The organism is Citrobacter sp. 50677481 (assembly GCF_001463265.1).
In the GTDB taxonomy this organism is placed as follows: Bacteria; Pseudomonadota; Gammaproteobacteria; order Enterobacterales; family Enterobacteriaceae; genus Citrobacter_A; species Citrobacter_A sedlakii.
The window spans coordinates 57,672-115,342 of the sequence record NZ_LNHZ01000057.1 but is presented as its reverse complement, the minus strand read 5'-3'; the positions used below and the strand labels follow the sequence as shown (position 1 = coordinate 115,342).

At 55.7% G+C, this 57,671-nt stretch carries 50 protein-coding genes (2 of these 50 cut by a window edge); 15 read left to right on the top strand and 35 right to left on the bottom strand.

Annotated features, from left to right (window positions below; all coding sequences use genetic code 11):
* The 4 genes from iadA to APU02_RS15415 form a co-directional block, all read right to left on the bottom strand.
* On the bottom strand, positions 1–899 hold the 5' portion of the coding sequence (gene iadA / locus APU02_RS15430) for a beta-aspartyl-peptidase (protein WP_060570529.1). The gene continues 265 nt to the left of window position 1, outside the view; 899 of the gene's 1,164 nt are visible here — the first part of the coding sequence; it begins with the start codon at positions 897–899; its stop codon lies off the left edge, out of view.
* A gap of 11 nt (positions 900–910) precedes the next feature.
* Positions 911–1,372 carry a YjiG family protein gene (locus APU02_RS15425; protein WP_060570528.1) on the bottom strand — a complete coding sequence of 154 codons (462 nt, stop codon included), beginning with the start codon at positions 1,370–1,372 and terminating at the stop codon, positions 911–913.
* Position 1,373: 1 nt separating this feature from the next.
* The gene (locus APU02_RS15420) at positions 1,374–2,033 is read right to left on the bottom strand and encodes a nucleoside recognition domain-containing protein (RefSeq protein WP_060570525.1); all 660 of its coding nucleotides are present in this window, start codon (positions 2,031–2,033) and stop codon (positions 1,374–1,376) included.
* A gap of 158 nt (positions 2,034–2,191) precedes the next feature.
* A complete protein-coding gene (locus tag APU02_RS15415) occupies positions 2,192–3,256 on the bottom strand; it encodes an AI-2E family transporter (protein ID WP_042290921.1) in 1,065 nt (354 codons plus the stop codon).
* Positions 3,257–3,479: 223 nt separating this feature from the next.
* Between APU02_RS15415 and bepA the strand changes: the two genes are divergently transcribed.
* The 3 genes from bepA (at position 3,480) to APU02_RS15400 (ending at position 6,412) form a co-directional block, all read left to right on the top strand.
* Entirely contained in the window at positions 3,480–4,943 is a 1,464-nt protein-coding gene (gene bepA, locus APU02_RS15410; protein WP_060570523.1) for a beta-barrel assembly-enhancing protease, read from the top strand.
* Positions 4,944–4,983: 40 nt separating this feature from the next.
* Positions 4,984–5,343 (top strand): arsenate reductase (glutaredoxin), encoded by a 360-nt coding sequence (arsC, locus tag APU02_RS15405; protein WP_060570521.1) that lies wholly within the window; start codon positions 4,984–4,986, stop codon positions 5,341–5,343.
* A gap of 157 nt (positions 5,344–5,500) precedes the next feature.
* Entirely contained in the window at positions 5,501–6,412 is a 912-nt protein-coding gene (locus APU02_RS15400) for an Rpn family recombination-promoting nuclease/putative transposase (protein WP_060570519.1), read from the top strand.
* On the opposite strand, the gene APU02_RS15395 is transcribed toward APU02_RS15400, so the two are convergent.
* From APU02_RS15395 to APU02_RS15380, 4 genes are all read right to left on the bottom strand, one after another.
* The gene (locus APU02_RS15395; protein WP_211935781.1) at positions 6,402–7,103 is read right to left on the bottom strand and encodes a DnaA inactivator Hda; all 702 of its coding nucleotides are present in this window, start codon (positions 7,101–7,103) and stop codon (positions 6,402–6,404) included. The genes APU02_RS15400 and APU02_RS15395 overlap by 11 nt on opposite strands.
* Positions 7,104–7,197: 94 nt before the next feature.
* The gene (gene uraA / locus APU02_RS15390) at positions 7,198–8,487 is read right to left on the bottom strand and encodes a uracil permease (protein WP_060570515.1); all 1,290 of its coding nucleotides are present in this window, start codon (positions 8,485–8,487) and stop codon (positions 7,198–7,200) included.
* A 94-nt stretch (positions 8,488–8,581) separates the two neighbouring features.
* Complete coding sequence (upp, locus tag APU02_RS15385; RefSeq protein ID WP_003037929.1) at positions 8,582–9,208, bottom strand: uracil phosphoribosyltransferase; 627 nt, start codon at positions 9,206–9,208, stop codon at positions 8,582–8,584.
* Between the two features lie 181 nt (positions 9,209–9,389).
* Positions 9,390–10,820 carry a 6-phospho-beta-glucosidase gene (locus APU02_RS15380; protein ID WP_060570514.1) on the bottom strand — a complete coding sequence of 477 codons (1,431 nt, stop codon included), beginning with the start codon at positions 10,818–10,820 and terminating at the stop codon, positions 9,390–9,392.
* A gap of 265 nt (positions 10,821–11,085) precedes the next feature.
* On the opposite strand from APU02_RS15380, the gene purM reads away from it, so the two are divergent.
* The 4 genes from purM (at position 11,086) to ppx (ending at position 16,591) form a co-directional block, all read left to right on the top strand.
* Positions 11,086–12,123 (top strand): phosphoribosylformylglycinamidine cyclo-ligase, encoded by a 1,038-nt coding sequence (gene purM, locus APU02_RS15375; RefSeq protein WP_060570601.1) that lies wholly within the window; start codon positions 11,086–11,088, stop codon positions 12,121–12,123.
* Positions 12,123–12,761: a phosphoribosylglycinamide formyltransferase gene (purN, locus tag APU02_RS15370; RefSeq protein ID WP_060570513.1), complete on the top strand. Its 639-nt coding sequence runs from the start codon at positions 12,123–12,125 to the stop codon at positions 12,759–12,761. The genes purM and purN overlap by 1 nt, the downstream gene beginning before the upstream one ends.
* Before the next feature lie 217 nt (positions 12,762–12,978).
* The gene (gene ppk1 / locus APU02_RS15365) at positions 12,979–15,045 is read left to right on the top strand and encodes a polyphosphate kinase 1 (RefSeq protein ID WP_060570511.1); all 2,067 of its coding nucleotides are present in this window, start codon (positions 12,979–12,981) and stop codon (positions 15,043–15,045) included.
* Between the two features lie 4 nt (positions 15,046–15,049).
* On the top strand, positions 15,050–16,591 hold the full coding sequence (gene ppx / locus APU02_RS15360; protein ID WP_042290934.1) for an exopolyphosphatase: 1,542 nt from the start codon (positions 15,050–15,052) through the stop codon (positions 16,589–16,591).
* 7 nt (positions 16,592–16,598) lie between these two features.
* Here ppx and APU02_RS15355 read toward each other — a convergent pair whose 3' ends face one another.
* Entirely contained in the window at positions 16,599–18,839 is a 2,241-nt protein-coding gene (locus APU02_RS15355; protein ID WP_060570509.1) for a sensor domain-containing phosphodiesterase, read from the bottom strand.
* A 346-nt stretch (positions 18,840–19,185) separates the two neighbouring features.
* Here APU02_RS15355 and APU02_RS15350 point away from each other — a divergent pair, with 346 nt between their 5' ends.
* A complete protein-coding gene (locus APU02_RS15350) occupies positions 19,186–19,377 on the top strand; it encodes a YfgG family protein (RefSeq protein WP_042290938.1) in 192 nt (63 codons plus the stop codon).
* Between the two features lie 222 nt (positions 19,378–19,599).
* Here APU02_RS15350 and guaA read toward each other — a convergent pair whose 3' ends face one another.
* Both guaA and guaB read right to left on the bottom strand, forming a co-directional pair.
* Positions 19,600–21,177, bottom strand: coding sequence for a glutamine-hydrolyzing GMP synthase (gene guaA / locus APU02_RS15345; RefSeq protein ID WP_042291366.1), 1,578 nt, complete (start codon positions 21,175–21,177; stop codon positions 19,600–19,602).
* Between the two features lie 60 nt (positions 21,178–21,237).
* Positions 21,238–22,704 (bottom strand): IMP dehydrogenase, encoded by a 1,467-nt coding sequence (gene guaB / locus APU02_RS15340; RefSeq protein ID WP_042291368.1) that lies wholly within the window; start codon positions 22,702–22,704, stop codon positions 21,238–21,240.
* 160 nt (positions 22,705–22,864) lie between these two features.
* Between guaB and xseA the strand changes: the two genes are divergently transcribed.
* From xseA to APU02_RS15325, 3 genes are all read left to right on the top strand, one after another.
* Positions 22,865–24,238: an exodeoxyribonuclease VII large subunit gene (gene xseA / locus APU02_RS15335; protein WP_060570507.1), complete on the top strand. Its 1,374-nt coding sequence runs from the start codon at positions 22,865–22,867 to the stop codon at positions 24,236–24,238.
* Positions 24,239–24,301: 63 nt separating this feature from the next.
* Positions 24,302–25,321, top strand: coding sequence for a M4 family metallopeptidase (locus tag APU02_RS15330; RefSeq protein WP_042291373.1), 1,020 nt, complete (start codon positions 24,302–24,304; stop codon positions 25,319–25,321).
* A complete protein-coding gene (locus tag APU02_RS15325; RefSeq protein WP_042291377.1) occupies positions 25,321–25,671 on the top strand; it encodes a protealysin inhibitor emfourin in 351 nt (116 codons plus the stop codon). Before APU02_RS15330 ends, APU02_RS15325 begins: the two co-directional genes overlap by 1 nt.
* Here the strand turns inward: APU02_RS15325 and APU02_RS15320 are convergent.
* The 11 genes from APU02_RS15320 to APU02_RS15270 form a co-directional block, all read right to left on the bottom strand.
* Positions 25,668–25,889 carry a zinc ribbon domain-containing protein gene (locus APU02_RS15320; RefSeq protein ID WP_060570506.1) on the bottom strand — a complete coding sequence of 74 codons (222 nt, stop codon included), beginning with the start codon at positions 25,887–25,889 and terminating at the stop codon, positions 25,668–25,670. The genes APU02_RS15325 and APU02_RS15320 overlap by 4 nt on opposite strands.
* A 52-nt stretch (positions 25,890–25,941) precedes the next feature.
* Positions 25,942–27,414, bottom strand: a complete 1,473-nt coding sequence (gene der / locus APU02_RS15315; RefSeq protein WP_060570505.1) for a ribosome biogenesis GTPase Der — start codon at positions 27,412–27,414, stop codon at positions 25,942–25,944.
* A 118-nt stretch (positions 27,415–27,532) separates the two neighbouring features.
* Positions 27,533–28,711 (bottom strand): outer membrane protein assembly factor BamB, encoded by a 1,179-nt coding sequence (bamB, locus tag APU02_RS15310; protein ID WP_042291385.1) that lies wholly within the window; start codon positions 28,709–28,711, stop codon positions 27,533–27,535.
* A gap of 10 nt (positions 28,712–28,721) precedes the next feature.
* Positions 28,722–29,342 carry a YfgM family protein gene (locus tag APU02_RS15305; protein WP_060570503.1) on the bottom strand — a complete coding sequence of 207 codons (621 nt, stop codon included), beginning with the start codon at positions 29,340–29,342 and terminating at the stop codon, positions 28,722–28,724.
* 13 nt (positions 29,343–29,355) lie between these two features.
* Entirely contained in the window at positions 29,356–30,630 is a 1,275-nt protein-coding gene (gene hisS / locus APU02_RS15300; RefSeq protein WP_042291391.1) for a histidine--tRNA ligase, read from the bottom strand.
* Between the two features lie 110 nt (positions 30,631–30,740).
* On the bottom strand, positions 30,741–31,859 hold the full coding sequence (ispG, locus tag APU02_RS15295) for a flavodoxin-dependent (E)-4-hydroxy-3-methylbut-2-enyl-diphosphate synthase (protein WP_042291394.1): 1,119 nt from the start codon (positions 31,857–31,859) through the stop codon (positions 30,741–30,743).
* A 26-nt stretch (positions 31,860–31,885) separates the two neighbouring features.
* Positions 31,886–32,893, bottom strand: coding sequence for a cytoskeleton protein RodZ (gene rodZ, locus APU02_RS15290; RefSeq protein WP_042291396.1), 1,008 nt, complete (start codon positions 32,891–32,893; stop codon positions 31,886–31,888).
* 288 nt (positions 32,894–33,181) lie between these two features.
* The gene (locus tag APU02_RS15285; protein WP_060570502.1) at positions 33,182–34,348 is read right to left on the bottom strand and encodes a bifunctional tRNA (adenosine(37)-C2)-methyltransferase TrmG/ribosomal RNA large subunit methyltransferase RlmN; all 1,167 of its coding nucleotides are present in this window, start codon (positions 34,346–34,348) and stop codon (positions 33,182–33,184) included.
* Between the two features lie 147 nt (positions 34,349–34,495).
* Entirely contained in the window at positions 34,496–34,927 is a 432-nt protein-coding gene (ndk, locus tag APU02_RS15280) for a nucleoside-diphosphate kinase (RefSeq protein ID WP_042291400.1), read from the bottom strand.
* Between the two features lie 165 nt (positions 34,928–35,092).
* Entirely contained in the window at positions 35,093–37,405 is a 2,313-nt protein-coding gene (gene pbpC, locus APU02_RS15275) for a peptidoglycan glycosyltransferase PbpC (RefSeq protein ID WP_060570500.1), read from the bottom strand.
* Complete coding sequence (locus APU02_RS15270) at positions 37,406–42,349, bottom strand: alpha-2-macroglobulin (RefSeq protein ID WP_060570499.1); 4,944 nt, start codon at positions 42,347–42,349, stop codon at positions 37,406–37,408.
* A 209-nt stretch (positions 42,350–42,558) separates the two neighbouring features.
* Between APU02_RS15270 and sseA the strand changes: the two genes are divergently transcribed.
* Positions 42,559–43,410 carry a 3-mercaptopyruvate sulfurtransferase gene (sseA, locus tag APU02_RS15265; protein WP_060570498.1) on the top strand — a complete coding sequence of 284 codons (852 nt, stop codon included), beginning with the start codon at positions 42,559–42,561 and terminating at the stop codon, positions 43,408–43,410.
* Positions 43,411–43,569: 159 nt separating this feature from the next.
* Here sseA and sseB read toward each other — a convergent pair whose 3' ends face one another.
* The 11 genes from sseB to trmJ form a co-directional block, all read right to left on the bottom strand.
* Positions 43,570–44,346, bottom strand: coding sequence for an enhanced serine sensitivity protein SseB (sseB, locus tag APU02_RS15260; protein WP_060570497.1), 777 nt, complete (start codon positions 44,344–44,346; stop codon positions 43,570–43,572).
* Between the two features lie 104 nt (positions 44,347–44,450).
* Positions 44,451–45,734: an aminopeptidase PepB gene (gene pepB, locus APU02_RS15255; protein WP_060570496.1), complete on the bottom strand. Its 1,284-nt coding sequence runs from the start codon at positions 45,732–45,734 to the stop codon at positions 44,451–44,453.
* Between the two features lie 62 nt (positions 45,735–45,796).
* A complete protein-coding gene (gene iscX / locus APU02_RS15250) occupies positions 45,797–45,997 on the bottom strand; it encodes a Fe-S cluster assembly protein IscX (protein ID WP_003037694.1) in 201 nt (66 codons plus the stop codon).
* An 11-nt stretch (positions 45,998–46,008) separates the two neighbouring features.
* On the bottom strand, positions 46,009–46,344 hold the full coding sequence (gene fdx / locus APU02_RS15245) for an ISC system 2Fe-2S type ferredoxin (RefSeq protein ID WP_042291414.1): 336 nt from the start codon (positions 46,342–46,344) through the stop codon (positions 46,009–46,011).
* Between the two features lies 1 nt (position 46,345).
* Entirely contained in the window at positions 46,346–48,196 is a 1,851-nt protein-coding gene (gene hscA / locus APU02_RS15240; protein ID WP_060570495.1) for a Fe-S protein assembly chaperone HscA, read from the bottom strand.
* A 15-nt stretch (positions 48,197–48,211) separates the two neighbouring features.
* On the bottom strand, positions 48,212–48,727 hold the full coding sequence (hscB, locus tag APU02_RS15235) for a co-chaperone HscB (RefSeq protein ID WP_042291420.1): 516 nt from the start codon (positions 48,725–48,727) through the stop codon (positions 48,212–48,214).
* A gap of 73 nt (positions 48,728–48,800) precedes the next feature.
* A complete protein-coding gene (iscA, locus tag APU02_RS15230) occupies positions 48,801–49,124 on the bottom strand; it encodes an iron-sulfur cluster assembly protein IscA (protein ID WP_003037681.1) in 324 nt (107 codons plus the stop codon).
* 19 nt (positions 49,125–49,143) lie between these two features.
* Entirely contained in the window at positions 49,144–49,530 is a 387-nt protein-coding gene (iscU, locus tag APU02_RS15225; protein WP_002913991.1) for a Fe-S cluster assembly scaffold IscU, read from the bottom strand.
* Between the two features lie 25 nt (positions 49,531–49,555).
* Complete coding sequence (iscS, locus tag APU02_RS15220; protein WP_042291421.1) at positions 49,556–50,770, bottom strand: cysteine desulfurase; 1,215 nt, start codon at positions 50,768–50,770, stop codon at positions 49,556–49,558.
* 124 nt (positions 50,771–50,894) lie between these two features.
* Entirely contained in the window at positions 50,895–51,386 is a 492-nt protein-coding gene (gene iscR / locus APU02_RS15215) for a Fe-S cluster assembly transcriptional regulator IscR (protein ID WP_042291424.1), read from the bottom strand.
* A 207-nt stretch (positions 51,387–51,593) separates the two neighbouring features.
* The gene (trmJ, locus tag APU02_RS15210) at positions 51,594–52,325 is read right to left on the bottom strand and encodes a tRNA (cytosine(32)/uridine(32)-2'-O)-methyltransferase TrmJ (RefSeq protein ID WP_042291428.1); all 732 of its coding nucleotides are present in this window, start codon (positions 52,323–52,325) and stop codon (positions 51,594–51,596) included.
* 118 nt (positions 52,326–52,443) lie between these two features.
* Here trmJ and suhB point away from each other — a divergent pair, with 118 nt between their 5' ends.
* Positions 52,444–53,247: an inositol-1-monophosphatase gene (gene suhB, locus APU02_RS15205; protein ID WP_042291430.1), complete on the top strand. Its 804-nt coding sequence runs from the start codon at positions 52,444–52,446 to the stop codon at positions 53,245–53,247.
* A 32-nt stretch (positions 53,248–53,279) separates the two neighbouring features.
* Here suhB and APU02_RS15200 read toward each other — a convergent pair whose 3' ends face one another.
* On the bottom strand, positions 53,280–54,260 hold the full coding sequence (locus tag APU02_RS15200) for a nickel/cobalt transporter (protein ID WP_060570493.1): 981 nt from the start codon (positions 54,258–54,260) through the stop codon (positions 53,280–53,282).
* The gene (locus tag APU02_RS15195) at positions 54,251–54,889 is read right to left on the bottom strand and encodes a DUF1007 family protein (RefSeq protein ID WP_042291434.1); all 639 of its coding nucleotides are present in this window, start codon (positions 54,887–54,889) and stop codon (positions 54,251–54,253) included. Before APU02_RS15195 ends, APU02_RS15200 begins: the two co-directional genes overlap by 10 nt.
* Positions 54,890–55,310: 421 nt before the next feature.
* On the opposite strand from APU02_RS15195, the gene APU02_RS15190 reads away from it, so the two are divergent.
* Both APU02_RS15190 and APU02_RS15185 read left to right on the top strand, forming a co-directional pair.
* Positions 55,311–56,294 (top strand): autoinducer 2 ABC transporter substrate-binding protein, encoded by a 984-nt coding sequence (locus tag APU02_RS15190; protein ID WP_060570492.1) that lies wholly within the window; start codon positions 55,311–55,313, stop codon positions 56,292–56,294.
* A gap of 105 nt (positions 56,295–56,399) precedes the next feature.
* A protein-coding gene (locus APU02_RS15185) for a sugar ABC transporter ATP-binding protein (RefSeq protein ID WP_060570491.1) crosses the window boundary here: on the top strand, positions 56,400–57,671 show its 5' portion. Its footprint extends 237 nt past the window's final position; only the first 1,272 of its 1,509 coding nucleotides appear in the window; it begins with the start codon at positions 56,400–56,402; its stop codon lies off the right edge, out of view.

Sequence of the window (57,671 nt, the reverse complement as noted above, 5' to 3'; positions counted from 1 at the left end):
CCGATCAGATTGCCGTTTTCATCAAACTCCGGCTGGCTGCCGTTACCGTCTGAACTGAGGGTGAGACGCGACAACGGAACATCATTCTGTAGCGCGGTAACGATCGCCGTGGCGGGATCGACAGGCTCATCAATGCTGCTGGTGATGTCGATATAGCCACCGTCGTGCGCATATTCCAGCGCCGCATGGAACAGCGACTCGGCGCGGTTAACATGTGTTGGCAGGAGTTTTGTGATGGGCACATCGGCATTCGCGAGGATCTCATACAACGGCTCGAGCATCCTGGGGCTACTGCCCATATGAAACACGCTCACGCCCGCTTTCTGCCCCAGTAGTCCGCCGACGCGCGCCTGTGCGGCCATATTAGCCAGCGCGGCGGCGTCCGGGGCAGACGAGCGGTGATCGGAAATCGCGCACTTCACCCCAATGACCTTATCGATCAGCGCCACGTCACGATCGACGCTGCCGGTGAGGGTCGGAGAGGGCAGCGAGTAGGCGCCGGTGAGCATCCACGCGCTGATACCTTCCGTTTCCAGCGCGCGGGTCTTCGCGAGGAGCGACTCCGGATGACGGGTTATCCCATCAGTCCCCAGTAACCCGACTACGGACGTGATCCCGGCCTCCACCAGCCGCGACAAACGCACTTCCGGCGTGCGGGTATGAGGCCCCGCTTCGCCTCCGCCGCCAATCAGGTGCACATGCTGGTCGATAAAACCCGGGCAGACAACGGCGCCTGCCAGATCAATACACTGGCAGCCAGGAAAATCGCCCGGCGCGATAGTGGGAGCAATCGCCACAATTTTGCCGCTGGCGACGAGAATATCCTGTACGCCAAGATCGTCAGGGGCGTAGACATGTCCACGCTGAAACAGCGTCAGGTTCAGAATTGAACAGTTCATAACCTTCCTTGTTAAACAATAAGTTGCATGACCCAGATCGACACCAGCGCGTTAATCACGCACACGGCGATGATGTGCGGATAATACCGCGGATCGACACCCGCTGTCCCGAGACAGCGTCCGACGTTTTGTACCGGGTTGCCCATCAGGTAGATCGCAGGTAAAAGGACGGTCGCGTCATGCCCCGTCAGCGATCCCGCCACCACCAGGCTCGCGCAAACGCCTACGCCACCGCCCATGCTCATTACCGCAGCCAGCAGTACGGTGGCAGACTCGCCTGGCAAGCCCCAGAGCGCCATCACCGGCTCGCAGACGCGGCCAACGATATCAAGCAGTCCTGTCACCGTCAGCGCCTGGATAATGACAAACGCCATCACCACGTTGGGAAGAAGGCTGGTAGTGGCGATGGTAAAACCGCGCCGCGCGCCGTCGATAAACATATCCATGACATTTTTACGTACCTGCGCGCTCATCTCAGACCTCCCGTTGCAGACGACGATTTTCCAGCAGCGATATCCACAGCCTTAACAGATTCGCGCCGACAAACTTAAAGACCAGAATCACCGCCAGCGGGGTAATGACCGGCACGGTAATCATGGTGAACAGCGCTGCGCCAGAAGAAAAATAATTGGTTATGCAGGCGCTACCGCTGGTTTGCCACGTGGCGAAAATCGCGCGCTCCTGCCCGGTAATGAGCCCCTCTTCCGCCATTTCTTTAGTCATCCCTGCCGCAGCGTCGGTATTTTGCAGGTTCGCAATCAACGCCAGCGAGCAAATCCCTGGAATCCCCAGTAAAGGACGCAGAACGGGCGTCATCAACTGTTGGGCGGCGCGCAGGCCACCCAGCCCTTCCGTCACCGAAATAATCCCTAACGACAGAATGACCGACGGCGCGAGTTCGAGGGCGAAAAGAAATCCGTCTTTTGCTCCCGTTCCACCGATCCCGCGAAACGAGAGGGCTTTATCTCCCGCCGCGTTGATCTGACCAAACGTGCCGTTGAGCACGGTAAAATCGAAAACCCGCCACCATTCCGTGCTTTTCGCAAACATCCCTGAAAAAAAGAGAATCGTAATGAAAAAGGCGAGATAACCGCCCCACCCCGGTTTCTGTTGCGTGTGTGTGTTGTGACCCATTTTTTTCTCCTGTCGGTCTTTTCCATGCGTGACAAAAATTCATCACCCGGGTCACGTTAAAGACAAAAAGGAAGAAAAACGACAGCGTGGCGGTATATTCAGAAAACATTTAGAGGGGAGAAGCAATCCGGTAACAGAACGTTACCGGATGAAAAGAGTTACGCTGCGTCAACGCGCTGCGCATCAGGCCAGGCATGGACCACGGCTTTAATTAAGGTCGCTAACGGAATCGCGAAGAAAACGCCCCAGAAACCCCACAGGCCGCCAAAAATGACCACGGAGAGAATGATCACCAACGGGTGCAGATTCACCGCTTCAGAGAACAAAACCGGCACCAGCAGGTTGCCGTCAAGCGCCTGGATGATCAAATAGACCGCGAAACAGCTCCAGAACTCGGTCCCCAGACCAAACTGAAACAGCGCCACGCCCACTACCGGGATCGTCACCACGAAGGCGCCGATATAGGGGATAAGAACCGAAAAGCCGACCAGCACCGCCAGCAGCAGCGAATAGTTCAGGCCAAACAGCAGGAAGCCCAGCCAGGTCGCCACACCCACTACCACCATTTCCAGCACTTTACCGCGGATGTAGTTGGTGATTTGCTGGTTCATCTCTTTCCAGACCTGCCCCGCCAGCCCACGGTTGCGCGGTAGCACCCGGCGCACCGCATTCAGCATCTGCTCTTTGTCCTTCAGCAGGAAAAACACCATCAGCGGCACCAGCACCAGATAAACCGCCAGGGTCAGCAGGCCAACCAGAGACGCCAGTGAGTATTTCACTACGGAATCGCCCATCGTCAGCATGCGGGTACGCATGTTTTCCGCCATGGCGTCAATGATGCCCGCATCCATTAACGCAGGATAACGACGCGGCAATGTCGCGGCGAAATCAGAGAGTTTATTCAACATGCCGGGCATGTCGCGGATCAGGTATATCCCCTGCTGCCAGGCCACCGGCATCACCACAAACGCCATAAGCAGTAAAATGCCTACAAACAGTACCAGCACAATCGACGTCGCCCAGCGGCGTGAACAGCCGATCTTCTCCAGGCGGACGGTCGGCCACTCGAGTAAATAAGCCAGCACGATAGACACCAGCAGCGGAGCCAGTAATCCGCTAAAAAAGAAAAGGATGCCGAACCCGGCAACCAGGATCACCAGCAAAGCAATCGCCTCCGGGTCGCTAAAGCGACGGCGATACCATTGCATCAACATTTCGAGCATAAAACCTTCCCTGAACCTCATTAGCGGGATTGCGATCCCGAATTGTATCGAAATGTCACAAAAAAGACTTCGCTTTTTATGACTGATTCAGGAAACTGAAAAGTCATTTGTGCAGGGTATTCATCCGCAGGTTTCACCGCTACACTGCCCTTGCAGGCAGAGCGGGAACGATACTGCCCGGCATCGGTCAAATGACTATCTCAAAGAAAACAGGACAGAGGTTATGTTCAGGCAGTTTAAGAAAAACCTGGTGGCTACCCTCATTGCCGCACTGACCCTCGGTCAGGCGGCGCCCGCGTTCGCAGACGCTGCGGACTCATTGCCGGACATGGGAACGTCGGCTGCAAGCACCCTTTCCATCGGGCAGGAATTGCAGATGGGCGATTATTATGTACGCCAGCTGCGCGGCAGCGCGCCGTTGATTAACGACCCGTTGTTGGTACAGTACATTAACGGACTCGGGATGCGCCTGGTTTCCCATGCCGACTCGGTCAAAACGCCCTTCCATTTCTTTTTGATAAATAACGACGAAATCAACGCATTCGCCTTCTTCGGCGGTAACGTCGTGCTGCACTCCGCGCTGTTTCGCTACTCTGATAATGAAAGCCAACTCGCCTCGGTCATGGCGCACGAAATTTCCCACGTTACCCAACGCCACCTGGCGCGGGCGATGGAAGATCAAAAACGCAGCGCGCCGCTCACCTGGGTTGGCGCACTGGGCTCCATATTGTTAGCAATGGCCAGCCCGCAGGCGGGGATGGCGGCGCTCACCGGGACGCTGGCGGGCACGCGTCAGGGAATGATCAGCTTTACCCAGCAGAACGAACAGGAAGCCGACCGTATAGGGATCCAGGTGCTTCAGCGTGCCGGGTTCGATCCACAAGCTATGCCGACATTCCTGGAGAAACTCCTCGACCAGGCGCGCTACTCCTCCCGTCCGCCGGAAATCCTGTTAACCCACCCCTTGCCGGAAAGCCGACTTTCTGACGCCCGTAACCGGGCAAACCAGATGCGTCCGGTCGTGGTGCAATCATCGGAAGCGTTCTATTTAGCGAAAGTGCGCACCCTGGGAATGTATAATTCCGGACGCAACCAGTTAACCAGCGATCTGCTGGATGAACTGGCGAAAGGCAACGTCCGCCAGCAGCGCGCCGCGCAATATGGCCGGGCGCTTCAGGCAATGGAAGGCAGTAAATATGATGAAGCGCGCAAAGCGCTCCAGCCGCTGTTATCGGCGGAGCCGGGGAACGCCTGGTATCTGGATCTGGCCACCGACATCGACCTCGGACAGAAGAAAACCCATGACGCGATCGCGCGTCTGAAAAATGCGCGCGATTTGCGGGTGAACCCTGTCCTGCAGCTTAACCTCGCGAACGCGCTGCTGCAGGGTGGACAGGCGCAGGAAGCCGCAACGATCCTCAACCGCTATACGTTTAATTATAAAGACGACAGCAATGGCTGGGATCTTCTTGCCCAGGCGCAAGCTGCGCTGAATCATCGCGATCAAGAGCTTGCGGCCCGCGCGGAAGGCTACGCGCTGGCGGGCCGTCTCGATCAGGCGATCTCATTACTCAGCAGCGCCAGCTCACAGGCGAAGCTGGGCAGCCAGCAGCAGGCGCGTTACGATGCCCGTATCGACCAGTTGCGTCAGCTGCAAGAACGCTTTAAGCCTTACACCAAAATGTAATTATCTGTCCTTTGCCCGGATAGCGATACAAGGAGAAGTCATGTCAGAAGCGGTAAAAATCTACCATAATCCGCGTTGTTCCAAGAGTCGTGAAACGCTGAGCCTGCTGCAGTCCAACGGCGTGGAGCCGGAAGTGGTGCTTTATCTCGACACCCCCGCCGATGCGACAACACTGCGTCAGCTGCTGAAAATGCTGGGCATGACCAGCGCCCGCGAACTGATGCGCCAGAAAGACGATCTCTACAAAGCGCTCAATCTGGCAGACAGCAATCTGACGGAGGCGCAACTGATTCAGGCGATGGTAGAAAATCCCAAACTGATGGAGCGCCCGATTGTGGTGGCGAACGGCCAGGCACGAATCGGACGACCGCCAGAGCAGGTGCTGGACATCGTCCGCTAACCGCCCATGCGCCGCCTCAGTATCGATTGCGGCGCTTTTCTATTATTTGGCTCTCAATAATTTTCCGAGGCTACTCGCATCCTTGCCGCTTCTTTCTCTTCTTTATTTTTCTTTCTGCTAGATTGCGGACTATTCATTAAAGAAGGAAAAGGATGCCATGAATAAAAAGAACACCTCGACACCGCATGATGCCGTGTTTAAACAATTTTTATCCCATCCCGAAACCGCGCGTGATTTTTTGGAGAGTCATTTACCCCGTGCGCTGCATAAACTTTGTGACCTCAGTACGCTTCGTCTGGAGTCTGCCAGTTTTATTGAGGAGACGATGCGCGCCTATTATTCGGATATTCTTTACTCATTAAAGACGCGCGTAGGTAACGGTTATATTTACGCGTTAATTGAACATCAGAGCTCTCCCGACCGGCACATGGCGTTTCGCCTGATGCGCTATGCCATTGCCGCCATGCAACGTCACCTTGACGCCGGACACGACACATTGCCGCTGGTGATCCCGGTTCTGTTCTATCACGGTCTGGTTAGCCCTTATCCATACTCAATGCGCTGGCTGGATGCGTTTGCGCTGCCGTCGCTGGCTGAAAATTTCTATAATCACGCCTTTCCTTTAGTCGATATTACCATCATACCCGATGATGAAATTATGCAGCATCGACGAATGGCGATTCTGGAAATAGTGCAAAAACATATTCGCTTGCGCGATTTAAATGAATTAACAGATAAACTAGTAATATTAATCAATCAAAACAACATCACCCACGAGCAGCTTAAAACAGTATTGCTTTACGTATCAAAAAATGGAAAAGTAGAAAATCAACGCGCTTTTTTCCAGACACTGGCAAACCAACCAACCGAATATAAGGACACAATTATGACGCTGGCAGAATATCTGAGAAACGAAGGCTTTGAAGAAGGGCAAAAGCTCGCGGCGTTACGTATCGCAAAAGAGATGCTGAAAAACGGGCTCGACCTGCCACTCATTCTCACCGTGACGGGCGTCAGCGAAGCAGAATTACATCAGACAGACCCAGAGCAGTCTGCGGTTAAAGCTTGAGGATCTCTTTGACGAACGGAATCGTCAGCTTACGCTGGGCGGTAATCGAGGCATGATCGAGCTGGTCCAGCGTCATAAACAGCGTACGCATTTCGCGATCCAGCCGTTTAAGCAAAAAGCGCCCCACGTCTTCGGGTAGCTCAAAGCCACGTAGCCGGGCGCGCAGCTGGAGCGCCTGAAGTTTGTCTTCATCCGACAGAGGCTGAAGCTTGTAAATTTGCCCCCAGTCCAGCCGCGAGGCCAGATCGGGCAAGCCGAGATTAAGCTGGCGTGGCGGACGATCGCCGGTGATCAGCAGACGCGTTTTTCCAGACTCGAGGATGCGGTTGTAGAGATCGAAAATCGCCATTTCCCACAGCGCATCGCCGGCGACACATTCGATGTTGTCGATACAGACCAGCGAAAGCTGTTCCATCCCGTCGAGCACCTCCGGAACAAACCAGGTGCGCTTGTCCAGCGGCACATAGCCGACCGCGTCGCCGCGCTGCGACAGTTCCGCGCAGGCGGCATGCAATAAATGACTGCGGCCCGCGCCTTCACGCGACCAGAGATAAATGTATCCGCTATGCTCCTGACGCAACACGTTTTGCAGTGCGGCCAGTAAAGAGGCGTTATCCCCCGGCCAGAAACTTGCGAAAGTTTCGTCGTCAGGAAGATAAAGTGGCAAGGAGAGCTGTGCCGGTGTGTTCAGAGATACCTCAACCCAGATTTCATTAAATCGCGATGAGTTTAACACAGAATTCCGCTGTGATAGAACCGGGCAGCGTCCCTGCCCGGTTTCTGTGTTACTGCTGCGGCGTATCCGCGTCTTTCGCATCCAGTACCACTTCTTCCGGACGCAATACTGAGATTAACTTGAAGATCAGACTCAGGCCAATCCCGACGATGGTGGCCAGCGCCATGCCTTTCAGTTCAGCGGCGCCAATGTGAACCTTCGCGCCACTGACGCCAATGATCAGAATAACGGAGGTCAGGATCAGGTTCTGCGCTTTGTTGTAATCCACCTTCGATTCAATCAGCACGCGGATACCGGACGCGCCGATCACCCCATACAGCAACAGGGATACCCCCCCCATCACCGGTAGCGGAATGATCTGGATAGCCGCTGCGAGTTTGCCTACGCAGGAGAGCAGAATAGCGAAGATCGCCGCGCCGCCAATCACCCAGGTGCTGTACACGCGGGTAATTGCCATGACGCCAATATTTTCGCCGTAGGTGGTGTTCGGTGTAGAGCCGAAGAAGCCGGAGATCACCGTTGATAAACCGTTAGCGAACATAGAGCGATGCAAACCCGGATCGCGTACCAGATCTTTTTTAACGATATTCGCCGTAACCACCAGGTGCCCGACGTGTTCAGCAATCACCACCAGCGCCGCTGGCAGAATGGTCAGAATAGCGAACCACTCGAAACGCGGGGTGTAGAATGTCGGCAGCGCAAACCAGTGCGCCTCGGCGATCGGTGTGGTATCGACAACGCCCATCGCGAAGGAAAGCGCATAGCCCGCCAGCACGCCAATGAGGATCGGAATAATCGCCATAAAGCCGCGGAACAGTACAGAACCGAACACGGTCACCGCCAGCGTCACCATGGAGATAATAATGGTCTTCGCATCCGCGGACTGACCTTCCGCCGGCAGCAGTCCGGCCATGCCAGCAGCGACCCCCGCCAGTTCCAGACCGATAACGGCAACAATGGCGCCCATCGCAGCAGGAGGAAACATCACGTCCAGCCAGCCAGTGCCTGCCTTCTTCACGATGAAAGAGACCAGGCAGAACAGCACGCCGCACATAATAAAGCCGCCCAGCGCCACCTCATAGCCTAACGGCAGCAGGAGCAGCACCGGGGAGATAAAGGCAAAGCTCGACCCTAAATAAGCCGGGATTTTCCCTTTACAGATAAACAAATAGAGCAGCGTACCGATGCCGTTAAACAGCAGAACAGTGGCCGGGTTAATATGAAACAGAACGGGCACCAGCACGGTTGCGCCAAACATGGCGAACAGGTGTTGCAAACTAAGCGGGATTGTCTGTAAAAGCGGCGGTCTTTCACTTACCCCGATAGCACGGCGCGTCATAGTGTTTTCCTCTGTGTGTTTTGTTATTAGCAGTTGAGTTGTTCTATTCAAAAAAAAGCCGACTCTTAAAGTCGGCTGATATTTAATGATTCACTTATTTCGTCCCAAAGATCTTATCACCGGCATCGCCAAGCCCCGGAATAATGTATCCGTGCTCGTTCAATCCCTGGTCGATCGACGCGGTGTACAATTCCACGTCCGGGTGCGCTTTTTCCAGCGCGGCAATGCCCTCCGGCGCGGCAACCAGCACCAGCACCTTGATGCTGCTGCAACCGGCTTTTTTCAGCAGATCGATGGTGGCGATAACGGAACCTCCGGTCGCCAGCATCGGATCAACGATCAGCGCCATACGCTCGTCGATGTTGGACACCAGCTTCTGGAAATAAGGAACCGGCTCCAGGGTTTCTTCGTTGCGGTACATCCCGACCACGCTGATACGCGCGCTTGGTACGTTTTCCAGTACCCCTTCCATCATCCCCAGACCTGCGCGCAGGATAGGCACGACGGTAATTTTTTTCCCTTTAATCTGGTCGACTTCAACCGGGCCATTCCAGCCTTCAATGGTCACCTTTTCGGTTTCCAGGCCCGCAGTCGCTTCGTAGGTCAGCAGACTGCCTACTTCCGAGGCGAGTTCACGAAAGCGTTTGGTGCTGATGTCGTTTTCACGCATCAGACCCAGCTTGTGTTTGACGAGTGGGTGTTTGACTTCCACGATCTTCATACTCTTCTCCTTTCCTCAGACGAGTGGCAACCACAAAAAAATCGCCGGATTATACCGCTTTTCCTCCTGGGCGCAACATAACGTATGCATGACCTGGATCAAGCAAAGTTATTTACCTTTGGCTGATGAGTATAAAACACGCCCCGCATTCTGCGCGGGGCGGCGGGTCAAGTCGCTGAAATCAGAGCGTTTCACCGTTGCTTTTAATCACCTGCTGATACCATGCGAAAGATTTTTTAGGCTGCCGGGCCAATGTGCCGCTCCCGTCATTATTTTTGTCGACGTAGATGAAGCCATAGCGTTTTTTCATTTCGCCCGTGCCAGCGGAAACCAGATCGATGCATCCCCATGGCGTGTACCCCATCAGATCCACGCCATCCTCCACCACCGCTTTTTTCATTTCGCGGATGTGCGCGGCCAGGTAGTCAATACGGTAACTGTCGTCCACCGATCCGTCAGGCTGCTGAACGTCAATGGCGCCGAAGCCGTTCTCAACAATAAACAGCGGCAGCTGATAGTGGTCCCAGAACCAGTTCAACGAATAGCGCAGGCCGACGGGATCGATCTGCCACCCCCAATCCGACTTCTGCACATAGGGGTTGGCGACCAGATGCTTCGTTTCGTCATAGTCAAGCTGTGGATTATCCTCCGTCGCTTTGGTGGTAAACGACATGTAATAGCTAAAGCCAATGTAATCAACGCAGCCCTCAGACAACGCGGCGCGATCGGCGTCGGTGATATCCAGCGCGAAGCCGCGGCGTTCGAAATAGTTAAGGATGTGCTGCGGGTATTTACCGCGTACGTGGACGTCGGTAAACCAGTAGCGGCGGTGCATGGCGTTCATCGCCATCATCATATCGTCCGGCGCACAGGTCAGCGGGTATATGGGGCACATGGCGATCATGCAGCCGACCTGTAGCGCCGGGTTGATTTCGCGGGCAGCTTTCACCGCCAGCGCACTGGCTACCAACTCGTAGTGCGCCGCCTGGTACATTATCGGTTCGCGATCTTCGCCCGGCTGGTATTTCAACCCGGAGTTAGTAAACGGCGCGAAGTCTTCATGATAATTCGCCTGGTTGTTAATCTCGTTAAACGTCATCCAGTATTTCACTTTATGCTGGTAGCGCGTAAACGCCACCTTCGCAAAGCGCACGAAAAAATCGATGAGCTTACGGTTGCGCCAGCCGCCGTATTCCGTCACCAGTTGGTACGGCATCTCGAAATGCGACAAGGTGATCACCGGTTCAATGCCGTATTTCAGACACTCGTCAAAGAGGTCGTCATAAAATTGCAACCCCGCTTCATTGGGCTGGGTTTCGTCTCCCTGCGGAAAAATACGTGTCCAGGCAATGGACGTGCGGAAACACCTGAAGCCCATTTCCGCGAACAGTTTTATGTCCTCTTTGTAGCGGTGGTAAAAGTCAATGGCGTGGTGATTGGGATAATTTTTGCCTGGCAGCACGCCCTCGGTGATTTCCCGCGCGACGCCGTGCGCGCCCGCGGTCATCACATCGGCCACGCTGATTCCCTTTCCGCCTTCCTGCCAGCCGCCCTCCAGTTGATGCGCCGCGACCGCCCCACCCCACATGAAATTCGCTTTAAATCCCGACATAGATCCCCTCGTTAATTCGCATTAGCAAAACAGAAACCGGTTTCAGTACGATACTGAGCAAACTTAGCGGCGCATTCAAGCAACGAAATGTACCCGGTTTCATTTTCGTGGCGCAGGTCATAAAAACGGCGCCGTACGAGAAAATCGCAGTAAAAATGAACACATAAAATCGGATGCAACGCAGGCTCGCAAACGTTTGCTTTCCCTGTTAGAATTGCGCCGAATTTTTCCTTTTACCGCAAGAAATAACGTGGGGAACCAGGCAGTGACCGATAAAACCTCTCTTAGCTACAAAGATGCCGGTGTTGATATTGACGCGGGCAATGCTCTGGTCGATCGAATCAAAGGCGTAGTGAAGAAAACCCGCCGCCCGGAAGTGATGGGGGGTCTGGGTGGCTTCGGTGCGCTGTGCGCGTTGCCGCAAAAATATCGTGAACCGGTACTGGTTTCCGGCACTGACGGCGTAGGGACCAAACTGCGTCTGGCAATGGATCTTAAGCGTCACGACACCATCGGGATTGACCTGGTGGCGATGTGCGTGAACGACCTGGTTGTTCAGGGCGCTGAGCCGCTGTTTTTCCTCGATTATTACGCTACCGGGAAACTGGACGTGGACACCGCAGCCAGCGTCATTCAGGGCATTGCGGAAGGTTGTCTGCAGTCCGGCTGCGCGCTGGTCGGAGGGGAAACCGCTGAAATGCCAGGGATGTACCACGGTGAAGACTATGACGTCGCGGGTTTCTGCGTCGGGGTGGTGGAAAAATCAGAAATCATCGACGGTTCTAAAGTTGCCGACGGCGATGTGCTGATTGCGCTGGGATCCAGCGGCCCGCACTCTAACGGCTACTCGCTGGTGCGCAAAATCGTTGAGGTTAGCGGCTGCGACCCGGAAACCACCGAGCTTGACGGTAAGCCGCTGGCCGATCATCTGCTTGCGCCGACCCGAATCTACGTGAAATCGATCCTGGCGCTGATCGAGAACGTCGACGTGCACGCCATCGCCCACCTCACCGGCGGCGGTTTCTGGGAAAATATTCCACGCGTCCTGCCGGACAACACTCAGGCGGTGATCGACGAATCTTCATGGCAGTGGCCTGCCGTGTTCAACTGGTTGCAAAACGCCGGTAATGTTAGCCAGCACGAAATGTACCGTACCTTTAACTGCGGCGTCGGTATGGTGATCGCCCTTCCGGCAAGCGAAGTGGACAATGCGCTGGCATTGCTGAAAGCAAAGGGTGAAAACGCGTGGAAAATCGGTATCATCAACGCTTCTGATTCCGAACAGCGTGTGGTTATTGAATAATGAATATTGTGGTGCTTATTTCCGGCAACGGAAGCAATTTGCAGGCGATCATTGATGCCTGCAAAGAGAAGAAAATCAACGGCACCCTTTGCGCAGTATTCAGCAACAAGGCCGATGCGTTCGGCCTTGAACGCGCCAGAAAAGCGAACATTCCTGTGCATACGCTGACGGCCGATCAGTTCGCCAGCCGTGAAGCGTTTGACCGGGAGCTGACCCTTGAGATCGACGCGTATGCGCCTGATGTAGTGGTGCTGGCCGGTTTTATGCGCATTCTTAGCCCAGCCTTTGTCGCTCATTATCACGGACGCCTGCTGAATATACACCCTTCCCTGTTGCCCAAATATCCCGGCCTGCATACCCACCGCCAGGCGCTGGAAAATGGCGACGAGGAACACGGCACGTCGGTGCACTTTGTCACCGATGAGCTTGATGGCGGTCCGGTCATTTTACAGGCGAAAGTGCCCGTCTTTGAGGGAGACGACGAAGACGAAATCACCGCGCGCGTTCAGGCCCAGGAACATGCCATTTATCCCCTGGTTGTGAGCTGGTTCGTCGAAGGCCGTCTGAAGATGCATGACAACGCCGCGTGGCTGGATGGTCAACGTTTGCCGCCACAGGGCTATGCGGCTGACGATTAATTCGGTCCCTTCACAGGCCAGAAGCGCCGTCTTCTGGCCCTGACGCGTCCGTTCGCCGGATAGCGGCAAAATACCCTGTCCGGCCTACTTTTCTTCCCGCCTTTATGCTATCAAACAGTTTATTGTCATACTTTTCTGGCACAGTTGGACATCTGAGAGCATTGCTCGCCATAATGATCAGGTCGTGTCCCGTGAATCAAACGGAGTATAAGTATTAATGGGTCAGGAAAAGCTATACATCGAGAAAGAGCTGAGCTGGTTAGCGTTTAACGAACGCGTGCTCCAGGAAGCGGCGGATAAATCTAACCCGCTAATCGAAAGGATGCGTTTCTTAGGCATCTATTCCAATAACCTTGATGAGTTCTATAAAGTGCGTTTCGCCGAGTTGAAGCGCCGCATTATCATTAGCGAAGAACAGGGCTCAAATTCGCATTCTCGCCATCTGTTAGGCAAGATCCAGTCCCGTGTGTTAAAAGCCGATCAGGAATTTGATGGTCTTTATAACGAACTGTTGCTGGAGATGGCGCGCAACCAGATCTTCCTGATTAACGAACGCCAACTGTCGGTGAATCAGCAAAGCTGGCTGCGCCACTACTTTAAACAATACCTGCGCCAGCATATCACCCCCATTTTGATCAACCGCGAAACGGATCTCGTTCAGTTTCTGAAAGATGATTACACCTACCTCGCGGTGGAGATCATTCGTGGTGATTCGATACGCTACGCGCTGCTGGAAATTCCATCGGACAAAGTGCCGCGCTTCGTCAACCTGCCGCCGGAAGCCCCGCGACGCCGCAAACCGATGATCCTGCTGGACAACATTCTGCGCTACTGCCTGGATGACATCTTCAAAGGCTTTTTTGATTACGACGCCCTGAACGCTTATTCGATGAAGATGACCCGCGACGCCGAATACGATCTGGTGCACGAGATGGAATCCAGCCTGATGGAGCTGATGTCCTCCAGCCTCAAACAGCGTTTGACCGCTGAACCGGTGCGTTTTGTTTATCAGCGCGACATGCCCAACGCGCTGGTCGAAGTGCTGCGGGAAAAACTGACCATCTCGCGTTATGACTCCATCGTGCCCGGGGGGCGTTACCACAACTTCAAAGATTTCATTAACTTCCCGAATGTCGGCAAAGCGAATCTGGTGAATAAACCGCTGCCGCGCCTGCGCCATATCTGGTTTGATAATGAGAAGTTTCGTAATGGCTTTGACGCCATCCGTGAACGCGATGTGCTGCTCTACTATCCGTATCACACCTTTGAGCACGTTCTGGAGCTGTTGCGTCAGGCCTCCTTCGACCCGAGCGTACTGGCCATCAAAATTAACATCTATCGCGTGGCGAAAGATTCACGGATTATCGACTCGATGATCCATGCTGCCCACAACGGCAAAAAAGTCACGGTGGTGGTGGAGCTACAGGCGCGCTTTGATGAAGAAGCCAACATTCATTGGGCGAAGCGCCTGACGGAAGCGGGCGTACATGTGATCTTCTCCGCGCCGGGCTTAAAAATTCACGCCAAGCTGTTTCTTATTTCGCGTAAAGAAGGCGACGACGTGGTGCGTTACGCGCATATCGGCACTGGTAACTTCAACGAAAAAACCGCGCGCCTGTATACCGACTATTCGCTGCTGACCGCCGATGCGCGGATCACCAACGAAGTGCGCCGGGTCTTTAACTTTATTGAGAACCCGTACCGTCCGGTAACGTTTGATTATTTGCTGGTTTCGCCACAGAACTCGCGTCGCCTGCTGTATGAAATGATTGACCGTGAAATCGCCAACGCTCAGCAGGGACGCCCTTCCGGCATCACCCTGAAGCTGAATAATTTGGTCGACAAAGGGCTGGTTGACCGCCTGTATGCGGCGTCCAGCTCCGGCGTGACGGTAAATCTGCTGGTTCGCGGAATGTGTTCGCTGATTCCTTTTCTTCCAGGCATCAGCGACAATATTCGCGTCATCAGCATTGTTGACCGCTATCTGGAACATGACCGGGTTTACATCTTTGAAAATGGCGGCAATAAGCAGGTGTACCTCTCCTCCGCGGACTGGATGACGCGTAATATCGACTACCGCATTGAGGTAGCGACGCCGCTGCTTGATCCACGCCTGAAGCAACGGGTACTGGATATTATTGACATCCTGTTCAGCGACACGGTAAAAGCCCGCTATATCGACAAAGAACTGAGTAATCGCTACGTGCCGCGCGGGAATCGCCGCAAAGTACAGGCGCAACTGGCGATTTATGACTACATCAAATCACTCGAGCAACCAGACTAACGCTATGCCAATACATGATAAGTCCCCACGACCGCAGGAGTTTGCGGCAGTCGACCTCGGCTCAAACAGTTTTCACATGGTCATTGCCCGCGTGGTGGATGGCGCAATGCAGATAATTGGCCGTCTGAAGCAGCGTGTCCATCTGGCTGACGGCCTCGGCCCGGATAACCGGTTGAGTGAAGAAGCCATGGAGCGCGGGCTAAGCTGTCTGTCGCTGTTTGCCGAACGTCTGCAGGGGTTTTCGCCCTCCAGCGTCTGTATTGTGGGGACGCACACGCTGCGTCAGGCGTTGAACGCCACTGACTTTCTCAAGCGTGCGGAAAAGGTTATCCCCTACCCTATTGAGATCATCTCCGGTAACGAAGAAGCGCGCCTGATTTTTATGGGCGTTGAGCACACGCAGCCCGAAAAGGGGCGTAAGCTGGTGATCGACATCGGCGGCGGCTCAACGGAACTGGTGATCGGCGAAAACTTCGAGCCAAAGCTGGTTGAAAGCCGTCGTATGGGGTGCGTCAGCTTTGCGCAGCTTTATTTTCCCGGCGGCGCGATCAACCCGGAGAACTTCCAGCGCGCCAGAATGGCGGCGGCGCAAAAGCTCGAAACCTTAACCTGGCAGTTTCGCATTCAGGGCTGGAACGTCGCGCTGGGCGCCTCCGGCACCATTAAAGCCGCACATGAAGTGTTGCTGGAGTTGGGGGAAAAAGACGGTTTTATTACCCCGGAACGTCTGGACCGTCTGGTGACAGAGATACTGCACTATCGCAATTTCGACGCCCTGAGCTTGCCGGGTTTATCCGAGGAGCGAAAAGCGGTGTTTGTGCCGGGTCTGGCGATTCTTTGCGGTGTCTTTGATGCGCTGGCCATCCGTGAACTTCGCCTCTCCGACGGCGCGCTGCGTGAAGGCGTCCTGTACGAAATGGAAGGCCGCTTTCGCCACCAGGACGTCCGTAGCCGTACCGCCAGTAGCCTGGCGAATCAGTACAATATTGACAGCGATCAGGCCAGACGCGTACTGGATACCACCATGCAGATGTACGATCAGTGGCAGGCGCAGCAGCCAAAACTGGCCCATCCGCAGCTGGAAGCGCTGCTGAGATGGGCCGCGATGCTGCACGAGGTAGGCCTGAATATCAATCACAGCGGCCTGCATCGCCATTCAGCCTATATTCTGCAAAACAGTGATTTACCCGGCTTTAATCAGGAGCAGCAAACCATGATGGCGACGCTGGTTCGCTATCACCGCAAAGCGATCAAGCTGGACGATCTGCCGCGCTTTACGCTGTTCAAGAAGAAGCAATACCTGCCGCTAATCCAGTTGCTGCGCCTTGGGGTTCTGCTGAACAATCAGCGCCAGGCCACGACTACGCCCCCGACGCTGACGCTCATCACGGACGACAGCCACTGGACGCTCCGTTTTCCTTATGACTGGTTCAGCCAGAACGCGCTGGTGCTGCTCGATCTGGAAAAAGAGCAGCAATACTGGGAAGCGGTCACCGGCTGGCGTCTGAAAATAGAGGAAGAACGTTCACCGGAAATCGCCGCATGAAAGCCGCTCAGGTGCCGGTAACCGGCACCTGCGCTTTCAGTATGTCCCTTAGCGGTTGGGGTTCGCCGATTAAATATCCCTGCATATAGTCAATACCCAGCGAGGCGACCGCGCTGCGGATCTCCTCGCTTTCAACAAATTCCGCCACCACCTGCATTTTCTTCATGCGCGCCAGATGGCAGATAGAAGCCACAATCTGGTAGTCGAGGCTGTTCGATACCATATTGCGGATAAAACTCCCGTCAATTTTTAAAATGTTGGCGCTGACATTTTTCAGCCGGGCATAGCTGGCATAGCCGGTACCGAAATCGTCAATCGCAATTTGACAGCCCAGCTGTTGCAGATTATGCAGCGTTACCTGCGCCTGCTCGGCATTCAGCAGCGCGTAGCTTTCGGTGACTTCGAAGATCAACTGCCACGCCTCGATCTGGTATTTGCTCAGTAGCTTGCTGACTTCCAGTGAAAACTTCGCCCGACAAATTGACGGAGCCGAAAGATTCAGGGCAAAACGGCGCGCGGGCATCTCTGCACGATTATCGGCCATAAAGCGTAAGGTATGTTCGATGACCCAGAGATCGATTCGCGAGGCCAGACCGAACTCATGCGCAACGGGCAAAAATACCTCTGGCGAGATCAGTCCGCCGTCACGGTCTTTCAACCGCAGCAGGATCTCATGGTAGACATCGCCACGCAGGCCTTCGATAGGTTGCGCCATCAGGCAGAAGCGATCGTGTTCGAGCGCGTGCTGCAGGCGATTCATCATCGCCACTTTATCTTTCACATTGCGCTGCAAATTCACAGCTCCACGACGCTCCAGATTCTCCGGCGTGTTGGTCATAATCGACAGTTCAGCAATGGTACTAAGTTCGCCAAGCAGCAGATAAATATGGTTCACCGGAGACCGCACGTAGCAGTAGCTCATGCCCACCTGCGGCTGGAAAGTCATACCGTCCCAGATAAAGCGAAACCGTTTGATGTGCTCGTCCAGGAGATCAATACGCTGCTGGTGTGATTCGGTGTTTAAGCGCAGCAGCAGGTCCGGGCCAGACATTTGGTAGACGTTTTCATCCGGCGACAGCTTTTCATTTATCCAGTGTGAAAGCTGCTGCTTATACTGAATCCGCAGCATAATGCCATAATTCTTCACCAGCACTTCGAGCTCAGGAACATGCAGAAAACAGAGCGCGGACCACGGGGCATTTTTCAGGGCGCGATTGAGCGCGCGGAGATTGGGCAGATGAACAACGGGATCGAGGAAAGCCAGCCTGCGCGCGCGGCTGTTGACAACCCGCTGACGCGTGGCCAATACCGCCATGTAATTGACGATAAATGAAAAAACCAGAAAGCTCGACGACGTGATCGCCAGTTGGACATCATAACCAGAATAATAGGGGGTATAGCTCTGGTAATTATGAATCGCAATAATCAGCACGGGCGCCCAAAGCAGAGAGATGAAGCGATAGCCATAGCGCATCGCGCCCCAGAGCATAACCGGCAGTAATAATGACATTGTATAATTTGTGCTGAATATTGAGCTATTAACATTCAGGGGCATACATAACAAGGTCATTAATACAACGAGGATTAATAACCATAAGGCGACCTCCTTCTTCGAGGCTTTTGCATCAAACTGCAGTTTTAACTGGGAATAATAGCCGCGTAAATGAAGCGGGTTACGAATCACGCGAAGGAGAAAATAGAAAAACGGGACGCCAATTAAATTTCCGACCAGGATCCCCTGATAGTTAATTAATGCATTGATGTTAAACGGGGTGACGCCCATCAGATTCAGTCGGCTTTCATACATTCCGACAAACGCCGCAAACTGAAAAAGCACCAGAAACAGCGTAGCGGAGCAAAATACCTGCCAGAAAATTCGCTGGAACACCAGTCGCGGCTCGCCGTGTGAGACGCAATTCCGACGCGGATTAAAGACGCGATAGCCGCCCCAACTGAGGACGATAGCGATGAGGAAATGGGCGATTACCGGTAGCGTTTCAGCCAGCCCCACCTGCGGATATTTGCGTAAAAAGATGGCAAGAATAATTCCTGGTAATGCCGCCCAACTGAAAAAGTGCATCATGCTCATCATTAATGCTAACGGAAGATATAAAAGCACCACATCCCCGGAAGCCATATGCGCATAAGTATTGACGTGGCTCACTAATGGCAGCATTAAACACGGCAAAACCAGAGGAAGCCCCCACCACTTATCTCTGATTGCAATATAATTTTTATTCAGTCTCATAGATGCTCAGCAGAAACCCCGACTCCCGATGGGTTTTATCAGACAGGCATCCCCCCTGACCGCAAAAAGGCGATGAAAAGATCATCACGTGAGGCAACGATTTTAGTTGCCAGCGGAAAGCAAATTTTGACATACATCAAATAATTTCACCGCCATTAATTAATTATTACCTTTATTCCGACGCGTTATCATTTATATATTATTAATGTAAATAAGATTATTAACTTCCATAACAACCACCCATGAACAAGCTAACGCATTTTTACAACGTCATGAATTGACCATTGCGGCGCAGTATGCCTTAATGTGCTTATCGCCCGCAGGGGCATCTCTTAAGGAACCTTTTGTGAGTCAGGCTACCAGTATGCGAAAACGACATCGATTTAACAGTCGCATGACCCGTATCGTACTGCTTATCAGTTTTCTCTTCTTCTTTGGACGCTTTGTCTACTCTTCTATTGGCGCCTGGCATCATCATCAGGACAAAAAAGACGTTCAACAGTCCAGCCTCTCTGTCGAAACGCCCGCACAGCGTTAAGGTTTCTCAGCGCGATAAGATAAACCGATCTTCCATCGTCGAACATGCCGCAGTCTCGCTAACCGTTAATAGCAATGATGTCTTTCTTCAAATATTGTGGCCCATTTTTCGCGCTAAGCAGTCATTGTAAATGTGAATAGATTAAAATAAAAAACCCTCTGTAAAAACAGAGGGTTGAATTAATATTCGAACAGAAATGATTAGCTATACGTTAGCGGTTCATTATTCCCACTCAATGGTTGCGGGGGGCTTACCGCTGATGTCATACACCACGCGGGAAATGCCGTTCACTTCATTGATGATGCGGTTAGACACGCGGCCTAAGAAGTCATACGGCAAGTGCGCCCAGTGCGCGGTCATAAAGTCGATGGTTTCAACCGCACGCAGAGAGACAACCCAGTCGTATTTACGACCGTCGCCCATCACGCCAACCGAACGAACCGGCAGGAACACGGTGAACGCCTGGCTTACCTTGTTGTACAGGTCAGCTTTGTGCAGTTCCTCGATGAAGATCGCGTCCGCACGACGCAGCAGATCGCAGTACTCTTTCTTCACTTCGCCCAGCACGCGCACGCCCAGACCTGGCCCCGGGAACGGGTGACGGTAAAGCATGTCGTACGGCAGACCCAGCTCCAGACCAATCTTGCGTACTTCGTCTTTGAACAGCTCTTTCAGCGGTTCAACCAGACCCATCTTCATCTCTTTTGGCAGACCGCCGACGTTATGGTGAGATTTGATGACATGCGCCTTACCGGTTGCTGAAGCAGCAGACTCGATGACGTCCGGGTAGATAGTGCCCTGAGCAAGCCATTTCACCTCTTCCAGCTTCAGCGCCTCTTCGTCGAACACCTCCACGAAAACGCGGCCAATGATCTTACGTTTTGCTTCCGGATCGTTTTCACCCGCCAGCGCGCTGAGGAAGCGGTCTTCCGCCGGAACATGAACGATGTTCAGACCGAAATGGTCGCCGAACATATCCATCACCTGCTGCGCTTCATTCAGACGCAGCAAACCGTTATCGACAAAGACGCAGGTCAGGTTTTTGCCGATCGCACGGTGCAGCAGCATCGCGGTGACGGAGGAGTCAACCCCACCGGACAGACCGAGGATCACTTTATCATCACCGACCTGCTGACGGATTCGCTCAACCGCGTCGTCAATGATTTTTGCCGGCGTCCACAGCGCTTCACACTGGCAGATATCGCGCACGAAGCGCTCCAGCATACGCATTCCCTGACGGGTGTGCGTCACTTCCGGATGGAACTGCACGCCGTAGAAACGTTTTTCCTCATTCGCCATGATGGCGAACGGGCAGCTTTCGGTGCTGGCAACGGTCACAAAGTCAGACGGGATAGCGGTGACTTTATCGCCGTGGCTCATCCAGACGTCGAGCAGCGGCTTGCCGTCGGCGGTCAAGGAGTCTTCGATACCACGCACCAGCGCGCTGTCGCTAACCACTTCAACCTGGGCGTAGCCAAACTCGCGCTCGCTGGAGCCTTCTACATGACCGCCCAGCTGCATCGCCATGGTCTGCATGCCGTAGCAAACGCCAAATACCGGTACGCCCGCTTCAAAAACGTACTGCGGCGCGCGCGGACTGTTTTCTTCGGTGGTGCTTTCAGGGCCGCCGGAAAGAATGATACCGCTAGGATTAAACTCGCGAATCTGTGCTTCAGTTACATCCCAAGCCCACAGTTCGCAGTACACGCCGAGTTCACGTACGCGACGCGCAACCAGCTGAGTGTACTGCGATCCGAAATCAAGGATGAGAATGCGATGCTTGTGAATATTGTCTGTCATTGACGCTAATTCCGAGGCAAATGAAACCAAAAAAAGCGCCCGTCAGGGCGCGTAAACTTATCAGGAGCCCAGACGGTAGTTCGGGGACTCTTTGGTGATGGTCACGTCGTGAACGTGACTTTCCTGAATACCCGCACCGCTGATACGGACGAATTCCGCCTTAGTACGCAATGCGTCAATAGTACCACAGCCCGTCAGTCCCATACAGGAGCGCAGGCCGCCCATCTGCTGGTGAATGATCTCTTTCAGACGGCCTTTATAGGCAACGCGGCCTTCGATACCTTCCGGCACCAGTTTGTCGGCGGCGTTATCGCTCTGGAAGTAACGGTCAGAAGAGCCTTTAGACATTGCGCCCAGCGAGCCCATTCCGCGGTAAGATTTATAAGAACGGCCCTGGTACAGTTCAATTTCGCCCGGAGATTCCTCGGTACCGGCCAGCATAGAGCCGACCATCACCGCGCTTGCGCCTGCGGCAATGGCTTTCGCGATATCGCCAGAGAAACGGATACCGCCGTCGGCGATAACCGGAATGCCGGTGCCTTCCAGCGCTTCTACAGCGTCAGATACGGCGGTGATCTGCGGAACCCCCACGCCGGTTACGATACGGGTGGTGCAGATAGAGCCAGGGCCAATCCCCACTTTCACCGCGCTTACGCCAGCGTCAGCGAGGGCGCGCGCGCCTGCGCCAGTCGCCACGTTGCCGCCGATGATTTGCAGATCCGGGTACTTCGCGCGGGTTTCGCGGATACGCTGCAGTACGCCTTCGGAGTGGCCATGAGAGGAGTCGATCAACAGGACGTCAACGCCCGCAGCAACCAGCGCATCAACGCGTTCTTCGTTACCCGCCCCCGCGCCAACCGCTGCGCCGACGCGCAGGCGACCGTGCTCATCTTTACAGGAATTCGGTTTACGTTCTGCTTTCTGGAAATCTTTAACGGTGATCATGCCGAGCAGGTGGAAGCTGTCATCAACAACCAGCGCTTTCTCGACGCGCTTTTCGTGCATTTTTGCCAGCACGACATCACGCGCTTCACCTTCACGCACGGTAACCAGACGCTCTTTCGGGGTCATATAGACGCTCACCGGCTGGCTCAGGTCCGTCACAAAACGCACGTCGCGGCCCGTAATGATGCCGACCAGTTCGTTGTCTTCGGTCACAACCGGGTAGCCTGCGAAACCATTGCGCTCGGTCAGTTCTTTAACTTCGCGCAGGGTGGTCGTGGGCAGAACGGTCTGCGGGTCGGTAACCACGCCAGATTCATGTTTCTTCACGCGACGGACTTCTTCCGCCTGGCGCTCGATAGACATGTTTTTGTGGATAAAACCAATGCCGCCTTCCTGGGCCAGAGCGATAGCAAGGCGCGCTTCAGTCACGGTATCCATTGCTGCGGAGAGCATAGGAATGTTCAGACGAATGGTTTTCGTCAACTGCGTGCTGAGATCGGCAGTATTCGGCAGAACGGTGGAGTGAGCGGGAACGAGGAGGACGTCGTCAAACGTCAAAGCTTCTTTAGCGATACGTAGCATGGGCAATATCTCTGACCTGGGGTGGATAAATATTGCCGTGGCATTATACAGAGCGTAACCGATTGCATCTACACTTTTTTGCAAAAAAACCTTGCGATCCCCGGTAAGCGGGTTACTATCGACTGAATAACCTGCTGATTTAGAATTTGATCCCGCTCACATGTTATCCTCTCAGACTTCCGCCATTTTTACCGTAAGCCGCCTTAATCAGACGGTTCGTCTGCTGTTGGAACAAGAGATGGGACAGGTCTGGATCAGCGGCGAAATTTCGAATTTCTCCCAGCCCGCGTCAGGCCACTGGTATTTCACCCTGAAAGATGACGCCGCCCAGGTGCGCTGTGCGATGTTTCGCAACAGCAACCGCCGGATTACTTTCCGCCCGCAACACGGGCAGCAGGTGCTGGTGCGCGCCAATATCACCCTCTACGAGCCGCGCGGCGATTACCAGATTATCGTCGAGAGCATGCAGCCCGCGGGTGAAGGGCTGCTCCAGCAAAAATTCGAACAGCTAAAAGCCACGCTTTCGGCAGAAGGTTTGTTCGATCAGCAGTTTAAAAAACCGCTTCCCTCCCCTGCCCGCTGCGTCGGGGTGATCACCTCGAAAACCGGCGCTGCGCTGCATGATATTCTCCACGTACTCAAACGCCGCGATCCGTCCCTCCCGGTCATTATTTATCCGACCGCCGTACAGGGTGACGATGCGCCAGGGCAAATCGTGCGCGCCATCGAACTGGCGAACATGCGTAACGAGTGTGACGTGCTGATTGTCGGACGCGGCGGCGGTTCACTGGAAGATTTATGGAGCTTCAATGATGAACGGGTGGCGCGGGCAATCTTCGCCAGTCGCATTCCGGTAGTGAGCGCCGTCGGACACGAAACGGACGTGACGATTGCCGATTTTGTCGGCGATCTGCGCGCGCCGACCCCTTCAGCAGCCGCTGAAATGGTCAGCCGCAACCAGCAGGAGCTGGTGCGCCAGCTTCAGTCTGCCCAGCAGCGCCTTGGCATGGCGATGGACTATTTTCTCGCAAACCGCAGCCGTCGCTTTACACAGTTGCATCATCGTCTGCAACAGCAGCATCCGCAGCTGCGACTGGCGCGTCAGCAGACGGCGCTGGAACGATTACAACAGCGGATGAATATCGCGATTGACAGCCAGCTTAAGCGTTCCGGCCAGCAGCAATTCCGCTTATTACAGCGCCTCAGTCACCAAAATCCTCAGCCACGCATTCACCGGGCGCAAAGCCGTATTCAGCAACTGGAATATCGTCTGGCGGATACAATACGCGCGCGCCTGAGCCAAACGCGCGAACGCTTCGGCAATGCGGTCACTCATCTGGAAGCCGTCAGTCCGCTCTCCACTCTGGCACGCGGCTACAGCGTGACCAGCAGCGCCGACGGCAATGTGCTGAAACACACTAAACAGGTGAAGGCTGGCGATCTGCTGACCACCCGGGTCACCGATGGCTGGGTGGAAAGCGAAGTGAAAGCCGTCAAAACGGTAAAAAAATCCCGCCAGCGTAAAAGCGTTTAATTTTCACACTATACTGCTGTTATTCCTTATTTATTCGGCCTTGCCAGAATTCAGGAGAACAGCATGCCCCACTTTTACAGCGTCATCCCGCCTTATATCCTGCGTCGCATTATCGAAACAGGTTCTGAACCGCAGCAGCGGTGCGCACGACAAACGCTGAGCCACGTGCAGACCCTGATGGCGCATATGCCGGGCAAGCCCGCCGCGCCGCACGTCAGTCAGGCTGGCCAACTGGAACGCGACATTTACGATGCGAAGCAGACCCAGGAACTGCCCGGCACGCAGGTCCGTTATGAGGGCCATCCTTCGAATGGCGACGTGGCGGTAGATGAAGCCTATGATTATCTCGGCATAACCCATGACTTTTTCTGGAAAAACTGGCAGCGCGACTCGTTGGATAACAAAGGGTTAATTCTCACCGGCACGGTTCATTACGGACGCGAGTACCAGAACGCCTTCTGGAACGGGCAGCAGATGGTGTTTGGCGACGGCGATGGCGAGATTTTTAACCGTTTCACGATTGCCATTGACGTGGTGGCGCACGAACTGGCGCATGGGATCACGGAATCCGAAGCCGGACTGATCTACTTTGAGCAGGCGGGCGCGCTCAATGAATCGCTATCTGACGTGTTTGGCGCGCTGGTAAAGCAATACCATCTGGGGCAAACCGCGGACCAGGCCGACTGGCTCATCGGCGAAGGGCTGCTGGCGGAAGGTATCAACGGCAAGGGATTACGCTCAATGTCGGCACCGGGTACCGCCTATGATGATCCGCTGCTTGGCAAAGATCCACAGCCCGGTCATATGCGCGATTTTATCAAAACGCGTGAGGACAACGGCGGCGTGCACCTTAATTCCGGCATTCCTAACCGGGCGTTTTACCTTGCCGCGACGGCGCTCGGCGGTTACGCATGGGAGAAGGCTGGCTATGCCTGGTACGATACAGTGTGCGATCGCCAACTGGCGCAGGATGCCGACTTCATTGATTTCGCGCGTTTAACCATTCATCACGGCGAAAAACGTAGCGGTAAAGAAACGGCGCAGGCCATTGAGGACGCCTGGAAAGCCACAGGAGTGATGTAATGGATATCCCTGAACTCACTGATGACGCCGTTGTGGAACTGGCACGCGAAGGCGGCGTCGCGTTTATCCCGAAGCTGAGTCAACAGCGCAAAATTGCCCTTTCCACCTTGTCTGAGGCCCAGCGTCAGCGCGTTGCCGACATCCTGCGGCAAAGCCTGTCCGTCGGCACGCCGCCGGGTCAGGCGGATTCGCCGGGGCGAGGCGATCAGCGCTATTTTCGTATTCAGATCGTCTGGACCCGGCACGATCAGGCGGGATACGCCGATATCATCGTGCTGGTGCCGGAAAATGACGCGCCCGCTTCGCTCGTTGAGCTTTGGCAAAAAGGAGAGGATTGCGTGTGCGATTAAGTTCGCGTCAGGGCAAACTCAACGCGTTTTTTTGAAATCAGGCCATGGCCATTCTGGCAAAAGTAATCCACCGCGCCACAGGCTTTTAAGATCTGTAGCGGCTTATGGCAGTACGGGCACAGCGCCGCAAGGGCATAATCGACATTGCACGTCGCACAATGCGCAGTCTCACCGTTACGTTCCAGCGGATTTTGGCAGTCTGGACAACGAAGTTCCATAGCAGTCTCCCTATCTGGATGTGTGCCCTCTCCTGAGAGAGGGCTTAAGTGATTACTTACTTTTCTTGATATGTTTAATCAGGCGCTTACGCTTGCGCATCTGCGTCGGGGTCAGCGTATTACGCTTATTCGCATACGGGTTTTCCCCTTCTTTGAACTGGATACGAATCGGTGTCCCCATCACTTCCAGCGACTTACGGAAGTAGTTCATCAGATAACGCTTGTAAGAGTCCGGCAGGTCTTTAACCTGGTTGCCGTGAATCACCACGATTGGCGGGTTGTAACCACCGGCGTGGGCGTATTTCAGCTTCACGCGGCGGCCACGCACCAACGGCGGCTGGTGATCTTCCACCGCCATCGTCATGATGCGGGTTAGCATCGCGGTGCTGACGCGACGGGTGGAGCTGTCATAGGCCTCACGTACGGATTCAAACAGGTTGCCGACCCCGCTGCCGTGAAGTGCGGAGATAAAGTGTACGCGGGCAAAGTCGATAAAGCCCAGACGGAAGTCCAGCGTCTCTTTCACCTGCTCTTTCACTTCCTGCGTCAGGCCATCCCACTTGTTCACCACAATAACAAGTGAGCGCCCACTATTAAGGATGAACCCCAGCAGCGACAGGTCCTGATCGGAAATCCCTTCGCGGGCATCAATCACCAGCAGCACCACGTTAGCGTCTTCTATCGCCTGCAGCGTCTTGATTACCGAGAACTTTTCCACCGCGTCGGTAATCTTGCCGCGCTTACGCACCCCTGCGGTATCAATCAGCACATATTCACGCTCGTCACGCTGCATGGGGATATAAATGCTGTCGCGCGTGGTGCCGGGCATGTCGTAGACTACCACGCGGTCCTCACCCAGAATGCGGTTAGTAAGCGTAGACTTACCCACGTTCGGTCGTCCGACTATCGCCAGCTTGATCGGCAGATCCTGCGGGTTAAAATCATCTGCCGGCTCTTCTTCCCCGTTCTCGTCGGCGTCATACTGCGCCCAGTATTCGGCGTCTTCATCCACCTCTTCCTGCGGCGCGACATCGTCCATCCACGGCAGCAGAACGTGCTCCAGCAGGCTGAGAACGCCACGACCATGAGACGCGGCGATCGGGTGAATTTCCCCCAGCCCCAGGGAGTAGAAATCCACAACCGCCTGGTCCGGATCGAGGCCGTCGGTTTTGTTGGCGACGAGGAAGGTCGGTTTTTCACGGGAACGCAGATGCTGAGCGATGGCTTCGTCAGCAGGCATCAGGCCCGCGCGGGCGTCCACCATAAACAGTACAACGTCCGCTTCTTCAATCGCCAGCAGGGACTGTTCCGCCATACGGGTTTCTACACCGTCTTCCGTCCCGTCAATACCGCCAGTATCAATACAGATAAACTCGCGACCATCAATTTCCGCACGACCGTACTTACGGTCACGAGTCAGACCCGGGAAATCCGCAACCAGCGCATCCCGGGTACGGGTTAGACGGTTAAATAACGTGGATTTTCCGACGTTAGGGCGCCCGACAAGCGCGACCACAGGTACCATGTTTAAAGCCTCATTTTATAAATCATCAGACAACAGACGCGATTTTTGCGCCGTTGTTAAAAACAGGAAAACGGCCCCTGCACCAGGAGCCGTTTTTTAACGCGCACGACCGGAACGATTAACGTGTAATCGCGTATACGGTACCGTCTTTCGCCTGGATCAGCAGTTTGCCGTCGGCAGACACCGGTTCGGTCTGGAAGCCGGAGCTGTCAACTTCCTGCTGTGCCACAAAGCGGCCATCTTCAACGTTGAGCCAGTGCAGGTAACCTTCGCTGTCGCCCACCACCAGATTACCATTGTACAGCACCGGAGAGGTCAGCAGACGGTGCAGCAGATCGCTCTGTGTCCACAGAGTTACGCCGCCGTCGGTGGTCAACGCCAGTATGCGGTCATTCTGATCCACCAGATAAATACGGTTGCCGTCAACGATGAAATCGTTCACTGACCCCAGTTCACGTTTCCACATGATCTGACCGCTGCGCAGATCCAGCGCCGTCAGGTTACCATTATACGCCAGCGCATAGACGATACCGTCAACGATAACTGGCGTGGTATCGACATCGCTGAGACGGTCGATTTCTGTAGAGCCCGTCGCCTGAGAAATACGCTGCTGCCAAATCATCTGGCCCTGCTGCATCAGCACGGCGCTTACGCGACCGTTATCGCCGCCGACAATCGCCGCGCCGAAGGCCGTCGCTGGCGCAGACTCGCCGCGCAGAGACAGAGAAGGCATATCAAGGTTGACGGTCCACTTGATCGCGCCATCCGCTTCGTTCAGCGCCTGCAACTGGCCGTTACTGGTATGAATCAGCACCAGGCCGTCGCTGACCACCGGACGCGACAGCGCTTCGCCCGCGACTTTGGTCTGCCACGCAACGGTACCGTCCGCGGTGTTCAGGGCATATACCTGGGCTTTTTCACTGCCCAGGTAAACATGACCGCCAGACACCGTCACGCCGCCAGACAGCAGCGCAGGCGCGCGGGAGAACCAGCCATCTTTCTCGTTGAGGTTAACCGACCAGATCTCTTTGCCGTCGTCGGCATTTAACGCTTTCACCACGCCCGCACGATCGGCGGCGTAAACCACGTTATCTGCCAGCGCAGGATGGAGGTTGGAATAGAAATCACCGATCCCGTTGCCCACAGAGGTGCTCCAGACGGTAGACGGGGTAAACTGGTTCTCAACCACCGGTAATGGGGACATTTTAACAACGTCTTCTTCGCCGCTAAACAGTGAACAGCCGCTCAACAGGGTAACGGACAGCAGTCCTGGCAGAAGTAATTTACGCAATTGCATCGGGTCCCTCTCAGATGGACAAATTATTGATTTTCATCTGCAACATTTCGCTCAGTGCCGGGGAGGCTTTGCTGTTTACGCCTGCTTCCCATGCACTACGCGCACCTTTCTTGTCGCCTTTGCTCAACAACGCTTCGCCACGCAGATCGGCAACAATCGCCGCCCAGCCTTCACCTTTTACGGTGTCGAGGGTTTGCAGCGCAGTGTCAGCCTGTTTAAGCTGTACCTGAACGCGAGCCAGACGCAGTGAGATAACCGCCTTAAGGTTTTCGTCACTGGTGGCCGCCAGTCCCTGCTGTAGCTGGGTCACGGCTTTATCAAGTTGATTCTGGTCGACAAACTGTTGCGCCAGCTCCATCGACGCTAACGCGCCGTAGGTGTTTTTATTCTCAGCAGCAAATTTTTCCGCCGCAGACAGGTTTTCTGCGTTATCCGCGCTGAGCGAGCTCACGACGGTCTGATAAGCCTGAGAAGCAGAGCGTGCGGATTCAGTCTGGTGACTGGTCCAGTAGCGCCAGCCAATCAGCGCGCCAACCCCTAAAATCACCCCAACCGCCAGGGCTTTGCCGTTTTCGGCAAAGAAGCGTTTAATCGCGTCAACCTGGTCGTTTTCGTTCTCGTAAATTTCCACGCAGTCCTTCTCCTTAAGCCATTAACGTGCGCAAATGCGTTGCAACGCTATCCTGTGCAACCGCCGTTTGCTCACCGGAGCGCAAATCTTTCACAACGACAGTACCGGCAGCCACTTCGGACTCGCCAAGCACCAGCGCAATGCGGGCGCCCCACTTATCAGCGCGGGCAAACTGTTTCTTAAAGTTGCCGCCGCCGTGGTTTGTCATCAGCTTCACGCCCGGGAGGTCATCCCGTAAACGTTCCGCCAGCGTCATTGCCGCAGACTGCGTATCCGCGCCTGAAGCCACCAGGTATATATCGACAACAGGATCGGCAGTAAATTCCGGATTCACCGCCTGAACAAGTAAAACAAGGCGCTCAAGCCCCATTGCGAAGCCCACCGCCGGGGTCGCCCGGCCACCAAGCTGTTCCACCAGTCCGTCATAGCGGCCGCCAGCGCAAACGGTGCCCTGGGAACCCAGGCTGCTGGTCACCCATTCAAAAACGGTACGGTTGTAGTAGTCAAGGCCGCGAACCAGACGCTGATTAACGGTATAGCCAATGCCCGCGGCTTCCAGCAGTTTACACAGGCCGGCAAAGTGTTCGCGGGAATCGTCGTCCAGATAGTCGCCAAGCTGCGGCGCATCGTTAAGCAGCGCCTGTACGTCCGGATTTTTGGAGTCCAGAACGCGCAGCGGGTTGCTGTACATACGACGTTTGCAGTCTTCGTCAAGCTTCTCAACGTGCTGTTCCAGGAAGGCGACCAGCGCATCGCGATAACTGGCGCGCGCCGCCAGAGAACCAATAGAGTTCAGCTCCAGGTTAACGTGCCCGGCGATCCCCAGCGCACGCCACCAGCGTGCTGTCAGCATGATAAGCTCAGCGTCAATGTCCGGCCCCTGCAGGCCAAAGGCTTCGACGCCCAACTGGTGGAACTGGCGATAGCGCCCTTTCTGCGGACGCTCGTGGCGAAACATCGGTCCGATGTACCACAGACGTTGTTCCTGATTGTACAGAAGACCATGCTCGATGCCGGCGCGTACACAGCCTGCCGTTCCTTCAGGACGCAGGGTCAGGCTATCGCCATTGCGGTCCTCGAAGGTATACATCTCTTTTTCAACGACGTCAGTAACTTCACCAATCGCGCGTTTGAATAACGGGGTCTGCTCTACAATCGGCAGGCGGATTTCACTGTAACCGTAGCTACCGAGCACGTTTTTGAGTGTGCCTTCAATGCGCTGCCAGATGGCGGTTTCGCCAGGCAGATAATCGTTCATGCCGCGAATGGCTTGAATGTTTTTTGCCACGTTTATTCTCTTTCTGAATATAAAAATGAACCCTCAGCGCTTTCCCGAACGAGACGGGAGCCATGCGGGTTCAATCATACACGGGAAGCTACGCGCTTCCCATCACGTTATTATTTTTCAACCTGCTGCACGTTGATGCGCTGCGCTTCGTCGAGCATTGTCGCTTTGGCGCGAATGCGGGCTTCAAGCTGGTCAATCATGTCGTTATTATCCAGACGATCTTTACGAACGCCATCTTCATAGAGACCACTTTTCTTGTTGCCGCCCGTCACGCCCAGCGTGGAGACCAGCGCTTCACCCGGCCCGTTGACCACACAGCCAATGATAGAAACGTCCATCGGGGTGATGATATCTTCCAGCCGCTGCTCCAGCGCGTTCACCGTACCGATCACGTCGAACTCCTGGCGCGAACAGGTCGGGCAGGCAATAAAATTGATGCCGCGTGAGCGAATACGCAGTGATTTGAGAATATCAAAACCGACTTTGATCTCTTCCACCGGATCGGCTGCCAGCGAGACGCGCAGGGTGTCGCCGATCCCTTCAGACAGCAGCAGCCCGAGGCCGATCGCGGATTTCACCGCGCCGCTGCGTGCGCCGCCGGCTTCGGTGATGCCTAAGTGCAGCGGCTGAGCGATCTGACGCGCTAACAGGCGATAAGACTCAACGGCGAGGAAGACATCGGAGGCTTTCACGCTGACTTTAAACTGATCGAAATTGAGACGATCGAGATGATCGACATGGCGCATTGCCGATTCCAGCAGCGCCTGCGGCGTCGGTTCGCCATATTTTTCCTGCAGATCTTTTTCCAGCGACCCGGCGTTAACGCCGATACGGATCGGGATATTTTTGTCGCGCGCGCAATCCACCACCATGCGGATACGCTCTTCATTACCGATATTGCCAGGGTTGATACGCAGACAGTCCACACCATATTCCGCCACTTTCAGCGCGATACGGTAGTCAAAGTGAATGTCGGCCACCAGCGGAACAGAAACCTGCTGTTTGATGAGCTTAAAGGCTTCTGCGGCATCCATGGTGGGGACGGAGACGCGAACAATATCTGCGCCAACGCGTTCCAGCGCTTTTATCTGGTTAACCGTCGCTTCCACGTCCGTGGTCCGCGTATTGGTCATCGACTGTACGGCGATGGGGGCGCCATCGCCAATCGGCACATTCCCAACGTAAATACGCGTTGATTTTCTACGTTGAATTGGAGCCTGGTTATGCATGAAAAATCTCCCGCGTTACCCGTCTGTTACTGCGCCGGTGATTGTTCGGCATTGAGGGTCAGACGCGCAACCTGGTTAGTTCTGATAAAACGGCTCAGATCGACAGGTTTTCCTTGATACTGGATCTGCACCGCCGCCGGAGCGCCAATTTTAAGCTTATAAGGCGCCTGCCCGGTTAGGTTTAAATTGCCATCTTTACGCTGCATACCGCTGAACAGCTTTTTGCCGGTCGCATCTGTCACTTCCAGCCAGCAGTCGGCGGTGAAGTTCATCACCAGCGCGTTCGGGTCGACAGCAGGTGCCGCCGTGCCTGCCGGATCGGTTGGCAGCGTTGCTGTACCGTCCGTCGCGGACTGTGGCGCAGGGGTGGCCGGAGACGTCGTGGCGGTATCCACGTTAGCCTGAGAAGGCGACACAACGGCGTTCTGCTGCGGGTCAACCGCTGGCGCCGTTGTGGTTGGCGCTGGCGTTTGCGCGGTTTCCGCCGGACCGGTCGACGCAGGAGTATTATCCTGACTTGCTGCGGCGCTGGTATCCAGCGGCACGCTCTGCGTCGTTGCGCCATTTGCGTTCAGCTCAGCGGCGGACTGATCGGCCATCGTCGTGATCTCCTCCTGCTGCGCCTTATGGTTTTGCCACCACCAGGCGCCCGTCAGGCCGACGACCACAAACAGCACCAGCCAGGTAAACGTCATCAACCAGCCGTCGCGCTTTTTGCGCCGTTTACCTAATGAGAAGCTCTGCATCGGCGCCACTTTCGCCGCACGGACAGGCGCCTGTTTTTCCAGGCCAGGCAGCAGCTCTTCTTCAGGGATATGCACCAGACGCGCATAGGAGCGGATGTACCCGCGCAGGAAGGTCGAAGCAAGATCGGCCGGGGCCTTATCGTCTTCGATATCACGTACGGTAGACACCTTCAGGCAAAGTCGCTCAGCGACAGCCTGTTGGCTGAGTCCGAGTTGTTCACGGGCATTACGCAGACGAACGCCAGTGGATTGTGCTTCATGTTGGTCGTGAGTGGCTTCAGTATTCATTCGCTACAGCTGCTGGTGTAAATTTGGATTCAGGCGCCGGCGAGTCACAATGCCCACCCACACCGCGAAACATCTGGTCAGTTAACCTTAGTCAGACAGTATAAGCCTGTCAGGTCACTCTTAACAAAAACAGCTCAAGCCAGAGGGCTAAACTATTGTTGCACCGTACATACTGCCTTAAAGTCGACAAAAACGCACCGTTATTATTGACCAGACGAGTACAAGCGCGGCCCTCATTCAAATAACATTGCGTCACTGCACATAAAACGGGCAGTGACGCAATATTTATCAGATCGCTTTCACGTCGATAGCCTCGCCCTGCATACGTTTACGCAGGGTACGCTTGGTCCGATCGATAACATCCCCGGCCAGTTGACCGCAGGCGGCGTCGATATCATCGCCGCGGGTTTTACGCACAATGGTGGTAAACCCGTAACCCATGAGCACTTTCGAGAAACGATCGATGCGGCTATTGGAGCTGCGGCCATACGGCGCGCCCGGGAACGGGTTCCAGGGGATCAGGTTGATCTTACATGGCGTATCTTTCAGCAACTCCGCCAACTGATGCGCGTGCTCGGTTCCGTCATTGACGTGATCGAGCATGACATATTCGATGGTCACGCGCCCCTGGTTAGCGTTGGATTTCTCCAGATAGCGGCGCACCGCGGCGAGGAACGTTTCGATATTGTATTTCTTGTTGATAGGGACAATTTCGTCTCGAATTTCATCGTTCGGCGCGTGCAACGAGATCGCCAGCGCGACATCGATCATGTCGCCTAATTTGTCCAGCGCAGGCACGACGCCGGAAGTGGACAACGTGACGCGACGTTTGGACAAGCCAAAGCCGAAATCATCCAGCATGATTTCCATCGCCGGAACCACATTGGTCAGGTTGAGCAACGGTTCGCCCATCCCCATCATCACCACGTTAGTGATCGGGCGCTGGCCGGTGACTTTCGCCGCGCCAACGATTTTCGCCGCGCGCCACACCTGGCCGATGATTTCAGAAACGCGCAGGTTACGGTTAAATCCCTGCTGGGCCGTTGAGCAGAATTTACATTCCAGCGCACAACCTACCTGAGAAGAGACGCACAGCGTGGCGCGGTCGTCTTCCGGGATGTATACCGTTTCAACGCGCTGATCGCCGACGGCAATCGCCCATTTGATGGTGCCGTCGGAGGAGCGCTGTTCTTCAACCACTTCCGGCGCGCGGATTTCCGCCACCTCTTTCAGCTTACCGCGCAGAACTTTGTTGATGTCGGTCATCTCATCAAAGTTGTCGCAGCAATAGTGATACATCCACTTCATCACCTGATCGGCGCGGAAGGGTTTTTCACCTAATTCTTTAAAAAACTCCCGCAACTGCTGGCGGTTGAGATCCAACAGGTTGATTTTTCCATCTTTATTGGGAACTACCGGGGTGATGCTTTCAGGCGTGACAATGTGTTCAGACATATTCTATTCCGGCCTCGTTATTACACGTTATGGCCCCTGGAGGGTTGAAAAAGAAGCGCCCCGGTGAGCGGTGCTCGTCCTGGGGCGCTGCATTGTACAAATTCTGGCGCAAGGATGCCACGTCTGCACGCGGCATTTACGAAATTATTAACGAGTACGCGGGCACACCTCGCCTTCTCCGAAGAAGAAGGCGATTTCGCGTTTCGCGGATTCCAGGGAGTCGGAACCATGGGTGCCGTTTTCGGTGAAGCTGTCCGCGTAGTCCGCGCGCAGGGTACCCGCCAGGGCGTTTGCCGGGTTGGTTGCGCCCAGCAGATCGCGATGACGCTGCACCGCGTTTTCGCTTTCCAGAACAGAGACCACGATCGGGCCAGAGGTCATAAACTCCACCAGACCGTCAAAGAACGGCTTACCGTCGTGCTCAGCATAAAAACCGCGAGCCTGTTCTACGGTCAGGTGCAGCATTTTTGTGCCGACAATTTTAAACCCTGCTGCTTCAAAGCGCGCAAAGATATTACCAATAACGTTTTTTGCCACCGCGTTTGGCTTGATGATGGAAAAAGTACGTTCAATCGCCATTATTAACCTCTGATAAGTGTTCTGTTGTTGTTTACCTGGCGCGGATTATAAAGAGCATCCTGACTGTTGCCTATGGATAAAGGTAACATTTTTTTAAAATAAGATGAGTATTAGCAACAACACGCATGCGTTCGCGGCGGATGGCCTGACAAACGGCGCTGACGACTACAGCAAGGAAAATCTCACCGCCGCAATTTGTCCTGCGCCATCCATCACCAACAGTTGATATTCTCGGTTTTCCACGAGCCGCAACGTGATCGCAGATCCTCGTTCGCTTAACGGTTCGCCATTAAGGAACCACCAACGTTCGCCGCTTCCACCGCTGCTCTGAATCGCGACGCTCGCCTCAAGACTACCCGGTAAACGCTTCACTATCGCCCCGTCACGTATGCCGGAAAGCTGAAGCGGTAAAAGGGCGTCCTGTCCCAGCGGCGGGCACTGTACGGAGGGCGGCGGCAGCCTTGCAGCACGACGCTCCGGGGTCGGTAACCACGGCTCCAGCGGCAGCGGCCAGACGATCAGCGTCCGCTCGCGCGCCTGCGGACAGTCGGCAGCAACGCGTTTTCCCGCGCCGTCCAGCCAGACAGGAAAACGAATACCGCTCACGCCTTCCTGCTCAGGCAACAGCAACGTCGGCGGCTGTGCGCCCTCCAGCAGCCAGCTCGCCAGACGACGGCGACAGTTGGCGTCGCCATCCGCAAGAGATTGTCCGCCAGGCCAGCAAACCGTCCCTCGCGTCACTGACGAAGGGCGCGGATCTTCCGGCAGCGATGCGCCGCGGGCCAGCAGCAAGTTGTTTACCTGATTCAACAGCGGAATGGCGCTGGCGAATCCAAACTGTCCGGCGACGGGCGTTCCATCCGGTCTGCCGGTCCAGATGCCGATCACATAGCGAGCGTTCAGGCCAATCGCCCACGCGTCGCGATAGCCGTAGCTGGTGCCGGTTTTCCAGGCCAGCGGCGCGACGCGGGGTAGCGCGCTGTCAGGTAATGGCTGCGCTTCATCCGCCATGATTCTCCGGATGATCCATGCCGCGCCCGGCGAAAGCAATGGGCGCTCAATCAGCGGCTCGTCCGGTTGCAGGCGCAGCTTTCCCGCCTTACCGTGGCGGGCAAACGCGCTATACGCCGCCGCCATCTCCTCAAGCCGCGCGCCTGCGCCACCCAGAATCAGCGACAGATTCGGCGCGGCGCCCGCAGGCAGATACAGCGGCAATCCGGCGTTGCGCAGTTTCGCCGCAAAACGTTTTGGTCCGTAGGCTTCCAGCACCTGCACCGCTGGCAGGTTCAGCGATCTGACCAGCGCCTCACTCATGCTGACGGGGCCGTGGAAGCCGCTGTCAAAATTGCCAGGCCGATAATCCCCGGTACGACGTGGCACATCCTGTAATAAAGACGCCGGATGAATTAACCCATCATCCAGCGCAAGGCCGTAGACAAAGGGCTTTAACACCGATCCGGGTGAACGGATCGCATTTACCATATCCACATGACCGAATCGCGTATCGTCATTCAAATCTGCCGAGCCGACCCAGCCACGCACACTCATGTCGGTATGGTCGACCACGATCATCGCCAGGGAACTGCGCGCCGGAAGCCTTCCGTTCCAGTTATTCGCCAGCTCTTCCAGTTGCCTTTGCAACCCGGCATCCAGGGTGGTGACGATTTTGTCGCGCTGGCTTTTGCCCAACATCATGCGCGAAAACAACGGCGCCAACTGCGGCATTTGTCTCGGCGCAAGCCAGACAGGCTCTTCACGCGACTCCTGCACCTGCTTTGGCGACCACACGCCCTGGGTCGCCATTCGCGCAAGCACTTTATTTCGCGCGGCCTCTGCCCGTTCCGGCCACCGGTCGGGACGCAGACGGCTCGGCGCCTGAGGCAGCACCGCCAGTAAAGCCGCTTCGGAATAACTCAACTGCGTCGGAGGCTTACCCAGGTAAGCCCAACTGGCCGCGCCGACGCCCTGCAAAGTCCCGCCAAACGGCGCACGATTGAGGTACAGGGTCAGGATGTCACGCTTAGAGAGGTGCCATTCGAGCTGAAAAGCGCGCCAGAGTTGACGAAACTTGCCGCCGAAGGTTCGCGGATGCGGGTCAAGGAGTCGGGCAACCTGCATGGTTAAGGTGCTGCCGCCGGAAATCACGCGTCCGGCGCTCAGATCCTGCCACGCCGCGCGAAGCACAGAGAACGGATTGACCCCCGGGTGCGTCCAGAACCAGCGATCTTCGTAATTGATGAGCGCCTCAAGGTAGCGGGGGGAGACCTCTTCAACGGTAACCGGATAACGCCAGATCCCTTCCGCGTCAGCGAATCGCCATAACGGCGTACCGTCATGCGCCACGACGACACGGGCCGGATTCACTACGCGCAGGGGTAAGGGCCAGATTCTATCAGCCGCCAGAACGGCGGCGACCAGAAGGACAGACGCAACTGCCAGCCAGAGCCAGCAGTTGCGTTTGCGACACAATCGGATCATTTACGGCTTAACAATCAGCAGATTGTCAGCCGCGCCGATCGCCCGCCATTGTGGTACATACATTGACTCCACCAGCGGCGTCGGCACCTGGTACGTTCCCGGCGTCACCGCGCGCGCCAGATACACCAGCGTGACGGGCTGCCCTTCATTGATCGCCACGGCGGCGACAAAGCGATCATCGCGGAACTCCATGTGCTGAATGTCCGCCTGTTGCATCTGGTTAATCAGGTTCTGCACTTCGCTGCCGCTTTCCTGCAGGCTGGCGCTGCCATTGGACAGGTTCTGGTTTTCCAGTTCCAGACCGGCTGGCAACAGATCCACCACCAGCGCATCGGGCACGTTCTGGCTGGCCTTCACTTCCAGCCAGACCAGCACCAGTTCGCCACTGCGTAACGAATCCAACGCTTTGCTTTGTCCATCAGTGCCCAGAATATGGCGCTCAATGTGCAAAACATTGCTGGCTGGCGCTGGCGCGGTTTGCGGGTAGCCGCTGACATCCAGGCGCAGCCACATTGGCTGTGTGCCGCTGTTGGTCACCTGCAGCGCGGCAAGTTGATCGGCATCGAGATTGCGGGTTTGCGCGCGATCGCCCGCCAACGGCTGCGTCTCAAGCGACGTCTGCGCCTGCCAGGTTCCCGGCAGATCCTGAAGAGTGCGCGCCGCAAGGAACAACGCGTTATTCTCCTGCGTTGACAGCCAGCGTTGACCAAATGCCTGTTCAGAGAGGGTGTTCAGCAAGCTGTTCTGCGCTTCCGGCTTCAGCTTGTTTTCTTCCAGCAGCGACAGCATCAGCGCGTTATCGCGAAGTGGGCTGCCGTAATCCGCCATCCACTGAGGATCGCTGTCGCGCGGCGTCGTCAACGCCAGGCTAATCGCCTCGTCGCTACGCTTCGCATCCCCCATATTTTTCAGGGCAATCCCCAGTTGCAGCAGCGGTAAACCGGACGCCGCCTGACCGCGACGCTCCCAGATTTCACGCAGCGCGCCAAGCGGCGCTTTCTGCTGACGCGCCAGCACCAGCGCGGCATAGGCCTGCACGGCAAACTTACTCGCCCGGGTGTCATCGGCGTAGCGAATCGACATCATGCCCGGATCCTGAAGATAGCGCAGCAGACGCGCGTTCCCCTGGTTAATGCTTTCCGCCGGGACGCTGTAGCCCTGCTCGCCCGCACGGACAAGAAAGTCCATCGCGTACGCGGTCAGCCAGTATTCTTCCGGACCGTTTTTATCCCACAGCGCAAAGCCGCCGTTATCACGCTGCATCTGCAGCAGACGTGAAATGCCGGTTTCTATCGCCGCACGGCGCTTTTCATCGCTGTCGCCAGCAATGCCCAACGCCTTAAGCTGCGCAGCGTTAGTATAAAGCGACGGGAACAGGCCGCTGGTGGTTTGTTCCAGGCAGCCATACGGATAGGCTTTCAGTTCGCGGATATAACGCGCCAGATTCAGCGGCGGTTTACCGCTGAACAGCAGTTGTCCCTGGGTGGTGACTGGCGAGAAATTGGCCAGTACATCGGCAGGCGCCGACCAGCTTTCGCCTGATTGCAGCATAATGCCGTGATGGGTTGTTTGCGCCGGGAATGCCGGACGAACGCCTATCTTCCACTGTTTTTGCTGCGCCCCCACCGCTTCGCCCGGCAGCGTCAGGCCAGTGAGCGTAGCCTGCAGCTCGCCATCGCCAAAGCCCTCTTTTGCGCGCACCGGAATAAACAGCGTGGTACGCACACCCGGCGCAAGATTGACTGGCGCAGGCTGCTCGCTGATCAACTCAATCAGACCGCGGGTCGTCAGCCCCACGTTTAGGGTCTGCGGCTGGTCCGTAAGGTTAGTGATATCCAGCACCAGACGCGACGTGTCGCCGCTGGCCATAAAGCGCGGCATATTCAGTTCAGCGATAACCGGCGCCGCCACAACGGTTTTGCTTTCGCTACTGCCGAAGTCTTCTGCGGTCCACGCTTGCGCCATGACCCGAAGTTCACCGTTGAAATCGCCAATCGGCAACGTCACGATGCCTTCGCCCTGTTCGTTTAGCGTAACTGGCTGCGCCTGTTGGGCGACAATATTGACATGGTTAACCGGGGGTTTACCCCCGCGTTTTAGCTCATCGCCATCGCCACCAAAGCGCAACGCCGCCAGACGTCCCTGACCTTCAATGACCTGACCATAAATATCGTAGATATCCGCGCCATAGCGTTTTTGCCCGAAGAACGCCTGCCACGGATCCGGCGTGACGTAATCGGTAATATTCAGCACGCCGCTGTCCACAGCGGACACCAGCACGTTTATCTGTTTCGGCGCGGCGCCGTTTTTGGCGCTGGCTTTAATTTTCACCGTCAACGGCTGGTTCGGCCGCATTTTCGCCGGGCTCTCCAGCGTCAGCGCCAGGCGACGATTTTCGTCGCCTAACGGCAGATGCAGCAAGCCTACGGCGCGTTTTGGCGTCGCCGAACGCGATTTATCCCCAGGACGCACCACCAGCGTACTCAGATAAAGATCGTGGCGATTCCAGTCTTTATCTACCGGAATTGACAGATCCAATCCAGCCGCCGGTACGTCAATTTCTTGCCACCACACCGGGCCTTCGCTGGATTCCACCATCGCATAACCTTTGCCTGCCGCCGGCGCGGCAATATGCAGCCTGATGGTGTCGCCCGGACGATAAGCGGGCTTATCGAGCTTCAACGTCACGCGATCCGGACGTACCGCCCCGCTGCCGTCGCTGTTGTCCTGCCAGCTATAGCCCGCCCAAAAGCGAACGCTGCTGACAGCATCGTTGGGCGCTTTGACTTCCAGTCGGTAAGCGCCCCATTCCACCGGAAACGACACTTTACCGGTTTCATCGGCGCCGAGATCCAACGTCTGTTCGCCTTCGACCAGATCTTTTTGATCGAAGCGCGATTCCCAGCCCTCGCTTTCCGACCAGTTCCAGTAGTAATCACGGCGTTCACGGATCAACCGCACCTGCAATCCGGATACCGCTTTTTTCACGCCCTGAGCATCGGTATAAACAATATCAAACGCGGCGTTGCTGTCTTCGTCGACAACAGGCTGATTGACGGTGGTGTCGGTGCGATAGTCATACACTGCTTTTACCGCAAACTGCGGACGGATACCCGGCAGCGTGTCGGCTGGCCAAATCGCCTGCTCCGCACGGCGTGTGACCGGGCGACCACCGGACTCCAGCAGGCTGGCCTGCAAGACCACCTGTAACGGCGAATGGGCGTCACGCCACTGGCTGTCAGTACTGACCTTTCCGCGCCCTTGCGCATCCAGCGTTAACTGCACTTCGTCCAGGCTACGTGAAAGGTTCTCCTCCGCGATGTTGCCAAACTGGAAGCCCGGCAACGCCGGAACGGCTTCACGCAATGGTCGGAGGAACAGCTGGCCTTGCAGAGCATTACCATTTGCGGGCGCGCCATACAGGTAATAGCCGGTAACCGAGAAATTGACCTTGTCCGCAGGCGCTAATGGCGTTTTCTGCCCACTGAGGTTCAGCGCCATTCGTTCCGGCATAAAATCTTCCACGTGGAAGTCCCACATCCGGCTCTGGTTATCGCCCGTGTTCGCGCGGATATGCCACATGCCGGTCGGCGCGCCGCTGTCCAGCGGGTAGGTAAAGCGGTACAAGCCATTTTCAGCCTGACTCACCACGCTGCGGATCACCTGGCCGTCCGGTTTGACCACCTCGAGCTTAACCGGCTGATCGGGCAGCGACCTGCCGTCGCTGTCGCGCAGCAGTCCATTGAGGATCACCGTTTCGCCCGGACGATAGAGATCGCGCGGGCCGAACATAAAGAATTGCTTGCTGTAGCCTGGCGCGCCTGCGATATCGAACTCGGCCAGGTCCAGCGCCGGCAGTTTGAGATCCAACAGGGTGGTTTGACCGTCTTTCCGCGCTAACAGCAACGCGGCATTTTTCGTGTTCTCCAGTTGCAGATGGCCTTTCCCGTCGCTGGTGGCCTGCGCCAGCGTCTGGCCTTTCTCATCCAGCAGAGAGACATTGACGCCCTGCTGCGCCGCGCCGTTTTCCAGACTTTGGGTAAAAACATCCAGACGGTTCTGGTAGCGATGCGCCGAGACGCCAATGTCGCTTAAGGTAAACAGCGTCGCGGCATTGCTGTATTCATACTTACCGGCTTTCGCCATGACCGCGATATAAACGCCGGTCTGCTGCAGCGGTTTAATCTCGCTGAGCGGTAAGAGAAGTTTTTCGCGGGTGTTGCGCGCCGGATTCAGGTCGAAACGGCCAGAATAGACTAAATCGGCCATTTTCAGCAGCGTGTCGGACTCCCAGTTCGAAAGGGAATTGCGATACTCCCACTGGCTGACGAACGCCGCCAGCGATTCCGGCTTCACGCGGAAAAAGTTTACGTCTACGTTGTTCACATTCAACGCCATGACCGGCAGGCCTTCCACCACCTTTCCTGGCAGCAGCGACCCACGACTGGCAAAGCCGACGCTGGGCTGCACGTCACGGGTGGTGAGCGCTTTTTCGTACGTAATGTCGAAAGTCGCGTTGTTCAGCGCTTTAAGATCCCGTTCAACCGTGACCACCAGAGAACGATTAGGCTCCAGATGGCGTAAACGCAGCTCTTTCAGATTGGGCGAAAGCTCCCAGGCGCCATCGACTTTGCCGCTTTTCTTATCCACCACATGCACGGTGCGGGCGAAATCCTGTTCGGGATCGAGCGGAATGGAAAAAGTCAGCACCAGCGTGGCGGCGCCATCGAGCTGCACTTCTGATGCGTCCAACAGCGTTAAGGCTTTGCCTTCGCTTTGCTGGGCCAGCTTTTGCAACTGCGCCGGATCTTTCTGGACAGGCGGTGTGGCCTTTGTTTGCGTCGCTGGCGTATCGCTTTTGGCGACAGTTGTGGTTTTGTCGTTGTTGTCGCACCCAGCCAGCGCCAGCATCAAAATGCAGGCGGCTACGCGTATGTGTTTCATTTTTCATCCCTGGCCGACATGGCCCGTTAGCAACGTAGGACAGACATTATGCGTGAGATTTATCGTTGTGTAAGTCTGTATCCGCTCTGCGCTGTCTGAATTTTTTTTAGAAGTGTGGCGCTACCGGACAATTCGGGCGCTTTTACTTGCCCGTTATCCCTAAACGTCCGAGAATTCTTCTTTTCTGTGACGCAAAAATGGAGATGCTTATGTCCACTTCCTGGTTTGTCGCCGCCGACTGGCTTGCTGAGCATATTAACGATCCGCATATTCACGTTATCGACGCCCGAATGGCGCCGCCGGGACAGGAAGACCGCGACGTTGCACAAGAGTTCCGCGCCGGACATATTCCTGGCGCCGTGTTTTTCGATATCGAAGCGCTTTCCGACCACACCTCTCCTCTGCCCCATATGATGCCGCGCCCGGAAGCCTTTGCCGTCGCCATGCGCGAACTCGGCATACATCAGGATAAGCATCTGGTTGTTTATGACGAAGGAAATCTGTTTTCCGCGCCACGCGCGTGGTGGATGCTGCGGACGTTTGGCGTGGAGAACGTGTCGATCCTGGGCGGCGGGCTGGCGGGCTGGCAGCGCGCTGCGCTGCCACTGGAAGAAGGCGACGTGACGCTGCCGGAAGGCGAATTTGACGCCGCGTTTACCCCCGGAGCCGTGGTGCGTGTTACTGACGTGCTGTTAGCCAGTCACGAAAAAACGGCGCAAATCGTCGACGCCCGTCCGGCTGCGCGTTTTAATGCAGAAGTGGATGAGCCGCGTCCCGGCCTGCGACGTGGCCACGTCCCCGGCGCGTTAAACGTGCCGTGGACCGAGCTGGTTCAGGACGGTGAATTAAAAACGACTGACGAACTGGACGCCATTTTCTTTCGCCACGGGGTCAGTCTGGATCGGCCCATTATTGCCAGTTGCGGTTCCGGCGTGACGGCTGCCGTGGTGGTGCTGGCGCTGGCCACCCTGGGGGTTCCGGACGTTGCGCTGTATGACGGCGCATGGAGTGAATGGGGCGCGCGTGATGATTTACCGGTGGAGCCTGAACCGTCTGAATAAATTCCGACAGGACTTGCTTATCCCCACAAAAAAACCGTTCAACAGCGCGTTTTTTTGTGCTGGTTCGGTTCGCGGCCTTCCCGGCACGCTGTGTTCAAAAATCTCAACGTTCAGAACAAGTAAGCCAGGTAGCCGTCCTACGGGGCGGCTTTCCTGTGATCAGAGAATCCGTTTTTGCTTAAAGTCACGCAGGAATCCGCCCCAGCGACGTTCGTAGAACGGTGCGATATGCTCGGTAATAAAGTGGCTGATGCCCTTTTCGCCTTTCACGACCTGACAGATATCAATTGGCTCATCGCCCGGTAAGGTGTCGGTCGCCACGCTGCCCGCCGCCTGAATAATGTCCTCAATATCGCCGTCAGCCTCAATGCCTATCAGCAGGTTAGATTCAGCATCGGCACTTTCTTTAATGGAGCACAGAAACGCCCGCTTCACCGGCTTGATGGTTTTAAACAACGTGGTGAGCGAATCGATCATCTGGGCTGGCGGTTCAGCGACGTCAGAAAGGATCAATGATTCCCCTCCCTCCAGCACCTCTTGCGAACTCAGAGGATTGCCCTCTTCACCCATTAACAGGCTGATTTCACGCGGCATAAACTCTTTGCCGGTCGGCAGTTTGGCGTTAAGGAACAGCGTCTCGCCCAGGGTCATTTCAAACAGAGTGCGCACGGGCATCACCACAAACGCCTGTTCTTCTTCCACTGCCTGCTGTAGCGCATCCAGAGAAGTAAAGAACGGAATAACGGAGGTGCCGTCCTCTTTTTCCCAGTGCTGAAGATCCAGCGCAGAGTCTTCGACGATCGCCTCGCCTTCGGCAGCGGTGCCGGGCACCCAGACGGTCGACTCCAGCAAGGTGCGGAAAAAGGCCGGACGGTGCGCGGGTTCTGTCGCCGCTTTCTCCAGCAGAATTTCTAATTCGTTTTTCGTTTCGGACATAGGCATCACACATCGTATTAAAAATGATTGCAGGCCTGACGCAACGTGTCGCGTCAGGCAAAATGCCGGGAGGCGCTTCGCTTGCCCGGCCTATAAAGCGGATTTTAGGCGGTCAGCAGATTCGCAATCGTGCGCACGCCCAGGCCAGTCGCCCCGGCGGACCACTGCTCAACCGGCGCTTTGCGGTAGGTGGCCGAACAGTCAATATGCAGCCAGCCCTGCTGGTAATTTTCGACAAAGTGCGACAGGAACCCCGCCGCCGTGCTCGCACCGGCCGGATACGCCGCGCTGCCGGTATTATTCAGCTCGGCAAAATTCGACGGCAGTTGGTTACGGTGGAACTCCGCCAGCGGCAGACGCCAGAACGGCTCGTTTTCCGCCGCCGCGCTGGCCAGCAGGCGGTTCGCCAACCGATCGTCAAAGCTGAACAGCGCATGATAGTCATTACCCAGCGCCGTTTTTGCCGCGCCGGTCAGAGTGGCGGCGTCGATAATCAGCTCTGGTTTCTGCGCGCAGGCGTCAATCAGTCCATCCGCCAGTACCAGACGGCCTTCCGCATCGGTGTTCATCACTTCCACGTTTTTACCGTTACGATAGCGAATAATATCGCCCAGCTTAAACGCATTGCCGCTGATAAGGTTATCGGCACAGCAAAGGAACAGCTTCACGCGCTTGTTCAGACCGCGGGTAATGGCAAACGCCAGCGCGCCGGTCACCGTTGCCGCGCCGCCCATATCGGATTTCATCGAATCCATAAAAGCGCTCTGTTTGATGCTGTAACCGCCGGAATCGAAGGTGATGCCTTTACCCACCAGACAGGCATAAACCGGCGCATCTTTATTCCCGGTCGGGTTGTAGTCGAGCGCCAACAGCACTGGCGGACGCTCAGAGCCGCGGCCAACGGTATGCAGCCCCATGTAATTCTGCTCGCGCAGGTCTTCGCCTTTCGTAATACGGTAAGAAACATGATCGCACGCTACGCTGCACAGCAGGTCAACGGCGCGCTGCGCCAGTTGCTCCGGCCCCAGTTCTTCCGCCGGGGCGTTGATGGTGTCGCGCACCCAGTCGACGATCGTCAAACGGTTGTCCAGCTCCTGGCGCTGTGCGTCGTCGAGTTGCGGCCACTCGACCTTACGGCTGCCTTTCGGCCCTTTGTAGCCCTGCCAGAAGGCCCAGCTGCGATCGGCGTCCCATCCGTCACCGGCAAGCTGGACATGCTTAATACCCAGTCCGTCAATTTTACGCGCGGCGCGCTGAATCAGGCCCAGGTCGTCTTTACCGTTGAGGTGCAGGGTAATCCCGTCGCTATTAATACTGTATGTGGCTTTTTCACCCCAGCGCGCGTCGGCAGGCTGAGTGGAAAGCGTGATTTTCATGGCTTCTGTCATTGTTATTTTTCCTTAACTTCGCGCATACAGGAAAACGGGCTACCCGTAGGCAGCCCGTTGTCTTATTCGGCTTCGTCCAGCCAGACCAGCAGAATGGCCTCAAGGATCTTTTCGTTCGATGCCTGCGGGTCATCGTCGAATTCTTCCAGGTCGCAGATCCACTGATGCAGATCGGTGAAACGAACGGTTTTTGGATCGAGATCGGGGAAGGCGTCGTACAGCGCTTCGCCAATTTCACGGCTGTCTGTCCACTTAAGTCCCATACTACCCTCTGTTAATGCTCGCGCGCATGGTTGATTGTGTAACGTGGGATTTCGACCACTAAATCATCTTCGGTGACGCGCGCCTGGCAGCTTAAGCGACTCTCCGGCTCCAGCCCCCAGGCTTTATCCAGCATGTCGTCTTCTTCTTCCGTGCTTTCCGGCAGGGAATCAAAACCTTCACGCACGATGCAGTGGCAGGTGGTACAGGCGCAGGATTTTTCGCAGGCGTGTTCAATCTCGATGCCGTTACGCAGGGCAACGTCAAGAATGGTTTCACCGGTCTTCGCTTCCAGAACTGCGCCATCCGGACAGAGGTCCTGATGAGGCAGAATAACAATCTTTGGCATATTAAACCTCGTCCACGGAATGGCCTTTCAGCGCGCGACGAACCGACTGGTCCATGCGGCGAGCGGCGAATTCCTGGGTTTGTTTGTCTACGTTTTTAATGGCTTGTTCGATAGCGTCAACGTCATCGCCCTGCGCCGCCTCGCTCAGGCGCGCGGCGGCCTCGTCGATAACCTGACGTTCTGCGGCGCTGAGCAGCGCGGCATCCGCAACGAGCGCGCCGGTTAAACTTTCCAGCACGCGCGCCGCTTCGACTTTCTGCTCGGCCAGCATACGCGCTTTCACGTCCTGCTCGGCAAAGCTCATCGAATCCTGAATCATTGACGCGATTTCGCTGTCGGTCAGACCATAGGACGGTTTGACCTGAATAGAGGCCTCAACGCCGGTCGATTTTTCCATTGCGGTGACGCTCAGCAGGCCATCAGCGTCCACCTGGAAAGTAACGCGAATATGCGCACCACCCGCCGGCAACGCCGGGATCCCGCGCAGCGCAAAGCGCGCCAGCGAACGGCAGTCCTGCACCAGTTCACGCTCGCCCTGCATGACGTGGATCGACATGGCGGTTTGACCGTCTTTAAACGTAGTGAAGTCCTGCGCGCGCGCCACCGGAATCGTGGTATTACGCGGGATCACTTTTTCCACCAGGCCGCCCATCGTCTCGAGGCCTAGCGACAGTGGAATCACGTCCAGCAGCAGCATTTCGCTGTCCGGCTTGTTGCCCACCAGGATATCCGCCTGAATGGCGGCGCCAATGGCGACAACTTTATCCGGATCGATGGCGGTCAGCGGCGTTCGGCCAAAGAATTCGCCCACGCGTTCACGCACCAGCGGCACGCGCGTAGAACCGCCCACCATCACCACTTCCAATACTTCCTGCGGCTCAACACCCGCGTCTTTCAGCGCGCGTCGGCAGGCCAGTAAGGTACGCTTAACCAGCGAGGAAATGAGTTCATTGAACTGGTCGCGGGTGATTTTCCCCTGCCAGCCCGCCACGTTAACGGTGACCGACTCCGCGTCACTGAGGGCGATTTTCGCGGCGATGGCCGCATCCAACAGTTCACGCTGTACGCGGTTATCGCTGCGATCGGCAATCCCCGCCTGTTCACGAATGTAGTCTGCCAGCAGGTGGTCGAAATCGTCGCCGCCCAGCGCGGAGTCGCCGCCGGTTGCCAGCACTTCGAACACGCCGCGGCTCAGGCGCAGAATAGAAATATCAAAAGTGCCGCCGCCGAGATCGTAGACGGCAATCACCCCTTCTTTGCCGGAATCCAGACCGTAGGCAATCGCCGCGGCAGTCGGCTCGTTAAGCAGGCGCAGCACATGCAGCCCCGCCAGACGCGCAGCGTCTTTTGTCCCCTGACGCTGCGCGTCATCGAAGTAGGCCGGAACGGTAATCACCACGCCGTCCAGCTCGCCGGAAAGGGATTCGGTGGCACGCGCGGCCAGCGCTTTCAAAATGTCCGCGGACACCCGCACCGGATTCAGCAAACCCGCTGCGGTTTCGATCATCGGCAGGCCGTTAGCGCTGGCCTGAAAACGGTACGGCAGATGCGGATAACGCGTCTGGATATCCGCCAGCGAGCGGCCCATCATGCGCTTAACCGAACTGATGGTGTTGGCGGTGTCCAGCGCGGCGTTCTCGCGTGCGGTGTAGCCCACCGTGTGGCCCTGCTGCTGATAGTGAACCACCGACGGCAACAGATGACGACCGTCATGGTCAGCCAGCGTTTCGGCCTGACCGCTACGCACGGTAGCGACCAGAGAGTTGGTGGTTCCAAGGTCAATGCCCGCCGCCAGACGACGCTGATGCGGCGCAGCACTCAGACCAGGCTCACTAATTTGTAATAAGGCCATAATTGCTTCCGAAAATTAAAAATCGAGCAGTTTTTCTTCGAGTTGTTCTGCACTGCTTCGCAGTTTATCGAGAAAACGCAGTTTACGCACGGTATCGGCCGCCGCGTCCCACGTCTCGTGATTAAGCTGTTCAACCATCTGCTGATGGCGGCTGTCGAACATGGACTGGACGCGCTTAATAAAGGCGTCGAGCCGCGCTTCGTCTTTCGCCTGTTCAATCTCGTCGAGCTCTTCGCGGAGTTCCAGTTGTTCCATGAGAAAAGCGGTGTCGCGCACCGTATGCTGCTCGCTGGCAAGGTCGAATCCGTGGAGTGAGAGCAGATATTCCGCACGCGTTAAGGGATGGCGTAGCGTTTGCCAGCCCTGGTTGATGGTGGCGGATTGCTGTACGGCGGCAAGCTGTTCAGCCTGGGTGCCACTGGCGAATTTATCAGGGTGATACTGACGTTGCAGATCCTGAAAACGCATCGTCAGGGCCTGGAGATCAAGTGGGTATTGCGCGGGTAATCCGAAGAGAGTGAAGTAATCCATAACTATCTCAGGGGTAGCCTGTCAGAACAAACCCCACACGTAAGACATTACGCGTGGGGTTATCGGTAAGCGCTCAGACGTGGAAGCTTTCGCCGCAGCCACATTCGTCTTTAACGTTCGGGTTGGTGAACTTAAACCCTTCGTTAAGACCTTCTTTGACGAAATCTAACTGCGTACCATCCAGAAATTGCAGGCTTTTGCCGTCGACGACTACTTTCACGCCTTTGTCTTCAAACACGGTGTCTTCCGCCGCCGGTTCATCAACAAATTCCAGTACATACGCCATACCTGAGCAGCCCGAGGTTCTTACACCCAGACGCAGGCCGAACCCTTTACCGCGGTTCGCCAGGAAGGTATTAACTCGCGCTGCTGCACTGTCGCTAAGTGTAATCGACATAACAAAACCTCAACTCTTCTTATTTTGCTTCACGTTTACTTTTGTAGTCCGCAATGGCGGCTTTGATCGCGTCTTCTGCCAGGATAGAGCAGTGAATTTTCACTGGCGGCAGCTCAAGCTCGTCGGCAATATCGGTGTTTTTGATCGCCTGCGCTTCGTCCAGCGACTTCCCTTTGACCCATTCGGTGACCAGGGAGCTGGAGGCGATGGCGGAACCGCAGCCGTAGGTCTTAAAACGCGCGTCTTCAATGATACCTTCATTGTTGACTTTAATCTGCAACTTCATTACGTCGCCACAGGCTGGCGCGCCGACCATACCGCTGCCGACGTTCTCGTCGCTGTTGTCGAAGGAACCCACGTTACGCGGATTCTCGTAATGATCGATGACTTTTTCGCTGTATGCCATGTTGAATTCTCCTTATCGGTACCGATTAATGATGTGACCATTCGATGCTGTTCAGATCCACGCCCTGCTTGTGCATTTCCCACAGCGGAGAAAGATCGCGCAGACGGCCAATGGATTTACGAACCAGTTCGATGGTGTAATCAATCTCTTCTTCGGTAGTAAAACGACCTAAAGAGAAACGGATAGAGCTATGCGCCAGCTCATCGGTCATCCCCAGCGCGCGCAGCACGTAGGATGGCTCGAGGCTTGCGGAAGTACAGGCTGAACCGGACGATACCGCCAGGTCTTTCAGCGCCATGATCAGCGACTCGCCTTCAACGTAGTTAAAGCTGACGTTAAGAATGTTCGGCGCGCCCTGTTCGAGATCGCCGTTCAGGTAGACTTCTTCCATATCTTTCACGCCGTTCCACAGACGGTTACGCAGCGCGCGCAGGCGCGCCATTTCGGTTTCCATCTCTTCTTTGGCGATACGATAGGCTTCACCCATACCGACGATCTGATGAACAGGCAGGGTGCCGGAACGCATACCGCGCTCGTGTCCGCCGCCATGCATCTGCGCTTCAATACGAATACGCGGTTTACGACGAACGTACAGCGCGCCGATCCCTTTCGGGCCATAGATTTTGTGGCCGGAGAAGGACATCAGATCCACTTTCAGTTGGCTCAGATCGATAGGCAGTTTGCCCACGCTCTGAGTGGCATCCACGTGATAGATGATGCCGCGCGCACGGCACATTTCGCCGATAGTCGCGATATCCTGCACCACGCCGATTTCGTTGTTCACGTGCATGATAGACACGAGGATGGTGTCATCACGCATTGCCGCTTCGAGCGCTTTCAGATCGATAATACCGTTGCTCTGCGGCGCCAGGTAGGTGACTTCAAACCCTTCGCGCTCAAGCTGACGGCAGGTATCCAGCACGGCTTTGTGTTCGGTTTTGCTGGTGATGATGTGCTTGCCTTTTTTCTGATAAAAGTTGGCTGCACCTTTGATCGCCAGGTTATCGGACTCTGTCGCACCGGAGGTAAAGACAATTTCACGCGGGTCGGCGCCGACCAGCTCGGCAATCTGATTACGGGCAATATCGACCGCTTCTTCCGCCTGCCAGCCAAAACGGTGTGAACGGGAGGCCGGGTTACCAAAGGTTCCGTCCAGCGTCAGGAACTGCATCATTTTCTCGGCAACACGCGGGTCCACCGGCGTGGTTGCGGAGTAGTCGAGATAAATCGGTAATTTCATTGCTCTATAAACTCCGTACATCGCTTCAATGCAAGGAATCAGGCAACCGGCTGGATGTACGACCGAGTTAGCGGGGCAATACGTCATTGCCCCGGCCTGATTCTGAAATACGTTTTACTACTTACTACGCGCGTAATTTAACGTCGATCGCGTCTTGAGCACGATTCGTGCGCGGTGCGTCATGGGTGTGCTGACGATCGGACACATCCAGGACTTCCTGATTATTCACCAGTTCGCCCAACGTAATGTTGTTAAGGAAACCGGTCAGGCGGTCGCTGAGATCGCGCCACAGCGCGTGAGTCAGGCACTTATCGCCGCCCTGACAGCCGCCTTTGCCCTGGCAACGGGTCGCATCCACCGACTCGTCAACAGCGCTGATCACTTCACCTACTGCAATACTGCCGGCATCTTTACCCAGCAGATAACCACCGCCTGGTCCACGTACGCTGGAGACCAGACCATTTTTACGCAAACGGGAGAACAGCTGTTCCAGATAAGAAAGGGAAATACCCTGACGCTCGGAAATATCAGCCAACGGTACCGGGCCCGCTTCGGAGTTGAGCGCAACGTCCAACATTGCGGTCACGGCATAACGCCCTTTAGATGTCAGTCTCATGTCTTACTTAACCTCAAACTCGCCCCTGCCCGGGGTTTTTATTGTAAAATGGGGGTATTGCATAGCAGGGCCAAGTCTGACATTCCTGAGTAAATTGGTCAACTATTTACTTGACTGTTTTAGTCAGGTATTTAACCTTCAGTGCCGTTTTCACCTGCCGGATGGCGCTCCGCTTATCCGGCCTACGGTATGTGCCTTCGGCCTGGCTTACTTCTCTTTCTTTAACTGCTCAATCGACGCCAGCATACCGCGCAGAATGTTCAGCTCCTGGCTCTCCGGACGCGCGCGGGTAAACAGACGGCGCAGTTTGTTCATCACCTGCCCCGGATGGTTCTCACGGATAAAACCTGTTGAAAGCAACGTCTGCTCCAGGTGACCGTAAAAACGCTCCAGATCGTCAACCAGCGGGTAAGGCGTTTCTTCATGCTCCGCGGCGTCCGGGTTTTCCTGCGTCGCCAGCCAGGCCATGCGGACTTCATAGGCGATAACCTGCACCGCCATTGCCAGGTTCAGCGAGCTGTATTCCGGATTAGCGGCAATCGCGACATGGTAATGGCATTTTTGCAGTTCATCATTGGTCAGGCCGACGCGTTCACGGCCAAACACCAGCGCCACCGGCGTATTCGCCGCTTCCGCCACGCTTTTCAGACCGCATTCGCGCGGGTCAAGCATTGGCCACGGCAGCGTACGCGAACGCGCGCTGGTGCCGACCACCAGGCTGCATCCGGCAAGCGCCTCGTCGAGCGTGTCGACGATCTGCGCGTTGCCGATCACATCGCTGGCCCCGGCCGCCAGCGCAATTGCCTGGGAATCCGGCTTCACCAGCGGATTCACCAGCCACAGATTGGTTAACCCCATTGTTTTCATCGCGCGGGCGACAGACCCCATATTGCCGGTGTGGGAGGTTTCGACCAGCACAATTCGAATATTTTGCAGCATTGTCTTTCTTCGTCTAAAGATTATTCGGCCATATTATCATAAACCGGAGACATATTCCGATCTCGCTGCTATACTCTGCGCCGTTTTCCCGTTCTTTAACATCCAGTGAGAGAGACCGATGCATCCGATGCTGACCATCGCCGTGCGCGCAGCGCGCAAGGCGGGTAATGTAATTGCCAAACACTACGAAACGCCTGACTCAGTAGAAACCAGCCAGAAAGGCAGCAATGATTTCGTGACCAACGTCGATAAAGCCGCAGAAGCGATTATTATCGAAACGATCCGCAAATCTTACCCACAGCACACCATCATCACCGAAGAAAGCGGTGAACATGAAGGTACCGATCAGGATGTTCAATGGGTTATCGATCCACTGGATGGCACGACCAACTTCGTTAAACGTCTGCCGCACTTCGCGGTATCAATTGCGGTCCGCATTAAAGGCCGTACCGAAGTCGCCGTGGTTTACGATCCGATGCGCAATGAACTGTTCACCGCCACCCGCGGTCAGGGCGCGCAGCTGAACGGTTACCGTCTGCGCGGTAGCAACGCGCGCGACCTGGATGGCACCATCATCGCTACCGGGTTCCCGTTCAAAGCGAAACAGCACGCCACCTCTTACATGAATATCCTCGGCAAAATGTTTACCGAGTGCGCTGACTTCCGCCGCACCGGCTCCGCCGCGCTGGATCTGGCCTATGTTGCCGCCGCGCGCGTTGACGGTTATTTCGAAATCGGCCTGCGTCCGTGGGATTTCGCCGCAGGCGAGCTGATCGCCCGTGAAGCGGGCGCGCTGGTATGCGACTTCACCGGCGGGCATAACTACATGACGACCGGCAACATCGTGGCGGGTAACCCGCGCGTAGTGAAAGCGATGCTGGCCAGCATGCGTGACGAACTGAGCGACGCGCTGAAGCGTTAAGCAAAATGCCGGAGCCCGCCTCCGGCATTTATTCAAAACGGCCTCAGGCCCCTTCCCGTCGGCGCCGCACTCACCCACATCACCACCGCAGCAATCATTAAGAACGTCCCTCCGGCTAACGCCAGCGTCAACCATCCTACCTGCCGCCACAATACCGGCGCACTGTTGCCGCTCAGTCTGGCCGCCAGCGTCCGGAAGCTGTGCACCAGCAGCGCCAGCGATGTAATAGTGAGCGATGTCCCTGCCGCCATCGCCAGCGCCGAGGCCATTCCCCAGTAAAAAACGCCGATGACTTTGCTGAACAGCAGTACCATGATTGCGCCGGAACAGGGACGCATCCCCATTGACAGAATAATCATCAGCCGGGCGCGCCAGTCGTCATCGTTGCTTAGCTGCTGCGGATCCGGTAAATGCTGATGCCCGCAGCCGCAGTTTTCATGATGCGTATGGTGCGGCGTAAAGGCGATAAATTTGGGCTTTCGCAGCAGCGCGCGCAGCTTTTTCAACGCCCGCCAGCAGAGCAGGAGCCCGAGGACGCCAACCAAAGCGTAACTGCCCTTTTCGAGCCAGAAACTGCTCAAATGGAGTTGCCTTGCCGGAAGCTGTAGCACGCCAAGCACCAGCACCACCAGTCCAATCGCCACCAGCCCTTGCAATAGCGAGGATGCCAGCGTCAGGCCGATACTCGATTTCAGCTTAGAAGGATGGGTCGCCAGCCAGGTCGCGATCACCACCTTGCCATGCCCTGGCCCCAGCGCATGCAGCACGCCATACAAAAAGCTGAACAGCAGCAGCGAACCGCCCGCCTGTGCCGGATTCGCGGCAACGGTCTTCAGCAAAGCGCCCATCTGCTGATTAACTTCCCGCTGCCAGAGCACGCTTTTAATCATCACCTGCGGCCATGCCTGCCAGAGCCAGACGCCGCCCACGGTAGCCAGCAATAAAAACAGCGCCAGCGGCCAAAGAGCCATCCAGCGGCGTGAAGGAAGACGAGAGGGTGACATTACCGACATCTCAGGGTGACCTTCTGCGCAAATTGTTTACCCAGTTCCATATCTTCCGGCGGCGCGTCCGCTTTATCCAGCGACTGGGCAAATTTCAGGGATTCTTCGCTGGGGGTCGGGGTATGCATGGCAATGTCGCACTGCGTTGCCATCGCCGGAGAGAGCGTGGCGTCACTGTCTTCTTCATAACTCATATCGACGTAATAGCTGGGATCGAAAGTAGAAAAGGTAAAGGTTTGCCCGCTCAGCGGCTGCGGTTCAGCGAGTGGCAGAGTAAACGTCAGTACAGCCTGATGGGCTTCACGCGCCATACCGTATTCCGTGGGACGATTTTTAAATTTCACCCGCTGCCCGTTATGCCACATTTCGGTGAAATAATGCTGTCCCAGCACGTTCGCCATCACTTCCGCCGCCAGTTTCTTCCAGACTTCCGAGCCGGGTTTCGCCTCCCCCGCGTCGTAAAGCAGGTCGGCTGAGGTTAACTCATCCATCGTCCAGCGCATTTTTAACGCGATCAGGCGACCATCCTCACTCACCGTTTCTGTTTTCAGGCGAATAAAGCTATGAGGATGCGCCACCGCCATAGAGGTCATAAAAAACATCAGGCACGCCAGCGCGCTGCGTTTAACCAGTGGCATCATTACCTCTCAATTCGGCTACTCGGCTACAGGCCACGAAAAACCAGCGTGGCGAAACTGACCGAGAGGATAGCAAAGAAATCTGTAAAATTGGGCGCGGATTTCGTGTCTCGATTCAGTTCTCATTTTTGATATTTTCCCGCCGCGTTGTTCAACACGCCAACGCCAAATTTTGCTTCGCCAACGGCAATATGATGCATAAATGTTAATTAATAGTTTCAATAACTCTAAAAAAATAACACAAGCTGTCTCTACTAAATGCTAACTCACTCCAAATTAAACATTAATTTAACCTTATATTCTCCAAAAAATAACAATTAAGGGCGTTGATCACATTTAGCAAACTTATGATTCATTGCCTCTTCCCTTCGTTGCTAATCTCGTGGCGTGACATGCTCTGGTCCCTACAAAAGGAACAACAATGAAATTCAAACTCGCATTACTCAGTGCCACTCTGGTTTCTGCATGCATGTTGTCCGGCACGTCCTTTGCGGCAGAAAAATATGAAATCGCTGTGGTTGCAAAAGTGACGGGGATTCCATGGTTCAACCGCATGGAAACCGGCGTCAATGAAGCGGCGAAGAAGCTCGACGTCAACGCTTACCAGACCGGTCCGTCAACGCCCGATCCGGCGCAGCAAGTGAAAGTGATTGAAGATCTGATTGCCAAGAACGTGAACGCGATCATTGTGGTCCCGAATGACGCGAAAGTCCTTGAGCCGGTTCTGAAGAAAGCGCGCGATAAGGGGATTGTCGTCCTGACCCACGAGTCACCTGACCAGCAGATCGGTCAGTGGGATATTGAAACCATCGACAGCGAGAAGTACGCGCAGGCGAACGTTGACGAACTGGCGAAAAACATGGGTGGAAAAGGCGGCTACGCCATTTACGTTGGTTCGCTGACCGTACCGTTGCACAACGCCTGGGCCGACTACGCCATTAAGTACCAGAAAGAAAAATACCCTGACATGTTTGAAGTGACTTCGCGCCTGCCGGTAGCGGAGAGCATCGATAAATCCTACGCCACAACGCTGGATCTGATGAAAACCTACCCGCAGATGAAAGGCGTTATCGGGTTTGGCTCGCTGGGTCCGATCGGCGCAGGCCAGGCGGTACAGAAAAAACGGGCGAAAGATAAAATCGCCGTGGTTGGGATCGCGATGCCAGCACAGGCCGCGCCGTATCTGATGCGCGGTGATATCAAGAAAGCGATGTTGTGGGATCCGAAAGACGCTGGTTACGCGCTGGTCACGGTCGCCGATCAACTGCTGCAGGGCAAAGAGGTGACGCCGGATCTGACCATCGACGGTTTAGGGAAAGCCGATGTCGACATGGAAAAGAAAGTGATTCGCTTTAATAAGATCCTCGAAGTCACCAAAGACAACGCACAATCGCTCGGTTTCTAAGGCTTTTTGCCAACACCAGGGAAACCCAACGCCGTTCGTCTGAACGGCGCTATCAATAAAAATTAACACTTAGCGCCCTTCGGGGCGCTCGCAGGGGTATTGTCCATGACAGACACCACCGCATTTATCACTCTTGAGAATATCAGCAAGCAATTCCCGGGCGTGCTGGCGCTGGATAACGTGAATCTGACGCTGAAAAAAGGCGAAGTTCACTGCCTGGCAGGACAGAACGGCTGCGGAAAAAGCACCATCATTAAAGTGATTTCGGGCGTTTATCAGCCGGAAAAAGGGGCGCAGATCCAGTTGGATGGAAAACTGTTCCACCATCTTTCTCCGCAGCTCTCTTCACATTATGGCATCCAGGTGATCTATCAGGATTTATCCCTGTTCCCCAACTTCAGCGTGGCAGAGAACATTGCCGTCAACCGCTACCTACCCGGCGGCGATATCTGGGTACGCCGCGGCGCAATGAAACAACAGGCGCTGGCGGCAATGCGGCGCATTGGCGTATCCATCGATCCGGACAAAAAAGTCGAAAAGCTGTCGATTGCCGACCGCCAACTGGTGGCTATTTGCCGCGCCATTGCCGCCGAAGCGCGGCTGGTCATTATGGATGAACCTACCGCTTCGTTGACCCGCCAGGAGGTTAACGGCCTGCTGCGGGTGGTAAACGAACTTAAGGCAGATGGCATCTGCGTGGTGTTTGTCAGCCACCGGCTTGATGAAGTGATGGAAGTGGCGGACCGCATCAGCGTCATGCGTGACGGCAAGCTGGTGGGCACGTATCCGGCAAGCGAGCTCGACAGCCACGAGCTGGCGTTCCTGATGACCGGCCAGCGCTTTCATTACAGCCCGCTCCCGGAAAAACCGTCGCCTGAGCAAGAACCCCTGCTTGAGCTACGCAACCTGAGCCGTCGTGGAAAATATCAGGACATCAATTTGTCGCTGCGCAGCGGCGAAATCGTGTCGATTGTCGGGTTACTGGGCGCCGGGCGCACCGAGCTGTGCCTGAGCCTGTTTGGCATGACCCAGCCGGAAAGCGGTGAAATTCGGATCAACGGTCAGCCGGTCCGGCTGCGTAATAACCAGGATGCTATCCGGCATGGGATCGGCTATGTCTCGGAGGATCGCCTGACGCAAGGGCTTATCATGGATCAGTCGATCTATGACAACACCATCGTCACGGTTTACGACAAACTGCATACGCGCAGCGGTCTGCTGGACCATCGCCACGCGCAAAAACAGGTCGCCGGACTGATCCGTGAACTGAACATTAAGGTTTCCGATCCGCAACTGCCGGTAAAAACGCTGTCCGGCGGAAACGCCCAGCGTATCGCCATTGCCAAATGGGTGGCGACCAGCCCACGGATTCTGATC

Bases quoted from the DNA above. Each gene is read 5' to 3' on its own strand.
- APU02_RS15380 (WP_060570514.1), bottom strand. From the start codon at position 10,820: ATGTCGGGATTTAAAGCGAATTTCATGTGGGGTGGGGCGGTCGCGGCG.
- sseB (WP_060570497.1), bottom strand. From the start codon at position 44,346: ATGTCCGAAACGAAAAACGAATTAGAAATTCTGCTGGAGAAAGCGGCG.
- arsC (WP_060570521.1), top strand. From the start codon at position 4,984: ATGTCAGAAGCGGTAAAAATCTACCATAATCCGCGTTGTTCCAAGAGT.
- bamB (WP_042291385.1), bottom strand. From the start codon at position 28,711: ATGCAATTGCGTAAATTACTTCTGCCAGGACTGCTGTCCGTTACCCTG.
- purN (WP_060570513.1), top strand. From the start codon at position 12,123: ATGAATATTGTGGTGCTTATTTCCGGCAACGGAAGCAATTTGCAGGCG.
- uraA (WP_060570515.1), bottom strand. From the start codon at position 8,487: ATGACGCGCCGTGCTATCGGGGTAAGTGAAAGACCGCCGCTTTTACAG.
- APU02_RS15190 (WP_060570492.1), top strand. From the start codon at position 55,311: ATGAAATTCAAACTCGCATTACTCAGTGCCACTCTGGTTTCTGCATGC.
- trmJ (WP_042291428.1), bottom strand. From the start codon at position 52,325: ATGCTGCAAAATATTCGAATTGTGCTGGTCGAAACCTCCCACACCGGC.
- bepA (WP_060570523.1), top strand. From the start codon at position 3,480: ATGTTCAGGCAGTTTAAGAAAAACCTGGTGGCTACCCTCATTGCCGCA.
- pepB (WP_060570496.1), bottom strand. From the start codon at position 45,734: ATGACAGAAGCCATGAAAATCACGCTTTCCACTCAGCCTGCCGACGCG.
- iscR (WP_042291424.1), bottom strand. From the start codon at position 51,386: ATGAGACTGACATCTAAAGGGCGTTATGCCGTGACCGCAATGTTGGAC.
- APU02_RS15320 (WP_060570506.1), bottom strand. From the start codon at position 25,889: ATGGAACTTCGTTGTCCAGACTGCCAAAATCCGCTGGAACGTAACGGT.
- guaB (WP_042291368.1), bottom strand. From the start codon at position 22,704: ATGCTACGTATCGCTAAAGAAGCTTTGACGTTTGACGACGTCCTCCTC.
- guaA (WP_042291366.1), bottom strand. From the start codon at position 21,177: ATGACAGACAATATTCACAAGCATCGCATTCTCATCCTTGATTTCGGA.
- der (WP_060570505.1), bottom strand. From the start codon at position 27,414: ATGGTACCTGTGGTCGCGCTTGTCGGGCGCCCTAACGTCGGAAAATCC.
- suhB (WP_042291430.1), top strand. From the start codon at position 52,444: ATGCATCCGATGCTGACCATCGCCGTGCGCGCAGCGCGCAAGGCGGGT.
- hscB (WP_042291420.1), bottom strand. From the start codon at position 48,727: ATGGATTACTTCACTCTCTTCGGATTACCCGCGCAATACCCACTTGAT.
- iscA (WP_003037681.1), bottom strand. From the start codon at position 49,124: ATGTCGATTACACTTAGCGACAGTGCAGCAGCGCGAGTTAATACCTTC.
- APU02_RS15425 (WP_060570528.1), bottom strand. From the start codon at position 1,372: ATGAGCGCGCAGGTACGTAAAAATGTCATGGATATGTTTATCGACGGC.
- APU02_RS15200 (WP_060570493.1), bottom strand. From the start codon at position 54,260: ATGTCGGTAATGTCACCCTCTCGTCTTCCTTCACGCCGCTGGATGGCT.
- hscA (WP_060570495.1), bottom strand. From the start codon at position 48,196: ATGGCCTTATTACAAATTAGTGAGCCTGGTCTGAGTGCTGCGCCGCAT.
- APU02_RS15270 (WP_060570499.1), bottom strand. From the start codon at position 42,349: ATGAAACACATACGCGTAGCCGCCTGCATTTTGATGCTGGCGCTGGCT.
- iscS (WP_042291421.1), bottom strand. From the start codon at position 50,770: ATGAAATTACCGATTTATCTCGACTACTCCGCAACCACGCCGGTGGAC.
- iscX (WP_003037694.1), bottom strand. From the start codon at position 45,997: ATGGGACTTAAGTGGACAGACAGCCGTGAAATTGGCGAAGCGCTGTAC.
- pbpC (WP_060570500.1), bottom strand. From the start codon at position 37,405: ATGATCCGATTGTGTCGCAAACGCAACTGCTGGCTCTGGCTGGCAGTT.
- APU02_RS15420 (WP_060570525.1), bottom strand. From the start codon at position 2,033: ATGGGTCACAACACACACACGCAACAGAAACCGGGGTGGGGCGGTTAT.
- rodZ (WP_042291396.1), bottom strand. From the start codon at position 32,893: ATGAATACTGAAGCCACTCACGACCAACATGAAGCACAATCCACTGGC.
- APU02_RS15400 (WP_060570519.1), top strand. From the start codon at position 5,501: ATGAATAAAAAGAACACCTCGACACCGCATGATGCCGTGTTTAAACAA.
- ispG (WP_042291394.1), bottom strand. From the start codon at position 31,859: ATGCATAACCAGGCTCCAATTCAACGTAGAAAATCAACGCGTATTTAC.
- xseA (WP_060570507.1), top strand. From the start codon at position 22,865: ATGTTATCCTCTCAGACTTCCGCCATTTTTACCGTAAGCCGCCTTAAT.
- ndk (WP_042291400.1), bottom strand. From the start codon at position 34,927: ATGGCGATTGAACGTACTTTTTCCATCATCAAGCCAAACGCGGTGGCA.
- fdx (WP_042291414.1), bottom strand. From the start codon at position 46,344: ATGCCAAAGATTGTTATTCTGCCTCATCAGGACCTCTGTCCGGATGGC.
- ppk1 (WP_060570511.1), top strand. From the start codon at position 12,979: ATGGGTCAGGAAAAGCTATACATCGAGAAAGAGCTGAGCTGGTTAGCG.
- sseA (WP_060570498.1), top strand. From the start codon at position 42,559: ATGTCCACTTCCTGGTTTGTCGCCGCCGACTGGCTTGCTGAGCATATT.
- iscU (WP_002913991.1), bottom strand. From the start codon at position 49,530: ATGGCATACAGCGAAAAAGTCATCGATCATTACGAGAATCCGCGTAAC.
- APU02_RS15195 (WP_042291434.1), bottom strand. From the start codon at position 54,889: ATGCCACTGGTTAAACGCAGCGCGCTGGCGTGCCTGATGTTTTTTATG.
- APU02_RS15325 (WP_042291377.1), top strand. From the start codon at position 25,321: ATGGATATCCCTGAACTCACTGATGACGCCGTTGTGGAACTGGCACGC.
- APU02_RS15355 (WP_060570509.1), bottom strand. From the start codon at position 18,839: ATGAGACTGAATAAAAATTATATTGCAATCAGAGATAAGTGGTGGGGG.
- ppx (WP_042290934.1), top strand. From the start codon at position 15,050: ATGCCAATACATGATAAGTCCCCACGACCGCAGGAGTTTGCGGCAGTC.
- APU02_RS15415 (WP_042290921.1), bottom strand. From the start codon at position 3,256: ATGCTCGAAATGTTGATGCAATGGTATCGCCGTCGCTTTAGCGACCCG.
- APU02_RS15285 (WP_060570502.1), bottom strand. From the start codon at position 34,348: ATGTCTGAACACATTGTCACGCCTGAAAGCATCACCCCGGTAGTTCCC.
- APU02_RS15330 (WP_042291373.1), top strand. From the start codon at position 24,302: ATGCCCCACTTTTACAGCGTCATCCCGCCTTATATCCTGCGTCGCATT.
- upp (WP_003037929.1), bottom strand. From the start codon at position 9,208: ATGAAGATCGTGGAAGTCAAACACCCACTCGTCAAACACAAGCTGGGT.